This is a genomic window from Cypionkella sp. (assembly GCF_028290025.1).
Classification (GTDB): Bacteria; Pseudomonadota; Alphaproteobacteria; order Rhodobacterales; family Rhodobacteraceae; genus Cypionkella.
Genome location: NZ_JAQGKQ010000095.1, coordinates 1 through 55,165 on the forward strand (window position 1 = coordinate 1; position 55,165 = coordinate 55,165).

The following is a 55,165-nucleotide window of genomic DNA, read 5'->3' on the forward strand; positions in this document are numbered from 1 at the left end:
CCCTATTAGCGCCGGAGCTTTGCGATGATCCGTCTTGATATTTTCTCTGATCCGGTTTGCCCGTGGTGTCTGATCGGCAAAGCCCATCTCGACCGCGCTTTGGAGGCGCATGCCGACCATCCGTTTGTGATCGCCTGGCATCCGTTTCAGTTGAACCCCGATATGCCGCCTGAGGGCGTTGAAAAACGGGCGTATCTGGCGAAGCGTCTGGGTGGTGAGGCTAAGGTCGATGCCATCCATGATCGGCTGCGCCAGATTGCCAAGGAAGCCGGGGTGGCGATGGACCCCGACAAGCCCGAGATGCTGCCGAACACGATGAACGCGCATCGGATGATCCATTGGGCTGGGATTGAGGGCAAGCAGGCGGCGATGGTCTCGGCTTTGTTCCGGGCCTATTGGCGCGATGGTCGCGACATTGGCGACAGCGAGGAATTGTGTGATATTGCTGAGGAAATCGGCATGGACCCTGTGGCCGTGGCGCGTTTGCTGGCGACGGATGCTGATATCGACGATCTGCGCGCCCGCGACGTCGATGCGCGCAAAAAGGGTGTGACGGCGGTGCCGACCTTTCTGATTGCACAGCAATATGTCGTCTCTGGTGCGCAGCCTCCCGAGGTTTGGGCTCAGGTGATTGAGGAATTGGTGGCGAAGTCCACTGAGAGTAGCGAAGTAGAAAGTAAGTAAATGACCCCGACGAAACGGATATCACAGGGCGAGTTCATTGCCCTGACCGCCGCTTTATTTGCCATGGTGGCGATCTCAATCGACGCGATGCTGCCTGCGTTGCCGCAAATTGCCGGGGCTTTGTCGCCGGATGCACCCAATCGCGCGCAGTTGGTGATTACCAGTTTCGTGTTTGGCATGGGGCTGGGGACGCTGTTTGTCGGGCCGTTGTCGGATGCCTATGGCCGCAAGCCGGTGATTTATGCCGGGGCTGGCCTGTATGCGCTGACGGCTTTGGCCTGCTATTTCGCCAACTCGCTGGATACATTGCTGATCGCCCGCGTGCTGCAAGGCATGTCGGTGGCCGCGGCTCGGGTGGTGTCGATGGCGATCATGCGCGACCTGTTCAAGGGTCGCGAGATGGCCAAGATCATGAGTTTTGTGATGATGGTGTTCATCATGGTGCCCGCCGTGGCGCCGTTGATGGGGCAAGGCATCATCGCTTTGGCGGGCTGGCAGAGCATTTTTCTGGTTTATATCCTGATCGTCGCGGTGATCATGCTGTGGTTTGGCACCCGCCAGCATGAGACTTTGGCGGTTGAACACCGTCGCCCGCTGGATTTCTTTGTGCTGGTTGCGGCCACTAAGGAATTGTTTACCCACCGCATCGTGGTGATCTCTATCGCCGCACAAACGCTGACGATGGCGGCGTTGTTCGCCAGCCTGTCGTCGATGCAGGGCATATTTGAGCAACGCTTCGACCGCGCCGAAAGCTTCCCGTTGTGGTTTGCTTTCATCGCCTTGGGATCGGCTTCGGGCAGCATCATCAACTCGCGGGTGGTGATGAAAATCGGGATGCGTCCGGTTATTACGTTTGCCTATGCAAGTGTGTTGGCGCTGACTTTGGTGCTGTTGGTACTGATTGCAACCGGATTGATGCCGGAGCCGCTGGCGTTTCCGCTGCATATCATCTGGAGCATTGGGCTGTTTTCAATGATGTCGATGACGATGGGCAACCTGAACGCGCTGGCGATGGAGCCTGTCGGCCATATTGCGGGGTTGGCGGCGTCGGTGATGACGTCTGTGGCAACGGTGGCCTCGGTGATATTGGCGGTTCCGGTGGGGCAGATGTTCGACGGCACGGCTTTGCCGCTGATGGCCGGGGCTGCGGTGTTTATCGCCGGCGCGTTGGGGCTGATGCAACTGGTGCGGCGCTGATCTAAGACGCCGATCATATTGAGCGCGCCCTTGGTCCGGGCGCGCTTTTTCATGGTTGCTTCAGGCTTTAGCGTTCAGCCCTTTCGGCTTCACAACCTTCTCGGCCAGATCGCGGGCGATGTTGAACGCGCCCTTGATGCGGTCGGATTCGGACTTCATCTCACCCATCAGCACGATCTTGTTGCCGTTGATCTTCGCCGCCGGGCCTTGCGCCTTGATGAACTCCACCAGACCCGCCGGGTTTGCGAATTTGTCGTTGTGGAATTGCACGGTAGCGCCTTTGGTGCCTGCGTCGATGCGCGAAATGCCAGCCCGTTTGCACATCGACTTGATGCGGACGATCAGCATGAGGGTGTTCACTTCTTTCGGGATCGGGCCGAAGCGGTCGATCAACTCAGCCGCGAAACCTTCGAGTTCGACCTTGGTGGCAAGGCTGGACAGCCTGCGATACAGGCCCAATCGGATGTCGAGATCAGGAATGTAAGCCTCGGGGATCATCACTGGCACGCCAAGGTTGATCTGCGGCGACCATTGATCATCGAGCGCCGAAAGCCCCTGCAATTCGCCGGATTTGATCTTGGCGATCGTGTCTTCGAGCATCGCCTGATACAGCTCGTAGCCGACTTCCTTGATATGGCCGGACTGTTCTTCGCCAAGCAGATTGCCCGCGCCGCGCAGGTCGAGGTCGTGGCTCGCAAGGTTGAAACCCGCACCGAGGCTGTCGAGTGAGCCCATCAAGCGCAAGCGTTTCATCGCTTGCGGCGTCAGCGGCGCGCGGGGTTTTGTCGTTAAATAACAATAGGCCCGAGTCTTCGACCGCCCTACCCTGCCCCTGATCTGGTACAACTGTCCAAGACCAAACATATCGGCGCGGTGCACGATCATGGTGTTGGCGCTTGGGATATCCAGACCGGATTCGACGATGCTGGTGGCGATCAGCACGTCATATTTGCCATCGTAGAATTCGTTCATCCGCGCGTCCAGATCGCCCGCCGCAAGCTGGCCGTGAGCTACGACATAGCTGACCTCTGGCACCTGGGTTTTCAGGAAATCCTCAATCTCATGCAGGTCGGAGATGCGCGGGACGACGTAGAAACTCTGACCACCCCGGAAGCGTTCGCGCAGCAAGGCTTCACGTATGGTGATGGTGTCGAACTCGGAGATGTAGGTGCGGATCGCGAGTCGATCGACGGGCGGCGTCGCGATGATTGAGAGGTCTCGCACACCGGTGAGGCTGAGTTGCAGCGTGCGCGGGATTGGCGTGGCGGTCAGGGTCAGAACGTGAACCTCCGAGCGCATTTCCTTCAGGCGTTCCTTGTGGGTGACGCCGAAATGCTGCTCCTCGTCGATCACCAACAGGCCGAGATTTTTGAAACGGATGGCTTTGGCGAGCAAAGCGTGGGTGCCGATGACGATATCGACGCGGCCCTCAGCCATTTCGGTGCGGGTGATGTTGGCGTCTTTTGTGCTGACAAATCGGGAGAGCGGTTTGATGTTGATCGGGAAGCCGCGGAAGCGTTCGACAAAGCTGCGGTAGTGCTGGCGGGCGAGCAATGTCGTCGGGCAAATCACCGCAACTTGCATCCCCGAAAGTGCCGCCACGAACGCCGCGCGCATGGCAACCTCGGTTTTGCCGAAGCCCACATCGCCCACGACCAGCCGGTCCATCGGCGAGCCTTTTTCCAGATCGGCCACCACATCGTTAATGGCGGAAAGCTGGTCGTCGGTCTCGGTATAGGGGAAACGCGCGGCAAAAGCCTCCCATATCGAGTGCGGCGCTTCCAAGATCGGGGCGTGACGCAAGGCCCGTTCGGCGGCGATGCGCATAAGTTTATCGGCGATCTCGCGGATGCGTTGCTTGAGTTTGGCCTTCTTCGCCTGCCATGCGCCGCCGCCGAGACGGTCAAGCAGACCATCCTCGTGGCCATAGCGCGACAGCAGTTCGATATTCTCGACGGGGAGATAAAGCTTAGCGTTTTCAGCATATTCCAAGGCGACGCAAGCATGTGGGGCACCGAGGGCGGTGATGGTCTCGAGCCCCAGATAGCGGCCAACGCCGTGTTCGACATGCACGACCAGATCGCCGACGCTGAGGGTGTCAACTTCGCGCAGGAAGTTATCCGCCTTGCGCTTCTTGCGGGGTTTACTGACGAGACGGTCGCCCAACACGTCTTGTTCCGAGATTACCGCAAGGCCGGGGGCGGTAAAGCCCGCCTCGAGCGCCCAGATCATCAGATAGAGGCCACCGCGGCCTTCGGGCAGATCGCGGAAGTCTTTGATTTCGCGGGCACCCAGCAAGCCCTGATCGTCAAGCAGACCCTTTAGGCGTTCGCGCGCGCCATCGGACCAAGACGCAATGACCACCTGTGCATCCTGAGACAATACTTTAATATGCGCGGCCAGAGCACTGAAAAGGCTGATGTTTTCTTGCTGACGTTCGGGCGCAAAGCTGCGGCCAATCCGGCCTTGAGCATCGAGAACACCCGGCCCCGGCGCTTGCGGCAAAGGTGACAGTTGCACGACGCGGTGATCAGCTGTGGCTGCTTCCCACGCGGTATCGTCGAGATATAACAGGCCCGGGGCGACGGGTTTATAGACCGAATCCATCCGGCCCTTGGCGTTCATCGCCTCGTGGCGGGCATCGTATTGGTCGGCGATACCCTCCCACCGCGACAGGCGCGCAGGCGTGACTTGATCATCCAAAAGCACGGAAGCCTTTGGCAAGTAATCAAAAATCGTCTCAAGCCCCGCGTGGAAGAACGGCAGCCAATGCTCCATGCCCTGATGCTTGCGGCCAGCGGACAACGCCTCATACAACGGATCGTCGGAGCCGCCTGCACCGAACTCGACGCGGTAGTTCTGGCGGAAGCGCGCAATCGCGGCATCGTCCAAGATCACCTCGGACATCGGCGCGAACTCAACCGCTTTTAGCTTTTCGGTGGTGCGTTGGGTGACGGGATCAAAGCGGCGCGCGCCGTCGAGCACATCGCCAAAGAAATCCAAGCGCACCGGGCCGCCGTCGCCGGGCGGGAAAATATCGACAATGCCGCCGCGAATGGCGAAATCGCCCGGCTCGGCGACGGTAGAGACTGGCGAGAAGCCCATTCGGGCCAGAAAACCCTTGAGTTGCTGTTCATCGACGCGATCACCGACACGGGCCACAAAAGACGCGGTTTGCATCACGGCGCGGGCGGGCAGGCGCTGCATGGCGGCGTTTAGGGTAGTGAGCAGCACGAATGGCGCATTGAAACCTGACGCCAAGGCCGCCAAAGTTGACATACGGCGGGCGAGAATTTCGGGATTGGGCGAGATGCGATCGTAGGGCAGACAATCCCACGCGGGCAGATCGAGCACCACGGTTTCGGGTGCCGTTACGGCCAATGCCGCACGCATGGCCTCAAGTCGTTTGTCGTCGCGAGCGATGTGAATGACCGGCGCACCGCGCGCAAGTTCGCGGGCCAGCAGTTTGGCGTCATAGCCCTCGGGCGCGCCGCCTAGGATGATGCGATCTGCCGCCACGACTTACCCCAGCGCACCGGTGTAGAGATTGACATACATGCCGAACATAGAGGTGACAAATATCGACAAGACTCCAATGGCTTGCGTGGCGATCCTGTGACGGATCAGGCGACGGTGCAAGGCGTCACCTTGATGTTCGCCTGCCTTGATCAGACGCGATGTCCGCAGGGAAAGCAGCGACACGATAATCATTGGCACCAGCAGAAACAGCACGGCCTGAGCGAATTCGATCTTGTAATAGACCGCCAGAACCAGAAGGGTCGTGAGGATGAAGCCCAAGAACGCTACCAGCCAAACCCCGGCGGTTTGCGCGATATCGAGCATCCGGGCGGTGTTGATCCGCACCAAAACCTCTAGGTCGTCTTGCAATGCGCCGCCCTGACGCCGCGCACGGCTGATCAGATCGAACGGCACGCCCAGCACCCAATGGCTGGCCGACGACCACATCACCGCCAGCATGATCCAATACCAAAGATTTGAGAACGACCGCATGTCGATCAACTCAAACAGGACTTGATACAAATTCACCTCGGCCCCTTCCTGTCTTTGGCTTTGCATTGGCTTGCGGCCATGCTTTGCCCGCGCTCTAATGTCTGCTTGAGACGCCGCTCTTTCCATGTCAGGCAGAGCCAGCAACCGCAAGCCTTTTTGCCACTTAGGATACACCGATGCGCCCGATCTCTGCCCCGACCCCGCAGTCTCGTTTTCGCCGTTTGCGCGCAAGCCCCGCGCTGCGGAGCTTGGTTCAGGAAAATACCCTCACGGTCAGCGATTTGATCTGGCCGGTGTTCGTGCGGGACGGTGAGGGCGTCAGCGAGCCGGTGCTGTCGATGCCCGGCGTCAACCGATTGTCGGTGGATAACGTGGTTAAAGCGGCGCAGCAGGCGGCAGATTGGGGGATCCCTGCGATATGTTTGTTTCCCTATACCGACGCCAGCCTGAAAACCAAGGGCTGCGAAGAATCGTGGAACCCGGACAATCTGACCAATCGGGCGATCCGGGCGATCAAGGCGGCGGTGCCTCAGATCGCGGTGATGACCGATGTGGCGTTGGACCCGTATAACGCCGATGGCCATGACGGGCTGGTGCGCGATGGTATCATCTTGAACGACGAGTCCGTTCAAGCGTTGGTTAAGATGGCTTTGGTGCAGGCCGAGGCCGGCGCGGATATTCTGGGGCCATCAGACATGATGGATGGTCGCATTGGCGCAATGCGTAGCGCGTTGGAAGCGCATGGGCATAGCAACGTCGCGATCATGTCCTATTCGGCGAAGTATGCGAGCGCGTTTTACGGGCCGTTCCGCGATGCGGTGGGGGCTTCGGGCGCGCTGAAGGGCGACAAGAAAACCTACCAGATGAACCCGGCGAATGGCGATGAGGCGATGCGGTTGATCGAGCGCGACCTGCGTGAGGGCGCTGACATGGTGATGGTCAAGCCGGGGATGCCCTATCTCGACATTTGTCGTCGGGCGAAAGAGATGTTTGGCGCGCCGACCTTCGCTTATCAAGTCTCCGGCGAATACGCGATGATCATGGCCGCGGCAGCTAACGGCTGGATTGACGGAGACAAGGCGATGCTGGAAAGCCTGATGGCATTTAAGCGTGCAGGCTGCGATGGCGTGCTGACCTATTTCGCCCCTCGCGTGGCACAGTTGTTGGGCGGAGCGGCGCTTGCTTGAGCGGTGACAGATGACAACTGCCATAAACCGCGCTAAAGTTCGCGTAATGGGGTCAAAGAACCCCCTGTGAGGCATGAGGGCGGATATGACAGAATTTTCCAGACGCGGCTTTATGGCGCTTGGCGCTGTGGGTTTGGTTTCGGCCTGCCAAAACACTGTGATGGGCAATGGCGTTGGCTCGAACGGTGCGGCGCAAATTGATGCGCGGGTGCGTGAGACCCAGATGTACTTGTTCAACAACTTCCCCGGCACCAAGCAGTTGGCGAGCCGGGCCAGCGGTATATTGACGATGCCGTTGGTGACCGAGGCCGGGTTTGGCTTTGGCGGGGCTTACGGACGCGGCGTGTTGCAAATTGCCGGTACAACGGTGGACTATTACTCTGCGACCAAAGCCTCGATCGGCTTTCAGATCGGCGCGCAGCAATATGCGCATATGCTGTTTTTCACCACCGATGCGGCATTGCAGGATTTCCGGCGCTCGCCGGGTTGGGCCGCCAGTGCGGATATTCGCTATGCGACGCCAGACGAAGGCGGCTCGATTGGCAAAGAGACCACCGAGCTTGATCCAGTGATCGCTTTCGTGTTCGGCCAGCAAGGCTTGATGGCGGGGGCGACGCTTTCGGGCGTGAAATATACCCGGATCATCGTTTAGGCCGCCACGCGCGGGCAGCTTGCCCGTGCGTTTCAGATCAAAGGGTTAGCGGTTCCGGACATCGGCTCGTTAACCCTTTTATGCGTGGTGTTTTAGGCTTGCCTACTTCAGCCGCCGGATCAGGCTTGAGGTGTCGTTACGATTGCCGCCCATCCGTTGCACGTCTTTATAGAACTGATCGACTAAAGCGGTCACAGGCAAGCTTGCGCCGATCTGATCTGCCGCTTCGAGACAGATTTTCAGATCTTTGCGCATCCAATCCACCGCAAAACCGTGATCGAATTTGCCCTCAAGCATGGTTTTGTGACGGTTCGCCATCTGCCAGGATCCCGCAGCGCCTTGGCTGATCACCTCAACCACCGCAGCACCATCTAGGCCCGCTTTCTCGCCGAAAGCCAAAGCCTCTGCCAGACCCTGCACCAGCCCGGCGATGGCGATTTGGTTCATCATTTTTGCCAGTTGCCCTGCCCCACTGTCGCCCAAACGTCGGCAAATCCGGGCATAGGCTGCGATCACCGGCTCGGCTTTGTCGTAGTCGGCTTGCGCGCCGCCACACATCACCGACAGCGCACCGTTTTGCGCACCCGCTTGCCCGCCCGAAACCGGAGCATCAATGAAACCAAGACCTTGCGCCGTGGCAATCGCTGAGAGCTCTCGCGTGACCAAGGCTGAAACCGTGGTGTGATCGACGAAGATCGCGTGTTTCATGCCCGCGAATGCACCATCGTCACCAAGGCAGATCGAGCGCAGATCGTCGTCATTGCCGACGCAGGCCATCACAAATTCGGCACCCATCGCGGCCTCGCGCGGGGTCGGTGCCGAAGCGCCGCCATGTTGGGCGACCCAAGCCGCCGATTTGGCCGGATTGCGGTTATAAACAACCACCTGATGACCTTTGGCAGCCAAATGCCCCGCCATCGGATAGCCCATCACCCCAAGGCCGAGAAATGCCAGTTTCGCCATGATCTTTCGCCCCGCATTGCCCCTATTCTGGCTTTCGACTAGGAAGGCAACGAACCGCTGCCGTCAAGGGATCCGCCGATGTTGACTGCCTTTCGCTGGCTTATGCGCATCTTCACCGGGCTGATTGCTTTGGCGATTTTGGTAGGTTTTTTGGTCTATTATGTGCTGACCCGAAGCCTGCCCGACTATAATGAAGATTTCACCCTAAAGGGCATCACCGCCCCGGTTGAGATTGTGCGCAACAACAATGACGTGCCGCATATTTTCGGCAAGACCGAGGCAGATGTCTATTTCGCACTGGGGTTTGCCCATGCGCAAGATCGGCTTTGGCAGATGACCATGCTGCGGCGCACGGCCCAAGGTCGTCTGTCCGAGATTTTTGGCGCGCGCACGGTGAAGATCGACGAGTTGGTGCGGCGGCTGGATATTTATACGGCGGCGAAACAGTCGGTAAAGGTGCAGGACGAACGTACAACTTTAGCGCTTGAAGCCTATGCGGCGGGAGTTAACTCTTGGATATCGCAAGTTAATTCAGGTGCGCGTGGACGTGGCGCGCCAGAGTTTTTCTTCTTTTCCAATGAGATCGCTGCGTGGTCACCCGCGGACTCCCTGTCAATTCTAAAGCTGATGGCGCTGCAATTATCGTCGCATTTGGACGATGAAGTGCTGCGGGCGCAGATGTCGCTGGTGCTGCCAGCGGCGCGATTGTCGGATATTTTGCCGGATGATCCGGGGCAAGGTGTCGCCGCTCTGCCCGATTATGCCAGCCTGATGCCCGGTGCCTTTCCGGCGGCTTTTCCGGGTGCAAAGACTCAGATGGCCTATATTGATGCGCCGCTTTCGCCGTTCCACAGCCGCGATTTTGCCGGTGCCTCCAACGCTTGGGCGGCAATGCCGGGTAAGGCTGCGGCGGGCGGCAGTCTGCTTGCCAACGACCCGCATCTTGGGCTGACCGCGCCGTCGATTTGGTATCTGGCGCGGCTGCAACTGCCGACTGGCGGGGTGATTGGCGGCACGATTCCGGGGATGCCGCTGGTGCTGGTCGGGCGATCCGAGCGTTTGGGCTGGGGTCTGACCTCGTCTTATCTCGACGATCAGGACGTGATTATTGAGCGATTGAACCCGGCCAATGCGCAGGAATATCTCACGCCCGAGGGGCCTAAAAAGTTCACCTCACGGCAGACAATTTTGAACATCAAGGGCGAAGATCCGGTGACGTTGACGCTGCGTTGGTCGGAAGCGGGGCCGATTTTGCCGGGCACGCATTATGATTTGGCCTCTATCACCCCTGCCGGGTCGGTGGCGGCGCTGGAATGGACGGCGCTTTCGGGGGCGGACACGTCGATGACGGCGGCGATGCAGTTGATGTCGGCGGGCTCGGTTGATGAGGCGATCGAGGCGGGCAAGCTGTTTGTAGCCCCCTCGCAAAATCTGATGCTGGCGGATGCCAACGGCATTGCGCTGCAAACCATCGGCGCGATGCCCGCGCGCGATCCTGACAACGCGACGCAAGGCCGGATGCCGGCGCCTGGTTGGCAAGGCAAGAACCGTTGGACGGGCATGTTGCCCTACGAGGATAATCCGAGATTCGTGAACCCCACCAGTGGCTTGCTGGGCAATACCAACAATAAAACCATTGATCGCCCCTTCCCGCTGCATGTCAGTTTTGAATGGGGTGATACCCAGCGGATTCAGCGGTGGCTGGCGCTGATGAAGACCCGTGAGGTGCATACTCGCGACAGCTTTATCGAGGCGCAGCTTGATACCGTAAGCCCCACCGCGCGCAATCTGCTGCCGCTGATCGGCGCGGATTTATGGTTTACCGGTGAGGCAGCCCCCGAAGGCACGCCAGAGCGTTTACGGCAGAAGGCGCTGGATTTGATGGCAAAATGGAACGGTGAGATGAACGAACATCTACCCGAACCGCTGATTGCCGAGGCTTGGCTGCGCGCGCTGCAAGACCGTTTGACCCGCGATGAAATCGGCCCGCTCGCCGATCAATTCACCCACCCCGAGCCGGTGTTTATCGAACGGGTGTATCGCAACGTCGGCGGCGCTTCGGTGTGGTGCGATGTGGTGCAATCGGCTGCGGTTGAGACCTGTAGTGAGATAGCGCGGATGGCTCTGGATCAAGCTTTACTAGAGTTATCGGAGACTTACGGCCCGAACCTCGAAAGCTGGCGCTGGGGTGACGCGCATCAAGCGACCCATGATCACCCGGTTTTGGGCGAGGTTCCGGTGCTGCGTTACTTCGTCAATATCCGGCAATCGACCAGCGGAGGCGACACAACTTTACTGCGCGGCCGCACCAAAGGCACCGGGCCGAACCCCTACTTGAACGTTCATGCCGGCGGTTACCGCGGGGTCTACGACTTCGCTGACCCAGATTCGTCGGTGTTTATTCAGGCCACCGGGCAATCGGGGCATCCGCTGTCGCGGTTCTACGATGATTTGTCGGAGTTGTGGCGCCGCGGCGAGTATATACCGATGTCACTCGACCCGGAATTGGCCCGGGCGGGCGCGGTAGGCGTGACACATCTAACGCCGGAAGCGGTGCAGTAACAATGAGTTGAGGGGCTAAGTTAAGGTGTCAGCTGAACTCTCGGTAGCGACCCTGTTGTCTTGCAGTCCACAGCACAGTGATGCGCCACCCTGCTTCGTCCTGGGTTTCGTCTTGCACGATACCCTCGCCATGCAACCATGAGCGGCGTTTGCCCTCGGAAAACTTCAACTCTAACACGCTAGTGGTTTTTTCCTCATCGAACGCGGTTGATATCGCATGCAGAAGCGCTGCAATGCCTTCGCCGGTTAACGCTGATACCGGAAAAACTCCGGCGCGGTTGGTAGCTTGCACCTCCAGTGCTTCACGCTGGTTGGCATCAACGAGGTCGAGTTTGTTCCACACCTCAAACATCGGCACAGCTTTATTAACGCCAAGCGAGGTTAATATATCGGCAACATCGGCCGCCTGTTCAGCGGATTCCGGATGGCTGATATCGCGGACATGCAGGATCAGATCGGCTTCGAGCACCTCTTCCAACGTGGCGCGGAAAGCCGCAACCAATTGCGTCGGCAGCTCAGATATGAAGCCGACGGTGTCAGAGGCGATCACTTTGCGCCCCAAGCCGCCATCCAGCGCTGGCAACGTAACGCCGCGCATTGTGGGGTCTAGCGTTGCGAACAACATGTCCTTTGCCATCACATCGGCGCCGGTCATTTGGTTAAAGAGCGTCGATTTTCCAGCATTGGTGTAGCCGACCAAAGCCACCAGCGGGAACGGCACCTTACGGCGCGAGGCGCGGTGCAATTCGCGGGTCTTCGCCACCCGGTCAAGCTGGCGTTTGAGGCGAATGACCTGATCGTCAATCGCGCGACGGTCAGACTCGATCTGCGTCTCACCCGGCCCGCCGACAAAACCGAAACCGCCACGCTGACGCTCAAGGTGAGTCCATGCCCGCACCAGTCTTGTACGTTGGTACGACAGCGCAGCAAGTTCCACTTGCAGCACGCCTTCCCGGGTGCGAGCGCGGTCCGCGAAGATTTCAAGGATTAGACCTGTGCGGTCTAACAGCTTGACGCCCCACTCTTTTTCGAGATTGCGCTGCTGCACAGGCGTTACAGGACCATCGACCAGCACCAGATCAATTTCCAAACCATTCATCGTGGCCTTGAGTTCTTCGACCTTGCCCGAACCGAACAAAGTACCGGGCTGAACCCGCGGCAGTCGAACGACTTCCGCGCCCAAGACCTGCAACCCCGGCAGTGCGGCCGCCAAGCTCACGGCCTCTGCGAGCCCATGTTCCGGCAAACGACGCGACTTGACCGACTTTAAATCGGGGTGCAAAACATAAGCGCGTGTCGGTGCCGCCGCCGTCTCATGGGCGTCGATCCTGCCATTTTCAAATGGCCAATCATCGTCTTCTGGAAGATCAGAAATCAGTCTTCACCTTCATAAAGGTTAACAGGGCCACCCGGCATGATCGTTGAGATCGCGTGTTTATACACCAGTTGCGACTGACCGTCACGGCGCAAAAGCACGCAGAAGTTGTCAAACCATGTGATCACGCCTTGCAATTTCACGCCGTTAATCAAAAAAATCGTCACGGGAACTTTGGATTTCCGAACGTGATTGAGAAACGCATCTTGCAAATTCTGTTTGTCTGCGGCCATTTTTTCTTATCCTTATCGCCAGTCGCATCGAAAAGCGCGCCTTAGAACGCCTTGGTGATGAAGTATGTCTCGCAAAGTCGCCATATTCCAGCGGAAAACGCGCGAATCGCGGCCTTCGTTCCCGATTTGGATTCTTTGTGCAACAGTGCGGCTACGCGTCGTCATCCTCATCGCCGCGCCCACCGGATTTACTGGTGGTGACCACGCCAAGCGATTTCAGCTTGCGATGCAACGCCGACCGCTCCATGCCAACGAAACCAGCGGTGCGACTGATGTTGCCGCCAAACCGGTTAATTTGGGTCAAAAGATATTCGCGCTCAAACACTTCACGCGCTTCGCGCAACGGCAACGTTGCCATAGCGCCCCCCAGCACCATACGGCCGCCGGTATCGGTCGGCGTCTCTTGCCCCGGCAATTCGCGCGCTTCGATCGGACCCGAACCATCGCCAAGGATCAGCACGCGCTCGATCACGTTGCGCAACTGCCGGATGTTGCCCGGCCACTGCATGGTTTGCAGCATGGCTTCGGCTTCCTCGGTCAATTTGCGCAGCGGAAGCCCCTGCGTTCGGTGGAACATCTCGACGAAAGTCGTTGTTAACTCTGGAATATCTTCGCGGCGCTCTGCCAAAGATGGCACAGCGATTGGCACAACATTCAAGCGATCATAGAGTTCTTGCCGGAAGCGACCCGCGGCGATTTCGGTGCGCAAATCACGGCTGGTTGAGGAAATTACCCGCAAATCAACCCGCACTTTATCAGCGCCACCGACACGGGTGAATTGCTGATCGGTGAGCACGCGCAGGATTTTCGATTGCGTGCCGAGCGGCATTTCGGCCACTTCGTCAAAGTAAACCACGCCGCCATGGCCCTGTTCTAACAGTCCTTTTTCGACACCCCGGTCAGCGGTTTCCCGACCAAACAGCACGTCCTCCATCCGGTCGGCGTCAATCGTCGCGGAAGATACCGAGATGAACGGCGCCGAGGCACGGTTGGAATTGGAGTGGATGAAGCGCGCGGCCATCTCTTTGCCCGACCCCGCAGGGCCTGCGAGCATCACACGTCCATTGGACTTGGTTACCTTTTCCAGCTGTGATTTCAATGTTCTAAACGACGGACTTGATCCAATCATCTCAGACGCGCTGACATCGCGACGGCGCAGATCGGCGTTTTCCCGGCGCAGGCGCGAGGTCTCCATCGCGCGTGAAACCACAACCATCAACTGATCAATGTTGAAGGGTTTTTCAATAAAATCATAAGCGCCCTGTTTAATCGCAGCGACAGCGATCTCAATGTTGCCGTGCCCCGAGATAATGACGATCGGAATATCCGGGTTGTCGCGCTTGACGGTTTTGAGAATGTCGATGCCGTCCATCCGACTGTCTTTCAGCCAGATGTCGAGGATCATCAGACTGGGTGCCTCGGCATTGATTTCGGTCATGCAATCGTCGGAATTTGCTGCAAGACGAATGGTATAGCCCTCGTCCTTCAGAATATCGCCGATCAGTTCACGGATGTCTTTTTCGTCATCAACGATCAGAATATTGCTCATTATCCCCCCTGGCCGGTTGTGGCCATGTTGCGTTGCCCCCGTTTGCGCGGCGCTCGTGGCAGACGGATCACTGCCATAGCCCCGGCGTGGGCGTTGTTTTCAAAGACGGGCGCATCTTCTAAAGTCAGCGTACCGCCATGTTCTTCAATGATTTTCTTCACGATGGGCAGGCCGAGGCCAGTGCCCTTCTCGCGGGTGGTGACGTAGGGTTCAAACAGCCGCGCACGGTCGGGCGGCAGGCCCGTGCCGTTATCCATGATCCGGATCACGGCTTCGGTGTCATCGGCGGTCAGGCTGACACGAATTTCTGGCTTATGGTCTTCTGGTTGTGTCTTTTCGTGCAAGGTTTCAATGGCTTCTCCTGCGTTCTTAATGAGGTTGGTCAGCGCTTGTCCGATCATCGTGCCGTCGAGTTCCATCATTAACGGACCCTGCACCAGATCCCTTCGGAAGGTGACATCGGGCTGGCCGTTTTCCTGCAACATCACTGCGGCGCGCAGCAAAGCCGTCAGATCAGTCTCACGTCGGTCAGGCTCTGGCATCCGGGCAAACTTGGAAAACTCGTCAACAATGCGGCGCAAGTCATTGGTTTGGCGCACAATTACTTCGGTATACTGATCGAGATCTTCGGGGTTTTGCACCTGAGAGCGAAACTTTCGTTTGATACGTTCGGCGGAAAGTTGGATTGGCGTCAACGGATTCTTAATCTCATGTGCGATACGGCGCGCGACGTCGCCCCAAGCGGCCATGCGCTGCGCCGAGACAAGCTCGGTCACGTCGTCAAAGGCGACAACGAAGCCCTCTAACCTGCCGGAATCGCTGCGGCGCACCGACATGCGGACCAGCAAGCTTTCCAGTTTACCCTTGCGGGTGAGACGGACCTCCTCTTGCACAGCCGAGCCGCCAACATGGCGCAGACGGTCAAAAAGTGCCGCAAATTCCGGCACAGCGGCGGCAAGCGGGATCGCAGCGGCACCATCGGTAAGTTCCAATAGACGCTCGGCAGCGCGATTGGCAAAGTCGATCTGACCCTCGGCGTCCAGACCGATAACGCCAGCGGTGACGTTAGAGAGCACAGAATCGAACAAGCGGCGGCGTTGCTCGGTTTGGCGGTGACCCAGCAAAAGTGCTTCGCGTTGCCCTTTAAGTTGATGGGTCATCTGGTTGAAAACACGGGACAAAGTGGCGATCTCGTCATCGCCGTCTTCCTCGATCACCTGCACGTCAAGGTCGCCCTGACTGACGCGGCCCACGGCATAGGCCAAGCGGCCAACCGGACGGCTGAGACGTTCGGCGAACCATAAGCCAAGCCAGACCGCCGCCAGCACGAGGATCAGCGCAAACCCAATGTAGAGCAGGCCGAAGTTGAACAGCATGGTGCCACGGTCGGACTCAAGCTGTTGATAAAGCCGCACATTTTCTTTGGTCTCATCCAGCAGCGACAGAATACCGCCATCAACCTTGCGCGAAACGTAAAGATAGCGGTCGGCAAAGGCATCGAGATGCACCAACGCGCGGAATTCGTCGTTGTTCCAATCTTGAATCACCACCACCTCGCCCTCTTTAGCGCGGGCGAGTTCTTCAGGCTTTGGCGGTTCAAAATCGAACAGATATGAACGCTCACCACGGGTCTTCAGAGTGGCAGCGCCGTCGATCAGGAACACCTCTTTCATGCCGCGTTGAATGGCGGCCTGACCTTGTGTCAAGATCGGCCGCACCTGATCGTCTTTGAGGAAGAAAGTCTTTTGTTTGGCTAGGTTAAGGAAGGCAGCTAAGGCAGAAGAATCGTCTTTTAGTGCTTTGGTTTGTTCATCCTCATAGGCTTGGGCAGCGGTCAGCGAAGCTGAGACGACGTTACGAACGCGCTCGGAAAACCAGCCTTCCAACCCTAGATTAACCGTTAAAACCGCGAAAACCGCGACCAGAATCGTCGGCACCAAGGCCACGAAGGTGAACACTCCGGTCAGGCGCAGATGCAGTGCCGAGCCTGCGGACTGGGAGCGGCGGTCGGCGATCATCCGCATCACGCGGGCAAGCACCAGACTGGCGACCAGCAGAACATAGATCAGATCGGCGAGCAGAATCAGCCGCAATATCGGCGATGAAGCTTCAAGGCTGAGCGGTCGCAGCGCCAGAAACGTCGCCACCGCCAGCATGGGGCCGAGAAACACTAAGCCGAAAGTGAGGCCGTTTTGCACACGCCGCATCCGGCGCAGGCGCGCCAGTTTTGCCCATGTCAGACTGCGGTGAGCGCCTTGCACGTATCCCCCAAACTCGCGGGAGTGTCGCCCCCGCCACAGCCTTGTGCTTTACGCGCCACGTCACGCGCAAAGCATTTAGCCTGTGGCGGTTTTACATCAGCTTACGCCGCCGTGTCACGCGGATATCGAGGTCTGTGATCTTCTTACGCAAGGTATTGCGATTGATGCCCAGCAGATCAGCACATTTGGCTTGATTACCGCCCGTGGCATCAAGGGCGATTTCGATCAAAGGGATCTCCATCTCACGCAAAATTCGGTCGTAGACGCCTGAAGGCGGAAGTTGGCCGCCATGCAGGTCGAAATAGCGCTGTAAATGTCGCGCCACGGAGGCGGAAAGTTTCTCTCCATCCATGCCGCCTGCCCGGCTGATTTGCACGGGTTGGGTGGCCCCCAAGGCTTGCTCGATTTCGGCTTTGGAGATTTCCGGCTCGGTCGCGGTGACAAGCAGGCGTTTTAACAGGTTTTCCAATTGGCGGACGTTGCCGGGCCATGGATAGGCGCGCACGATAGCCATCGCCTCGGGCGAAAGACGACGTTGCAGGCCCATGTCACGCTCACCGCGGGCCAGGAAATGCTCGGCCAGCAGCGGGATGTCTTCAACGCGTTCGCGCAACGGCGGCACTTGCAGGGTGACGCCGCCAAGACGATAGAACAGGTCTTTGCGGAAAACCCCGGCCTCCATTTTCTGGCCAAGATCGGCTTGTGAGGTTGCCATGATGCGCGGGGCGTGGTCGCCCATCACGTCAAGCATCCGCACCAGACGGGCTTGCGCGTCTTCGTCGAAATCGGAAACCTCATCCAGCACGAGACTGCCGCCTTTCGAGCGGGCCAGCAGCGTTGCAATGCCATCGACGCCGGAAAGATCAGTGGCTTGCGCGGTGATGAAGGGTTGGCTGCGGCGGTCGGAAAAGTCGTGAACGGCACGCGCGATCAGCGATTTGCCGGTGCCCGACTCGCCGGAAATCAGCACTGGCAAGTCAGCGTTCATCACCCGGGCGACGAGGCGATACAAAGCCTGCATCGAGGGCGTGCGGCCCACCAAAGGCAGATCGTCGCCCATTTCGCGTGGCGTCATGCTCGGTTTCGGGGCGTGGCGTTTCAGGTCCAGCGCACGGGCCGAGCGTTTCATCAGGTCGGGCAGATCAAACGGTTTTGGCAAATAGTCGAACGCTTCGGCCTCAGCGGCTTGGATCGCCGTCATAATGGTGTTTTGCGCCGAAATCACGATCACCGGCAGGCCGGGACGCAGTTGCGCGATGCGCGGCAGGGCCTCTAGACCATTGCCGTCAGGCATGATCACGTCTGAAATCACCAGATCGCCTTTGCCTTCCTCGACCCAGCGCATCAGCGTCATCAGGCTGGAGGTCGCATGCACTTTACACCCGGCGCGGGTCAGCGCTTGGGTCAAAACGGTGCGGATGGTGCGGTCGTCATCGGCGACAAGAATGGTGCCATCCATTTAGTGGGACTCCTCGGGTAGCTCACGGGGCGCGAGCGGTAGGGAAATTCGAAAAACTGTGCGACCGGGGGCGGAATCAACCGAAATCCAGCCCTCATGGTCGGAGATAATTTTGGAAACCAGTGCGAGACCAAGGCCGGTGCCGTTTTCACGGCCCGAGACAAAGGGCTCAAATATATCGCTGGCGATACCGGGTGGGATGCCCGGGCCGTTGTCGATGATCTCTATTTGCAGCGGCAGAGTGGAGCCGGAACCGTCTTTGCGACGACGGCGCAGCGAGTGGTCGTAGAACGTATGTAGCCTGATGTTTCCGCCTTTAGAACCAGCCGCTTCCGAGGCGTTCTTCAACAAGTTTAAGAAGACTTGCATCAGCTGATCATTGTCGGCGAAAGTTGCGGGCAAGGACGGATCGTAGTCTTCGGTGATGGTCATATGCGCGCCGAAACCGACCAAAGCTGATCTGCGGGCGCGGTCCAACGCATCATGGATATTCACGGCGCGCCGGGCTGGCGGGCGCAGGTTGCCGAATTGCTCAACCTGTTCCAGCAGTTTGACGATGCGGCGGGTTTCCTCGACGATCAGATCGGTGAGCTCCAGATCTTCGGGGCCAAGCCCCATTGCCAGCAGTTGTGCGGCACCAGAAATGCCTGCGAGCGGGTTTTTAATCTCATGCGCCAGCATTTCGGCCATGCCGATGGCGGATTTCGCGGCAGAAGTCACCTGCATCGAGCGGCCCAAGCGTTCGGCGATTTCTCGCGGCGAAATCAGTAGCAACACGTTGCCCGGGCTGTCTTGCAGCGGTGCTATTTGCAGAGCGCATTGCACCGGGGCACGCTCGCCTGTGGTGACGTAAGCCTCGGCGATGAACAAAGGCGATTCGTGGGCGTGGACGCGGGCGAGCGCATCTTCCATCGGCGCGTCGATGCTGAGGCGATCCAACAAGGGTTGGCCGACGAGGCTTTTGGCGGAAGCGTTCAGGAAGGTTTCCGCCGGGGGATTTACGTCGAGGATCAACCGGGTCGGACCGATCAGCAGCGCGGGAAGCGGCAGCGAGGCCCACAGGGCGTTGCCGTTGAAATCGGTCATGCGGCGACCTCATGGGCTGCGCTGAAGCTGTCGCGGATCAGGGCGCGGACGGTTGCGGGCGTGGTGGCGGTGAGGATGGCGTCGCGGTTCGTGGTGATTTTGGCGACCTCCAGATACCAGCCAAGATGTTTGCGGGCGACGCGGATGCCGAGTTCTTGGCCATAGAAAGCGAGCATGTGATCGTAATGCTCGATCACCATATCGGCGAGCGCATCGCCTTCGGGGATTTGCGGCGCACTGGTGGCGTAAAGTGCGTGGGCGATTTCAGCGAGACGCCACGGCGCACCTTGGGCACCGCGACCGACCATCACGCCATCGGCTTGCGACAGCGTCAGGGCTTGGCGGGCGGTGGCGATGTCGATGATATCACCGTTGGCAATCACCGGCACTGACACCGCCGATTTGACAGCGGCGATGGCGGCCCAATCGGCGTGACCCTTGTAGAATTGACAGCGGGTGCGACCGTGGATGGTGATCATCTGCACCCCCGCGCCTTCTGCGGATTTGGCGATTTGCGGCGCGTTGAGGCTGTTATCGTCCCAGCCAAGGCGGGTTTTCAGGGTGACTGGCACTGTCACGGCATTCACCACTGACTCGATCAGCGCGAGGGCGAGTTCAGGTTCCTTCAGCAACGCCGAGCCACAAGCGCCGTTGCCGCCCGAAGCCGTCACACGTTTGGCGGGGCAGCCCATGTTGATGTCGATCACCTTAGCGCCTTGGGCCTCGACATAGCGGGCGGCCTCGGCCATCCAATAGGGGTCGCGGCCTGCCAGTTGCACCGAGGTCGCTGCCTCGGCAAACCCCAGTTCCGCCCTGGCCCGTGCGAGGGGTTGCGCCTTCATCACCTCTTCCGACGCGATCATTTCCGACACCACAAGGCCCGCACCAAAGCGTGCGACCATCCGCCGAAACGGCAGATCGGTGATGCCCGCCATCGGGGCGAGAATCACCGGGGGATGCAGAGAGATTGCGCCTAAAGATAGGGACATTGCGGCTCCTTTGGATTGAACATGCGCTTGGGTTGTGGGATCGCCAAGGGCTGGTCGTGCGCTTTATGCCCTATTTCTAAGCAATGCACAATTATTGGGCGGTAGTGCTGCATTTCGCGACCATAGAAGCATCGGTTTGGGGCAGATTGTCAGGCGGGGCGGCCTTGGTTAGATAAGTGCAAAAGGAAACAGCATGACGACAGCCGCAATTATCACCGCTGCCGGACGCGGCCTGCGCGCCGGGGGCGGAGTGCCGAAGCAATGGCAGCTGTTGGCCGGGCGGGCGGTGGTGGCACATGCGTTGGCGGCGTTTGACGGCATGTTGCGGGTGCTGGTGGTGCATCCCGAGGATCGCGATCTGGCCGAGGCGTTGGGGCTGGATGTGGTGATCGTCGAGGGTGGGGCGTCACGGACGCAGTCGGTGCGGGCGGCGTTGGAGGCTTTGGCGGGGCGAGGGGTTTCGCGCGTGTTGATCCATGATGGCGCGCGGCCTTTGGTATCTGCGTCGGTGATTGGCCGCGTAATCGGGGCGCTCGATCAGGCGGATGGGGCGGCTCCGGCTTTGGCTGTGACGGATGCGTTGTGGCGGGGCGATGCTGGGCTGGTGGTCGGCGTGCAGGCGCGTGATGGGTTGTATCGGGCGCAGACGCCGCAGGGGTTTCGGTTCGACAGCATACTTGCGGCGCATCGGGCTTATGCCGGGGATGCGGCCGATGATGTGGCGGTGGCGCGGGCGTTTGGCTTGGACGTCGCTATCGTGGCAGGTGACGAGGATAATCTGAAACTGACCTTTCCGGGCGATTTTGCATCGGCTGAGGCGATCTTAAAGGGGCGGCAGATGGATCTGCGGGTGGGCAACGGCTTTGATGTGCATGGGTTTTGTGACGGTGATGGGGTGTGGCTGTGTGGGGTGAAGGTTCCGCATAGCCGCGCGTTGCTCGGTCATTCTGACGCCGACGTGGGGATGCACGCCTTGAGCGATGCGATCTATGGCGCGCTCGCCGAGGGCGATATTGGCCGACATTTCCCGCCGTCTGATCCGCAATGGAAAGGGGCTGAGAGCAAGATTTTCCTCGCCCATGCGATGCGATTGGCGCGGGCGAAGGGCTTTGCATTGGCGAATTGCGATGTGACGTTGATTTGTGAGCGGCCCAAAGTCGGACCCCATGCCGAGACGATGCGTGAGGCTTTAGCCGTGATTATGGAGGTCGCGGTGGAGCGGATTTCGGTGAAGGCGACCACCTCGGAACGCTTGGGGTTTACCGGCCGTGAGGAAGGTATTGCCGCAATGGCGACGTGCGCTTTGGTGCGGGGATGAGGGTTTCTCGGGTTCTGGCGATCTGGTTTGGCGCGGGGCTGCTGCGGCCTGCTCCGGGCACTTGGGGGTCACTCGTGGCGGTCATTATGGCGCTGCTGATCGACCGTTATCTGGGGTTTCCGGCGCTGTTGGTGGCGACGATTGCGGTGACGGCGTTGGGGTTTTGGGCGATTGGGGTGGAGTTGCGCGACACCCCAAGCCTCGATCCGTCCGAGTTCGTGATTGATGAAGTGGCGGGCCAGTGGATTGCGCTGCTGTTTTCGTCAGCGGCGTTCTGGGGACGCGGGCATGAGGGGTTTTTACCCTACCCTGCCCCGATTGCGGCGTTTTTGTTCTTTCGTCTGTTTGACATCTGGAAGCCTTGGATCATTGGCCGGGCTGATCGCCGCCACGATCCAGCAGGGGTGATGCTTGACGATCTGTTGGCGGGGTTGTTTGCTGGCATTGCGACTATTCTCGCGGCTGCGGCGTATCATATCCCGCTGATCTTGATGAGGTGAACCATGACGGCAGAGCTTTTGCGGCTTGCGCGCTACTGGGGCTATCGGATCGCTTGCGCCGAAAGTTGCACTGGCGGCATGGTGGCCGCGGCTTTGACTGATCTGCCGGGATCGTCTGATATGTTTGAGCGCGGCTTTGTGACCTACTCCAATCAGGCGAAGATCGAAATGCTGGGGGTGTCTCTGGTGACACTGGCAGAGTTTGGCGCGGTGTCGGAGCCGGTGGCGTCAGAGATGGCCGAGGGGGCTTTGGCGCATTCAGAGGCCGATCTGGCGGTATCGACCACCGGGATTGCCGGGCCGGGTGGATCAGAGTTCAAGCCCGAAGGCCGGGTGTGCTTTGCGCTGGCGATGAAGCACAAGCCGACGCTGGTTGAGACCGTGGAGTTTGGCGCGTTGGGGCGGGAGAAGGTGCGGATCGCGGCGCGCGATCATGCGCTCGCGCTGCTGCTGCGGGCGATGCAGTAGCTTCGATTTGGGTCGTTTCGCTTGGTGAGCGACCGGGCGGCAAGGACGCCTTGAGACGACCAATGCCAATTTGCCGGCTCGCGTCTGGCCTTACGGGTGGGCCGCGAAAAAGCGCAGCACTTCGGTATTGGCCGAGATGTCCTTGTTGCTGTTTTTTCTCGGCAGACCGGGCCAGACATGACCGCCGCCCTCAATCTGCAACAAACGCACCTGCACGCCCGCCGCATTGCTATAATCAGACTGCAGCACGCGCATCCCATCACTGGCGGGGTCAATCACGGTGTCCGTCTTGGTCAGTGTACCAAACGCCGTCACAATCGCAGCAACCTGATCTGGGATCGCTGCGAAATTGGCGTTTTTCACTTTGGTCTTGGCGCCCCGCCCGCCATCATACGGCACGCGCTGATCGGCGGTGCCGTGGATGATCAGCATTGGCACCGGGTTGACGGGGGTGCGCTTAAGATCAATCGTGCCCGATACCCCGGCGACAGCTTTCACAGCGCCCGCCCGCTGCATCGCATAAGCCTCGGCCATCATCGCGCCATTTGACATGCCAGTAAGATAAACCCGGGATGGATTGAGGCTAAACCGCTGACTTGCATCGGTTATCACCTGATCGAGAAAGCCAATGTCGTCGGGTCTGTTTTTGCTCGCAGCGCCGCCATTCCACATCGTCAGGTTTTTTGGCTGCGTCGCAGCGGGATAGATCACCGCATAGCCTTGCGCCAAAGCAGGCACTGAAAACTCGGTCATCTCGGCAAACTGCGCCGGATTGCCGCCGCCGCCATGTAGCACGAGGATCATAGCGCCGGTCGGATGATCGGGTAGGTCGATTAGATAATGCCGCGCGCCAAGGCTGATATCCTGCGGTGCGGCGTCAAGGGGCGAGGCGAGGGCCAACAGGACCAGCAGCCCTCGCAGCATACTCATGCCACACCATAAAGTTTAGCCGCACGCACTTCAAAGGCGCGCACGACGCGGGTCATTGCCTCGTTGAAGACAAGACCGATGATGCCAGCGAGTATGGCGTTGCGAAACTCAAAATCGACGGTGAACGAGACTTCGCAGCCTTGCGGTGTGTCGCGAAAGCTCCACACGGATTTCAGGTGTCTGAAGGGGCCGTCGATATATTCGGTGAGGATCTTGTTCTCGGCGGGCAGCAGGGTGACGCGACTGCCGAATTTCTCGCGGAAGACCTTGAAGCTGATCACCAGATCGGCCTCCATCACCTCACCGCCGCCTGCAATCGGGCTGCGCGAGCGGATGCGGGCTGCGGCGGTCCAAGGTAGGAACTCCGGGTAACGGGCAACGTCGGCAACCAAGTCGTACATTTGTACGGCTTTATACGGCAGCTGCTTGGACTCATGGTGATGCGGCATTGCAACCTATCGCGTGACTTGGCTTATGGTATTGGGTAGAAAAATCCCGGAAATCAAGAGGTCCCTATGCCGCAACGCGCTTATGTCATCGACCAGTTGATCTCGGCCAAGGCGATTGCCGCCCGGGTGGAGACTTTGGCCCGCGAAATTACCGCGCATTACAAAGGCTGCGACAAACTGATCGTGGTTGGGCTGTTGCGGGGATCGTTCGTGTTCATCGCTGACCTCGTGCGCGAGATTGATCTGCCGGTGCAGGTCGACTTTATGGAAGCCTCGTCTTATGGCGATGCGATGCATTCAAGCCGCGAGGTGCGTATTTTAAAAGATTTGCGCGGTGAAATTGCCGGGCAAGATGTGCTGGTGGTCGAGGATATTGTCGATACCGGCTATACTTTGCAGCATGTGAAAAGTCTGCTGTTGTCGCGCAAACCGCATCGGCTGGAGGTATGCGCGTTGCTTGACAAACCGACCCGACGCGAGGTGGATATTAAGGCGACATGGACCGGCTTTGATATCCCCGATGAGTTTGTTGTCGGATATGGCATTGATTTTGCGCAACGCGACCGTAATCTGCCGTATATTGGCAAGGTAAGGTTTACTGATCAATGAATCCGATCTGGCTGATGCGAATGGCGCGTTGGGCACGGCATCCGCCTTCGCCCGGGCGCGTTAAACTGGTGCTGGGTGTGGTTGTTGTGTGCCTTGTTTTGTTCGGAATTGAGCATTTCTGGGGCTGGCCAGATTGGCTTGCCGTGAACGGGCAAATCAAGCTGCGTTAACGTGACGGAAATGCTTTAAAGTTAAAATATATGTTACAAAACTGTTTAAAAAGGATAACAGACTCTCGGTTGGTGGGGTTTTAAGCCAAACTATCAGATACAAATAACCAAAGGTTGCTGCCATGTCTCGCTTGCTTACAGCGTTGTTCGGGATCGTGTTATTGGGTATCGCCGGATTTATCCTGCTTTCGGCACCGCGCACCGTCAATGCTGCGGCCTATAGCGGGCTTGCGGGTGATGCGGCCAAGGGCGAGCTGGTATTCTGGGCTGCGGGTTGCGCCTCGTGCCACGCGGCGGCGGATGCCACGGGTGCGGATGAGCTGGTGCTGGCGGGCGGGCAGCAGTTCCCTTCGGCGTTTGGCACGTTTGTGGCCCCTAATATCTCACCCGATCCGATGCAGGGTATTGGCGGCTGGACGCTGGTAGAGTTTGCCAATGCGGTAACCCAAGGCGTGGGCAAAGACGGCGAGCATCTTTACCCTGCCCTGCCCTACAACGCCTATAATAAAATGGTGCCGCAGGATGTCGCCGACCTGAAAGCCTTTATGGATGGTTTGCCTGCCTCGGCCGAACCCAGCAAGCCGCATCAGGTTGGCTTTCCCTTCAATATCCGCCGCAGTTTGGGCGTCTGGAAGCTGATGTTTGAAAAGACCGATTGGGTGATAGCGGGTGATCTGACGCCCGAGCAAACCCGGGGCCGCTATATTGCCGAAGCGATGGCGCATTGCGGCGAATGTCACACGCCGCGCAATGCTTTGGGTGGGCTGCAACGCGCGGCTTGGCTGTCGGGTGCGCCAAATCCGGATCGCAAGGGCCGCACCCCGAATATCACTCCTGCCAAGCTGACGTGGAGCAAGGCGGATGTGGTGGAATATCTGACCTCGGGCTTTACACCAGAGTTCGACTCGGTCGGTGGTCATATGGCGCATGTTGTTGAAAACATGGCGCGTCTGCCCGAGTCCGATCGGCAAGCGGTGGCAGCCTATTTGCAACTGGTCCCTGCGGTGGAGTAAGCCATGATCCTGATCGGCCAATATGACAGCCCGTTTGTGCGTCGCGTTGGTATTGCGCTGACGCTTTATGACATGGAGTTTGAACATCGCCCGTGGTCGAGCTTTGGCGATGCGGATCGCTTGCGCGACTATAATCCGCTGACCCGGGTGCCGACGTTGGTGCTCGACGGTGCTACGGAGCAAGACCGGGATTTTGTGCTGATCGACAGCCATATGATACTGGATTATCTTGACAGTTTGGTCGATCAACCAATGTTTCCGCGCACCGAGCCCGAACGGCATAAGGTGCTGAAAGTGGCGGCGCTGGCCTGCGGTTTGGCGGATAAAGCCGTCAGCCTATTTTATGAACGCGCCATGCATGAGGTGATCTCGGACAGCTTTGACGCTCGCTGCACCACGCAGATCAACGCCGTTCTGGTGGCGCTGGAGGATGATCTGGCACCGCGCGCCGGCCCCTATTGGTTTGGCGCGCTCAGCCACGCCGATATCGCCGCCACCTGCGCCTTGCGCTTTGTGATCGAGGCGCATCCCGGCCTGATCACCGCCGCAGATTATCCTGCGCTGCATCGGTTGACCTCGGAGTTGGAGGCGACGCAGGCGTTCCAGACGATCTATCAGCAGTTTCTGCCGCCTGCATAATCCATTGGCTTAAGCCTTTGGTCTAAACAGCAAATGGCCGTAAACTAATTGTGTATTTCAAGCATTTAAGCCCTAAGCATAGTCCCCGCCCCTTGCGTGAAGGCTGCGTCTGCGCAAGCGTGCTTGCACCCCGGCAGCGTAACGCTCCGGCCAGCCCGCGCCCAGCTTGGCGCTTTGCAAGCGGAGTAGTTTATGAAGAAACGTCTTATTGCCTTTACCACCATGGCAGCGCTGACGGCGTTTGGCGTTTATGCGCAAGATGCCGAAGATCCGTTTGCCGATGCGGTGGAAACCCGGCACGGGCTGATGCTGCAAATGGCCAGCGATCTCGGCACATTGGGCGGCATGGCCAAGGGCGAAGTGGCCTATGACAAAGCCGCGGCAACCAAAGCAGCGGCGAATGTGGCGGCAATCGCCTCGGTGATCTCAATGGCGCAGTTTCCGGCGGGGTCTGAGAATGGCAAGTCCGCTGACAGCTATGCGCTGGCGGATATCTGGGCCAAGCCGGATGACTTTATGGCTAAGATCACCGATCTGAACAATGCCGCCGCAATGATGCAGACGGCAGCTGCGACGGATGCCAACGCGATCAAGGCCAGCATGGCACAACTGGGCGGCGCTTGTTCGGCCTGCCACAAAGCCTATCGTCAACCTGAAAGCTAAGCTTGGGGCGGGTTACGCCCGCCCCAGTTTCAACATCCGCGCTTCCCGCAACCGGGCGAAATCGTCGCCTGCGTGATAGCTCGACCGGGTCAATGGCGTCGCCGACACCATCAAAAACCCCTTGCCGAACGCGGTTTGCTCATAGCTTTTGAACTCATCCGGCGTCACGAACCGATCTACCCGGTGGTGCTTCGGCGTCGGTTGCAAATACTGACCGATGGTGAGGAAATCGACGTCGGCCGCGCGCATGTCATCCATCACCTGATGCACACCTTGGCGGTCTTCACCCAAGCCCACCATGATGCCAGATTTGGTGAACAAAGTCGGATCTAGTTCTTTGACCTTTTGCAGCAGCCGCAACGAATGGAAATAGCGCGCGCCGGGGCGGACGGTCGGATAGAGGCCGGGGACGGTTTCAAGGTTGTGGTTGAACACATCCGGGCGGGCCTCAACGACTTTTTCCAAGGCTGAGGGCGGGCATTTCAGAAAATCTGGCGTGAGGATCTCAATCGTGGTGCCCGGCGCGCGGTGGCGGATGGCTCGAATGGTCTGGGCGAAATGTTCGGCCCCGCCATCGGTCAGATCGTCGCGGTCAACCGATGTGATCACCACATGGTTCAGGCCGAGTTCGGCTACGGCATGGGCGACGCGCCCCGGCTCAAACGCATCAAGGTTGTTCGGCTTGCCGGTGGCGATGTTGCAGAACGAGCAACCCCGTGTGCAAATTTCGCCCATGATCATCATGGTGGCGTGGCCTTGGCTCCAACACTCGCCAACGTTCGGGCAGCCGGCTTCTTCGCAGACGGTGACCAGCTTTTTCTCACGCAGGATATCACGGGTGCGCTTGTAACCTTCCGAGGTTGGCGCGCGAACCCTGATCCAATCTGGCTTTTTCGGCTGCACATTGTCAGGCTTATGCGCCTTTTCGGGGTGGCGTTGGTCCGGCAACTTGAGATCGCGCAACGGTTTTTCCCCCTGAAACGGAACTGACTTCACAAATAGTCTGCTAAGCAAGCCTTGGCAACGCCGTTCGCGCCGTAGCTGTATGTGCAAATAACAAGAGTAAGGGGCATAAAATGACAAAAATAATGTTTGCGGAAGCGTTGGGGACGGCAATTTTGGTGCTGTTCGGCTGTGGTGCAGCGGTGATCGGCGGCGCTGATATTGGCTTTACCGGGATTTCGCTGGCGTTTGGTCTGGCGATTGTGGCGGCGGCTTATGGAATTGGCGCAATCTCGGGCGCGCATTTGAACCCGGCGGTGAGTTTGGGGATGCTCGCGGCAGGCCGGATGACACCAATCCAGTTCGTGCGCCATGCGGCAGCGCAAATTGTTGGTGCGATTGTCGGCGCAGGCGTGTTGTATCTGATCGCCACCGGCAAAGCGAGCTTTGTGATGGGTGAATGGGCATTGGGATCAAATGGTTACGGGCCGGTTATCTCGGCGAATACAACGCCACCTCGGCGCTGGTGTTTGAGTTTGTGATGACATTCATCTTCGTGACCGTGATCCTGGGTGCAACCGGAACCGGCTCGACTGCGGGGTTTGCGGGCTTGGCGATTGGTCTGACGCTGGCAGGCATCCACTTGGTCGGCATCAATGTGACCGGCGTTTCTGTGAACCCGGCGCGCTCTATCGGGCCTGCGTTGTTTGCGGGCGGTGCGGCGCTGTCGCAACTTTGGCTGTTCATCGTTGCACCATTGGCAGGTGGTGCAGCGGCAGGGCTGGTTCATAAAGCGGGCTTCACGCGCGCCTGATCGGATCGGCTTTGACGATCGCGGGCGGCGGGAAACCGTCGCCCGTTGTCGTTTTAGGGTTTGGTTTGCCGAAATGCCCTAGCCAATCAGCGGCCCTGACCTGCCGTAAGTCTCATCCAGATGCTTGCGCAGACGTTGAAGTGCGATGCGCAACACCACTTTGCCCGATCGCGCCGCCCAACCCAGACGCTGCTCAGCCGTCTCGATCCCCTCCAGAAAGCAACACACTCGCAGCGCCACATCGCCAAGCCCCGGCCCAAGATCGCGCAGCGCCCCCGCCACCCGATCACGCGCGGCCCTCGGCCCATCGGCGATGCCAGCCTCGGTGCGGAAGTTGCCGCGATCAGCGCCGGTCAAAAACCGCTCCCAATTTTGCGCCACCCGTGGGCCCATCTGTGCCAGTTCAAAATCTTCACGCAAACGCTCGGCTGCGGCGACCAGATTGGGTTCGAGATAAAGTTTGCCATCCTTGTCGCGCCTGCGCCCCAGCACCGTGACCGGGCTTTCTGCAAGGTTGTAGCGGATGCGGCGAGGCCCGGAATTAGGGCCCGCATCATCGCCAGCGGCGGCCGCGCCCGCGTCCCAGTCGCGGGGCTGGCCACCAAACGCCGCTTGCGCCTCGGCAAAGCCAACCGCGCGGGCATCTTCATCGACCATCCGCCTTAACGCCGCCCGCCCGGAGCTGCTGATTTCATAAGTCGCAACCCGTCCCGGTTTGCGGCAAGTGATCCAGTCTTTCAGCGCAAACGCTTGGGCAATGCTGCGTTCCACCACCGCCGTTCGGGCGGTATGGCCATCGGGAAATTCCCGCATCACCACGGCTTTTTCCATATCCGGCGCGAAGGCCAGCACGGCGCCGGGTTCCACCAGACGGCGAAGGATGCGTTTGCCTTCGGCGAGAATTGTCGCCTCATCAGCAACTATATTATGCGGGCTTACAGGCGCAGACATCGGGCAATCATCCTTGTTGATAGCGGGTAAGTGCAGCAATTTGCCAAGCGTCAGGGCAACCAGCGCCGCATCCAGCAAAGGATCGTCGCACCGCGCGCATCACGGTAGAGGCATGTCGCCCCTCTCGCCTCGCAAGTGCGCGATATGATTGGCCGTCTTCTGTGTGGTCCAGATAGAGCCGCACCGCATCGGGCAGCCAGCCTGGCAGAGTTGGCGGCGGTGTCAGCTTTGTTTGCATGGTGACATGTCGCGCCGCTGCCTCTGTAAGTTCAGTTCTTTCCGAAATGTTAACAACCGTGGGTGGCATTGATTACCCAAACGTTAATTTCTGCGTCACTGCCGATAATTGTTTACGAATCTTAAACAATCACGAAATCTCCCGCGCGCTGCAACTCGGGTTTGCGCAACGCCCAGTTGCGGCGTGTTATGCAGATGCCATCCCTTATGGAGGCTTCTCGAATGACCGATTTCCGCGCCCTGCTGGCAACCCTGCGCCGACCGCGTTTGCTGATCCGTGCGGCGCGTTGTGGCATGGTAGATTACCGCCGCGACCGAGATCTGAAGCGCTTGGTGGAAAGCACACCGTCGCCTGAACGTGCGGTGACGCAGTTGTTGGCCGAGGAGGAACGGCTGGAGCATGTTCGCCGCAGCGGTGAAGCCAGCTATTCGGTATCGCGCCATATTGCGGTGATGATCGCGTTGATGTCCGAAGTTCGGCTGCTGCCGCGCAGCCCTAAAGCCATCTGAGCAGGCGTCTTAATGCAAAAGGCCCGCATCGCTGCGGGCCTTTCTTGATGCCGTCAATCGAACTATCCGATCACATGAATGCGTCGGGCATTGAGGCTTTTTTCTGCGCTACAAACGCGTCAATGCTTTCGCGCACGCCGTCATCAATCGCAGGCGCTACATAATCGCCGAGCATCTTCTTCACCCGTTCCGCAGCCAAAGTCTGCGTATCACGCGCGCCTTCTTCGGCCCAAGTTTCAAACGGCTTGTAATCAAACAAGTCGGAACGCCAGAACGCGGTTTTGAAATTGGCTTGGGTATGCTCGCAGCCGAGATAGTGACCGCCCGGCCCCACTTCGCGGATCGCATCCATCGCCTGCCCGTTGGTATCCATCATCACGCCCTGCGCCAGATGGTGCAGCGTGCCGAGTTGATCGGCGTCCATCACAAACTTCTCGTAAGAGCTGACCAGACCGCCCTCCAACCAACCACAAGCGTGCAGCATAAAGTTAACGCCGGCCAGCAACGCCATGTTCAGCGAGTTCGCGGTTTCATAAGCCGCCTGCGCATCGGGCAGTTTCGATCCACAGAACGAGCCGCCCGAACGGTAAGGCAGGTTTAAGCGGCGCACCAACTGGCCGACGCCATAGGTGATGTGAGCCGCTTCCGGGGTGCCAAAGGTCGGCGCGCCCGAATTCATGTCAATCGAGGTTACAAACGCCCCCGCGATCACCGGCGAACCGGGGCGCACGAGTTGAGAATACGACACGCCCGCCAGAATTTCCGCCAACACCTGCGTCAACGTGCCTGCAACCGTCACCGGAGCCATAGCCCCGCCAACGATGAACGGTGAGACGATCGAGGCTTGGTTATTCTGCGCGTAAACCTCCAACGCCCCCATCATGATGCCGTCAAACGTCATCGGTGAGTTGATGTTGATCAGCGAAGTCATCACGGTGTTGTTGGCGACAAAATCCGCGCCGAACAACAGCTTAGACATATCGACCGAATCCTGTGCCCGCGAAGGCTCGGTCACGGAACCCATATAAGGCTTGTCCGACAGCACCATATGCGCGCGCAACATATCAAGGTGACGCTTGTTCACCGGAACATCGGTCGGCTCACAAACCGTGCCACCCGAGTGGTGCAGCCACTTCGACATATAGCCCAGCTTCACGAATTTCTGGAAATCGTCGAGCGTCGCATAGCGCCGCCCGCCTTCAATATCGCGCACAAATGGAGGGCCATAGACCGGCGCCAGCACCAGATTGCGGCCACCAACTTCGACGTTGCGCTCGGGGTTGCGCGCGTATTGGGTGAAGGTTTTCGGCGCGGTTGCGCACAATTTGCGCGCCAAACCACGCGGAATATGCACCCGTTCGCCGCGCACATCGGCACCGGCTTCGCGCCAACGCACCAACGCCGCTTCATTTTCAACAAAGTTAACGCCGATCTCCTCCAGCACGGTTTCCGCGTTGTATTCGATGATCTGCAAGGCTTCTTCGTTGAGGATTTCAAAGTTCGGAATGTTGCGCTGGATGTATTTCGCGGTCTCAAACGACACCGCAGTGCGCTCTGCCCGACGGGTCGCCCCACCACCGCCACGCGCCCGCCGAACGCCCGCTTCTGCCATATCGCTCATCGCAATCTCCATCCTCAGCCGCCCGGGGCAGCACTGTTTTGTTGCTGTTATGCCGTGAACACGGCCACCCCCGCCCCCCGAATACGCCGCATACGCGCTAAAACCGACATGATCCCATCCCGATAGCGACTTAAGGTCATCCTCTCTGCTCAAATATCCTCAAGGGGGTGAGGCGGCACGCCGAGGGGGACGGAACGTCACCCTTTCTCCCGCAGCCACACAAAAATCCCCTACAGCGATCTTGCGATTCCCCGCGCGGGCGGCTACCCGAGGCTATGACACAACATGATCGCCTTCTCATCATCGACTTCGGCTCTCAGGTCACGCAGCTGATTGCGCGCCGCCTGCGCGAGTTGAACGTTTATTGCGAAATCCATCCCTATAATAAGGTGGATGATGCGTTCCTGCAAAGCTTCGCGCCGAAAGCGGTGATCCTGTCAGGTGGCCCGGATTCGGTGACACGTGAGGGCAGCCCCTGCGCGCCAGAGGCTTTGTGGTCGTTCGGCGTGCCGGTGTTGGGCATCTGTTATGGTCAACAAACCATGATGCAGCAACTCGGCGGTTTGGTCGAAAACGGCCACGGCACCGCGGAATTTGGCCGCGCGTTCGTGACGCCTTCGACCGAAAGCCTCTCGATCCTCGACGGTTGGTTTGCCGATGGTCGCGAACAGGTTTGGATGAGCCACGGCGATCATGTCTCCAAAATCGCCCCCGGTTTTCAGGTTTACGGCACCTCGCCGAACGCCCCGTTTGCCGTGACCGCCGACCCTACCCGACATTTCTACGCCGTGCAGTTCCACCCCGAGGTGCATCACACCCCAAAAGGCGCGAAGCTTTACGAGAATTTCGTGAAGCTGGCGGGCTTTACTGGCGATTGGACGATGGGGCTTTACCGCGAGCAAGCCATCGCCGCGATCCGCGCGCAAGTCGGCGATAAAAAGGTGATCTGCGCGCTTTCGGGCGGCGTCGATAGCTCTGTCACCGCGATTTTGATCCATGAGGCGATTGGCGATCAACTGACCTGCGTGTTCGTCGACCACGGTCTTTTGCGGCTGGGTGAGGCCGAACAAGTCGTTGAAATGTTTCGCGATCATTACAATCTGAACCTGATCCATGCCGACGAATCCGAGTTGTTTTTGGGTAAGTTGCAGGGCGTCTCCGACCCCGAAACCAAGCGCAAAATCATCGGTGGTTTGTTTATCGACGTGTTCCAGAAATACGCCAATGGCATCGAGGGCGCAGAGTTCCTCGCCCAAGGCACGCTTTATCCTGACGTGATCGAGTCGGTTAGCTTCTCCGGTGGCCCATCTGTCACGATCAAATCGCACCACAATGTCGGCGGTTTGCCTGCAAAAATGGGGTTGAAACTGGTCGAACCTTTGCGCGAGTTGTTCAAAGATGAGGTCCGCGCTTTGGGTCGCGAGTTGGGCCTGCCCGCCAGTTTCATTGGTCGCCATCCCTTCCCCGGCCCCGGCCTTGCGATCCGCTGTCCCGGTGAAATCACTGTCGAAAAGCTGGATATTCTGCGCCAAGCCGATGCGGTCTATATCGACCAGATCCGCAAGCACGGGCTTTACGATGAGATCTGGCAAGCCTTTGCGGCCATCCTGCCGATGAAAACCGTGGGCGTGATGGGCGACGGGCGCACCTATGACTACGCTTTGGCCCTGCGCGCGGTCACATCAGTCGATGGCATGACCGCTGACACCTACCCGTTCAGCCATGATTTCCTTGGTGAGACGATGACCCGCATCATCAACGAGGTCAAAGGCGTCAACCGCGTGTTCTATGACATCACCTCGAAGCCACCCGGCACGATTGAACTCGAATGATCCGACTGCGCGGCCATTTGATCTGCGCGACGACGGAAGAAGCGGCGGCGGTGCAGACGCATGTAGCACTGCATACCGAACTAAGCCGCGCTGAGCCGGGGTGTTTGTCATTTGAGGTGACGCGCACCGACGATCCGATGATGTGGGAAGTGATGGAAAGTTTTCGCACGCAGGACGATTTTAACGCGCATCAAACCCGTACGCGGGCCTCGAAATGGTTTGAAGCGACGCGGGGAATTTTGCGAGATTTCCGGGTGGAAGACCTCAGAGATTAGATGAGCAAGGGGCGCTAACTGCGCCCCTTGCATCATTTATCCTTACACGAACTTACCGTGACCAGCGATCTTTTCCAGCGCAAAGCGGTCGCTGGGAACCTCACGCGCCTGCAAAACTTCCGGCAGCTTTTCGATGTCACCATGCTCGCCAACCGCAACAATCGCATGTAGTTGATAGCCTTCGGGCAAGTTCAGGTTGGCGGCTAGCACGCTTGCATCATAACCAGCCATCGCATGTGCCACTAAACCAGCATGATGGGCTTGCAACGCGAGGTATCCCCAAGCCGCGCCTGTATCGAAAACGTGCGTCGGAACAAACACTTCCGCGCCATCTTTTGTGACGGTGGAACGAGATGCCACAACGATCAAAGCCGCGGCTTTTTCAGCCCACGAGCGGTTGAACGGCACCAAGCTGTCAGCGATTTTGGTAAACGCGTCATCGCCGCGCAAGCCGTAAGCAAAGCGCCAAGGCTGGTTGTTGCTGGATGACGGTGCCCAGCGTGCGGCCTCAAGCAGGGCCAGAACTTCACGCTCGGTCAGTGACTTGGCGGTAAATCCGCGAGGTGAAAACCGCGAGGTGAACTGTGCGTGGATCGGATGATCAGCGGTGCGGGTATTTTTGATAGCGGTGTGGGCGGTCATAGCGATTCCAATTTACCATTTGAGTACATCTTGAGCTCCGCTCAGAGCTAACCCGTATCAGCGCCGCGACAAGGTCGTTCAGCGCATAGCTGATGCGCGCAAATGCACTCAACTCCGCCTCTGGCAAAGCCGCGCAGATGACGTTAAGCGTTGCGGCATGGCCGCTGTCTCGCAAAACTTTCTGTTCCGTCACCGCGATTTCGGCCTGTTTTGGGCCGGTATGGCACTTGTCAACATAGCCGCGCAGATTGAGGCGGTGACGATCGGCTGGCAGATTTATTCGCTTGGCCGTGCCACGATGACCATTGCAGAAAGCGCGTTTCTGGTCGGCATGGTGGGCCTTTGCCAATTCCTGCCGCTGTTTGTGCTGACGTTATGGGCCGGGTCGCTGGCTGACCGTTATTCGCGCCGCACGATTGTGATGTTGGCACTATTGTCCGAAACCGTTGGAGTGTTCGGCCTTGTGGCGCTGGCTTTGCATCCCGAACCCGGCTTTACCGCAATCTTCGCCATCGCGGCCTTGTTCGGGGCATCGCGCGCCTTCCTGTCGCCCGCAGCATCCGCCTTGGTGCCAATGTTGGTGCCGAAATCCGACATGCCACAGGCTATCTCGTTGAAATCGCTAAGCTGGCAGGGTGCTGTGATCATTGGGCCGTGGCTGGGTGGGATGCTCTGCGCGGTCTCAACCGCTGCAGCTTACGCTACAACGGCGGCGCTATATCTGGCGGGTGTGGTGATTATTTTGCTTATGCGCGCCAATACCACACCCGAGCGGCAACCGGGTGGTCAGTGGGAGCAGATCAAAGAAGGGCTCGCCTATACCTTTCACAACAAGATCGTGTTCGGCGCGATCTCGCTCGATCTGTTCGCGGTGCTTTTGGGCGGAGCCACGGCGCTGCTGCCCGCTTTTGCTAGCGATATCCTGCATGTAGGGCCGCAAGGCTTTGGCATTTTGCGCTCTGGTCCGGCGATTGGAGCGGTGTTGGTGGCGCTGGCTTTGGCGCGTTGGCCGCTGAAGCGTCGCGCTGGCATCAGGATGTTTTGGGCGGTTGGCGCTTTTGGGCTGGCGACTGTAGTGTTCGGGCTGTCGAAAAATATGTATCTGTCGGTCGCGGCGCTCGCGGTGTTGGGTGCTATGGATATGATCTCGGTCTATGTCAGGCAAACCTTGGTGCAGATCGTTACGCCAGATCATATGCGCGGCCGGGTGTCGTCGGTGTCGGGCTTGTTTATCTCAGGCTCCAACGAATTGGGCGAGTTCGAATCCGGCGTCGTCTCGCGCTTCCTCGGCCCGGTGGGTGCTGCGGTATTCGGCGGCATTGGCACGATGATCGTCACCGGCACTTGGGCATGGATGTTCCCTGCCCTGCGCAAAGCTGACCGTCTGGACGGTGCCGAGCCGGATGTTGAGACAATCCCGCCGCATTCGATGACAAGTCAGGTCAGCGGATGACCGGCCCGAAAGCGCCGCTGTCGCCTGCCTTGCGCGCCGCACTTTGGATGATCGGCTCCATTCTGGCGTTCTCGGCGATGGCGATTGCCGCCAAGCAGATCGGTCCGCGCCACGATACGTTTGAGATTATGACCGCGCGCTCGGCGGTGGGCTTCATGCTGGTGCTGGTGCTCGCCACCGCCACCGGCAAGCTGCAGGAGATCAATGCGCGCAATCTTGGCGGCCATGCTTTGCGCAATATCATTCATTTCACCGGGCAAAACCTGTGGTTCTGGGCGCTGACGATGATCCCATTGGCGCAACTGTTCGCCATCGAGTTCACCTCACCCTTGTGGGTGGTGTTGCTCGCGGCGCTGCTATTGGGCGAGAAGTTAACTAATATGCGGCTGTTCGCTGCGGGTTTAGGCTTTGCGGGCGTGCTGATCGTGGCGCATCCCGATCCCGGCCATCTCAATATCGGAGTTCTGGCTGCGGCTGCCGCGGCGCTATGTTTTGCCACCACAAGTGTAGTCACGAAAAAGCTGACGGCAGGCATTTCGATTCTGTGCATCCTGTTCTGGCTGACGCTGATGCAGTTCTTCTTCGGCCTTGCTGCGGCGCTTGTGGACGGCGTGTTCCACCTGCCGACTGCGGCCACTTTGCCATGGCTCTGCGTGATCGGCCTTGCAGGCGTAACCGCGCATTATTGTGTCACTGCGGCGCTAAAATTGGCCCCTGCCTCTTACGTGATGCCGCTGGATTTCCTGCGCTTGCCGCTGATTGCCGTGGTGGGCGCGCTGGTCTACTCCGAGCCGTTAGACCCATATGTAATCATCGGCGCTTGCGTTATTTTCGCCGGGATCTGGCTGAATATTCGCGCCGAGATCAAACGCTCCGGTCAAACCAGCAATCAACCACAGGGATAAAGGCCGAAAGGCAACACTCCTTTGATCACCAGCAATGACGCGGCGTCATTGATTGACCGATCTGCAAGCTTCCGCTTAGCGTGGCTCATCACCGCATGAACGCATAACCCACGGGGAAGACGGGGAAGTGCCAAAGTGCAGCATCGCTTTCGGGGAGGACACCATGAAGCACATCATCACCGCAGTTGGCGCTTTGGCCATGACAACGACGCTGGCGCAAGCGGGGGGCGTTGACCGTTCGGGGCAAAGCGTCGCTTCAATCTTTGAGAGCGGCAATTATGTCGAGTTCAGTTTTGGTCGGGTGTCGCCGGATGTATCGGGCACCTCTTCGGCAAATCTGGGGCCATTTGGCGGGTTTTCCTCGGGTGATATGGCGCGCGGTTACAATCAAATCGGCATGGCGGTCAAAACCAAGCTGAACGACCATTGGGATCTTGGGGTGATTTTCGATCAGCCGTTCGGCGCGAAGGTTGATTATCCGTCTGGCACCAATTACTTCGCACAAGGCTCGACGGCAGAGCTGAATGCATCGGCGCTGACCACGGTGCTGAAGTATCGAACCGACAACAACATCAGCATTTTCGGCGGTCTGCGCTATGAGTTGATGGATGCCAAAGCCTCGGTGCCGTTCGTCGCGGGTTATGTCGTGGACTCGGATCAGTCGAGCGGGCTGGGCTATCTGGTGGGTGTGGCATACGAGAAACCAGAGATCGCGCTGCGGGTGGCGCTGACTTATAACTCTAAAATATCGCATGATTTCAACACCGTAGAATCCAGTCTGCTGACCGGTGGTTTCGACGTCGATGGCAAAACCACGGTGGACTCGCCGCAAAGTGTCAACCTCGAATTTCAATCGGGTGTCGCGAAGGATACTTTGGTGTTCGGCTCGGTGCGTTGGGTGGATTGGTCAGAGTTTGTGATCGACCCGACAAACTACCCGCCCGCAGACCCGCTGGTGTTTTATAACTCCGATACCGTGACCTATACTCTGGGCGTGGGTCGCCAGTTTAACGAAAACTGGTCCGGCTCGGTGGCGATTGCGTTTGAGGATCAGTCAGGCGGCTTTGCGTCAAACCTCGGGCCGCATGACGGTCGCACCAGCATCACCCTTGGTGCCGCCTATACTACTGCGAACAAGCTGAAAATCTCTGGCGGCGTTTCGTATATCCGCATTGGCGACGCGAAAACCACGCTGGACGATGTCAACGCCGCCTCGGATTTCAGCGACAATTCAGCCGTCGGCGTCGGTATGCGGATTTCCTACGCGTTCTGATCTTGCGATAACCTCACGGCCTCGCATCCATCGCGGGGCCGTGCTGATTTGCGCCCGCCCGACCTGTTGCACCGCCGCGCCCTGCCCTGTAACAAAGCGCCAGCCATGCCAGCGGAGGGCACGATGATCTACGCTTCAGGACAAGAATTTCGCTCCGCCGCCCAAAAGCGCGTGCTGATGTTTGGCATGTCGGGGCTTGGTAAAACCTACCTCGCCAACATGCTGCGCGATGCGGGCCAGGCGGGTGCTGGCGGCTGGTTTCATTACTCGGTCGATTACCGCATCGGCACCCGCTATATGAACGAGTTCATCGCCGACAATTTCAAGCGTGAGGCGATGAAGGTGCCGCTGCTCCGCGAGTTGCTGATGACGGATTCTGTTTATATCGCGTCTAACATCACGTTCAACAACCTAGCGCCGCTGTCTACCTACCTCGGCAAGCCCGGCGATCCGGGACGCGGCGGCATCGCGTTTGAAGAATATCAACGCCGTCAGGCCCAACACGCGCAGGCTGAAATCTCGGCAATGCTAGACGTGCCGCGCTTTGTGGAGCGTGCTGAGAATATCTATGGATATCATAACTTTATCTGCGATACTTCAGGTTCGATCTGCGAAGTGGTGGACGCCGAAAATCCCGATGATCCGGTGATGAAAGCATTGGCTGACAGTCAGCTTTTGGTCTGGATCAAGGGTTCCGATGCCCATAAAGCCGAACTCGCTCGCCGCTTTGACCGCAGCCCGAAGCCGATGTATTATCGCCCTGGGTTTTTAACCGCACTTTGGGCGGAATACCTCGCGCAAGAGGGTCAATCCGCAAGCGAAGTGGACCCCGACGCATTCCTGCGCTTTGGCTACGCCCGCCTGCTCGATCACCGTCAGCCGCGCTATGCCGCAATGGCGCGCTGGGGCATCACGGTGACCGCCGAAGATGTCACCCAAGTGAAAACCCCAGCCGACTTTGATGACATGATCGCAGCCGCACTTGATCACACGAAGATCGCTCCTTAAGTAACTATTGTATCAGGATAAAACCATGCCGATCACCCTGCCCGCCACCCTGCCTGCCTTCGACGTTCTGCGGAACGAAGGCGTCATGGTGATGTCGCCGGAACGGGCGCAGGCGCAAGAAATCCGGCCGCTGCGCATCGGTTTGCTCAACCTGATGCCAAAGAAAATCCAGACCGAAAACCAATTCGCCCGCCTGATTGGGGCGACCCCGTTGCAAATTGATCTGCAACTGATCCGCATGTCGGAGCATCAAGCGAAAAATACCGCCGCAGCACACATGGAGACGTTTTATCGCCCGTTCCAAGAGGTCAAATCCGAGAAGTTCGACGGGCTGATCATCACCGGTGCGCCGATTGAGCATCTGGCGTTCGAGGATGTCACCTATTGGGACGAACTCTGCGAAGTGATGGACTGGACGCAGACCAACGTGCATTCAACCTTCGGCGTCTGCTGGGGTGGCATGGCGATGATTAACCACTTCCACGGCGTCGCAAAGCATATGCTGGACCATAAGGCGTTCGGCTGCTTCCGACACTTGAATCTCGCCCCCACCTCACCGTTTTTGCGTGGGTTTTCCGACGAATTTGTCATACCCGTGTCGCGCTGGACCGAGATGAAACAACCCGAGATTGACGCGGCATCCGGCCTGCGCACCCTGCTCGGCAGTGATCTGGTTGGCCCCTGTCTGGTCGAAGACCCAGGCCATCGGGCCCTCTATATCTTCAACCATTTTGAGTATGACAGCGACACGCTGAAGCAGGAATACGACCGTGACGTCGCCAATGGCACCCCTATCAACGTGCCGGATAACTACTACCCGAACGACAATCCGGCGCTACCTCCGCTGAACCGCTGGCGCAGCCACGCGCATTTGCTTTACGGCAACTGGATCAACGAAATTTATCAGGGCACGCCTTATGATATGGAAGAAATTGGCCGCTAAGCTGTTGATAACGGCCACTATTCTGGGTGGTATTTCTGCCGTAACTCTGTGGCGCGCCCAAGCCCGCGAAGATGCGATTGCGCTGAAATACCCGGCTGAGGGCCAGTTTCTGACCGTCAATACCGCCCGTGTGCATGTCTATGTCGCAGGCCAAGGCCCCGATCTGATCCTGATCCACGGCGCATCGGGCAATGCCCGGGATATGTCGCTGGCGCTCGCCGCCGATCTCACAAAATCCTACCGCGTTATTGCTTTTGATCGGCCCGGTCTGGGCTGGTCGGACGAAATTGCTGACCAGTCTTTGCGCGGCCAAGCCCTGCATTTATCGGCAGCCGCTGCGCAACTGAACGTGCAAAACCCGATCATTGTCGGCCAAAGTTACGGCGGGTCTGTCGCGCTCGCTTGGGCATTGTTCGCCCCGATCAAACCGCGTGCGCTGGTGCTTATCGCGGCACCGTCGCTGCCTTGGCCGGGCTCGCTGGATCTGGTCTATCAGGTGAGCGCTTCGGTCTTTGGTGCCGCTTTGGTGCCGCCGGTCGCCACGGCCTATGTGCCTGAGTCTTTTGTGACTTCCAGCATAGCCGCGCTCTTCTCTCCCGATCCGGTGCCGCCGGGTTACGCCGACGCAATCGCAGCACCGCTGATTTTGCGCCGTGCCGCCTTGCGCGCCAATTTTGCCCAAGTGAACTCTTTACGCGCTGAAATCGTCGCTCAACAGCCGCTTTACCCGCAACTTACGCTGCCGATTGAGCTTATCCACGGCACCGAAGACGCTATTGTGCCGCTGCATATCCACTCCGAACCATTGTCGGCGCTGTTGCCCGACGCCAATCTGACGGTGGTTGCAGGCACCGGACATATGCTGCATCACAGCCATCGCGCCGAAGTGCTGGCCGTCATTGCACGCGCCGCCGAACGCTCTGGATTGCGCGCAGCCCCGCAATCGCCATAGTGGGGTAAACTCAGACGGAGCATACCATGGACCTGCCCTTTGACGGCGCGATCAGCCGCTATTTCAAAGAAACCGCACCGAAAGACGTGCGCAAAACCATCGAAAAAGCCAGTAAGGATGAAATCTTGTGGAAAGATTACCCTTACCGCGAAGAAATGAAGAAATCAGACTACAAAGCGCAGATGGATGCGCTGCAAGTGCAGCTTGTGCGCATGGCCGCCGACATCAAAGCCACTGGCAAACGCATGGTTGTGGTGTTTGAAGGTCGCGATGCTGCGGGCAAGGGTGGCGCTATCTCCGCCGCGCATCTGAACCTGAACCCGCGCGTCGCGGGCATCGTTGCGCTGCCAAAGCCAACCGAACGTGAGGCTGCTCAATGGTATTTCCAGCGCTACGTCGATTGGTTGCCAGCCGCGGGTGAGATCGCTTTTTTCGACCGCTCGTGGTATAACCGCGGCATTGTCGAGCATGTTTTCGGCTTTTGCACCGCCGAACAACGCGCGAAGTTCTTCCGGCAACTGCCTGAATTTGAACGCATGTTGGTTGATGAGGGTATCATTCTGGTCAAACTTTGGCTAGAGGTCGGCCAAGCCGAGCAACTCAAACGTTTCCTTGATCGAGAACAAGACCCGCTGAAGCAATGGAAGCTTAGCCAGATCGACATTGACGGCCTTGCGAAGTGGGATGAATACACCGCAGCGATCGATGAAACCTTCGCGCAAAGTCATCTCAAACACGCGCCTTGGACGGTTATTCTGTCAGATGACAAGATGCGCACCCGGATCTGCGCTATTCAGAACATCCTGCAAGCCATTGATTACAAGGGCAAAGATGAGAATGTCGTCGGCAAAATCGATGACAAAATCTGTGGCGGTCCGAAGCTGAGGTCGAAGGTGTGAAACGTGGCTACCATCACGGCAATCTGCGGCAAGCCTTGGTTGAAGCAGCACTGGAACTGATTGCCGAGCAAGGCCCAACCGGTTTCACCCTGTCCGAAGCCGCCAAAACCGCCGAAGTCACCCCCGCCGCAGTTTACCGGCATTTCGCTGGCCGCGATGATCTGATCGCCGAGGTCGCGCGCCAAGGCTATGACATTTTCGCCGCCCTGATGGAGTTTGCCTATAACAACGGCCAGCCCACAGCTTTGGCAGCGTTTGAGGCGACGGGCCGCGCCTATCTCGCCTTCGCGCGCAAATATCCCGGCCATTACAAGGCGATGTTCGAGTCTGGCCTTAGTCTGCAAGCGCATCCCGATCTGGCGATTGTGTCGCAAAAAGCCCGCGCGGTGCTGGAGCAAGCCGCCGAGAAACTGTCGCAACATCTGCCCGCTAACAAACGCCCGCCCTCCACGATGTTTTCCGCGCATATCTGGGCGATGAGTCACGGCGTAGTGGAATTATATATGCGCGGCGCGCCGGGTGCAAAAAGCCAGTTTCCGCCCGAGGATTTGCTGGAGGCAGGCATCGGCATTTATCTGCGCGGGCTGGGATTGCTGCGGCCGGACGCCTGACTGCGCATTTGATCTTGCGGAAATACTCCAGCCGGAGGCTTTCGAGCCACCGGCGATGCTTCGCCTTTAGCGGAACAAAACCAACGCGCCGGGTGACCATGCCACCCGTGTCTGCGTGCCGATGTCCAGCACCGGTCGCCCGAATACGTTGCGCATCGACAGCCGCATCGGTTCCGTCGTGCCCTCAAGCCGGATGTCGTAATAGGTCATATCGCCGTAGTAGACGACCTCAACCACCTCGGCACAGCTTTCACGATCTGTGGCTGTCTGGCCGTCAAACAGGATGGTCAGCGTCTCGGGCCTAAAGCCGATTGAGGCGCTAGAGCTGCCCGGAGCCGAGGATACCTGCTCGGCATCCAAGGTCAGCCTGCCGAAACCCTTCGCCTCAACCTCTACCTTGCCGCCCAATTCTGACAGAATATCGGCTGGCAAAAAGTTCATCGTTCCAATAAATTCAGCTACTTTCCGACTGTTCGGACGCCTGTACAACGTTTCAGGATCGGCCAGTTGCGCGATCTCGCCCTCAAACATCACAGCAATCCGATCCGACATCACCAAAGCTTCTTCCTGATCATGCGTCACCAGAATAAACGTGATGCCGACTTGGCGTTGCAGCTTGATCAGCTCCATCTGCATCTGTTCGCGCATCTTTTTATCCAGCGCCGACAAAGGTTCATCCAGCAGCAAAACCTTCGGCTTCAGGATCAGCGCCCGCGCCAAGGCCACCCGCTGCCGTTGTCCACCCGACAAAGCATGGGCCGCCCGCGCGCCGTAGCCTTTCAGGCCGACCATCTCCAAAGCCTCCGCCACCGCCTTGGCTTTCTCGTCTTTCGAGCGCGGATCTTTGCGCAAACCAAAGCCGACGTTCTGCTCCACCGTCAAATGCGGAAAAATCGCGTAGCTTTGGAACACCATGTTGGTCGGCCGCACGTTGGCTGGCACATGCGCCATATCCTTGCCGTCAATCATCACCACGCCGGACGAAATCCCCTCAAACCCTGCAATAGTGCGCAAAAGCGTGGTTTTCCCGCAACCCGACGGCCCCAGCAGACTGAAAAACTCACCCGCTTTGATCGTCGCGGTGATGCCGCGCAGGGCATGATAATCGCCATAATATTTATGAACGTCTTTGAACTCGATTATGGTTTGACCGGTTGTCGCGGTTTTTTCGGACGTCACAGGAAGCCTCCAGAATTCTTATACAAGCTGTAAGCATTTGTTATTGTAATCTTTTTTTGAAAATTTTCCGCAATGTTACAGTAGATGCCCTTCGGCTTTTCGAAAAACGCGGCTACTCGTAAGTTCGATAGAATCATCTTGCAACTCATTAATGCAATTGAGTTTTCTGGGCTGGTAAGAATCTTCAATTTTTTTGTGATCCATGAACTTTCTGAGAATTTGAGTTTAGCTAGGGTGCTTGGCATGGCAAGGCTGATTTCGCCTATTGACTTATCCAATGATGGTGAAATCCGCTTGCCCAACATCGGCCCGACCGCCCACCATGTATGGCGTAAGCGACACAATCAAAATGCTTGAACGATACAATGCAAACACGGTTAAACGACCATACCGAACGGCCCAAACCAGCGGCTTAGTCACGGCCCATCAGACGAGCAACAAGTGTTCCGTAAGCAGTTTGGGCAACGTCAAAACACCGTTTGGCGTCTGCCCACTCGATTGCATTTTCCACTTTGTTCGCGTCCTGCAAGCGTCTCTTGGCTGCGTCTCGAATCGATTTTAATAGCACGTATTCGCCTGCCATCGCGGATTCAGGCAATGGATTTGTCATGTGATATTCCCGCCCATAATGTTAAGGCCCATCATGCATTCCGCCATTCAATATTTGACGGTAATAGGCTTCAAATTCCGAATTTAAATCTATTCCATGTTGTTCAAATGTTTCTCTTTTCATGGAATGACTATGCCAAACGTCAACAAGGAACTTGTCAATTTCTCCATCAATGGTTTCATCGTCCGAGAATGGTTGAAGGATAACGCGATTCCGCAACCAATCGTTCAAAATCGCAATTGCTTCATCCGCCATCTAATTTACTCCGCATGTGAGTCTGTCACTTATCATAACAGAATCTGCCATATTCAGCAACAGTGTGACAAAACTACTGTTTCTCCACGTTCTCAGTAGCACAGCAAACCAAAAAACGCACAAATGCGAAAGTTTGGCGGCATAGTGGCGACAGCACTTCGCAAGCCGTTCAAAAACGCCAGCGGAAAAAAAATCCCGTCAACGCTACCAGCGTAAATTGTGACTGAGTTTTCGGTTTCACTTTCAGCGGCCCAACCACTTCTACTACCGAATCAATTGGGTGTAGCTAAATGAAACAATTATAGTTGATCTGAATCTGTTTCATTTGAATAGGAATCATTGTTTTGAAACATATTTTGCGATAGGTCTAAACCTTAATGGAACAGAATGGAGTTTCAATGAAGATTTTCTATCGGCGCGTTTCATCCGCTTCTCAAACATTTGATCGTCAAGACTCCGGTGACTGTGATAAAGTTTTTGAAGAAAAAATATCTGGTTCTCAGGCGACGAACCGACCAGCACTTCAAGAAATGATCAGCTTTAGCCGTGAGGGGGACGAAGTTGTAGTTTTGTCCATTGATCGTCTGGCGCGCGACCTAAGGGACCTACAGGCCATTGTGACTACTCTCACAACTAAAGGGGTCACGGTTTCCTTCCAGATGGAAAAACTGACGTTCTCAAACGCTGCTACTGACCCCCTATCGACCTTACAGTTACAGTTGATGGGTGCTTTTGCAGAATTTGAAAGAGCAATCATCAGAAAACGCCAGCAGGAAGGCATAGCCATTGCGAAATCCAAAGGCGTTTACAAAGGTAGACCACCGACTATCGAGAAGTCGAAAGTTGTAGAACTTCGGCAAAGTGGGATGCAGCCAACGAAAATTGCCCGAGAAATGAAGATTTCCCGAGCATCTGTGTATCGTGCGTTAGGTGAAACGGCTTGACATATGATTATTGTTGCCGATATGTGCCTATGGGCTGGATCGGCGGTCACAAGTACCTGCTTTCAATAGAGGCAAAGCTTCCTCATAAGCCATGATATTTATGTGCTTTGACTTCCAGTGGGCATCAATGCCGTCCCAACCGTTCCCTTTGAAAACATGGCCACATTCAGGGCAGACTTTCGCACTGCCGGTCATTTCCACATTTTTGTCCACTGCATGTCTCGACATCAAATGATCCTTCATTCCGTATATATTACTGATCTTAAACGTTTTTAGTATCTTGCCTTTTAACAAGCCGCAAGATCAACCGCGATCATATCGATCTTCGCGTTTTTGATCGGGTAGAAGCCGCACACGGCAACACGACATGCTGGGTTTGCTCTTCAAACTTACGACCAAGGTACTTGAACATCAATTGCATGCCTTGCAGCATTAATAAAATCTCGATCAGTATCCGAAAGCACGCTGAAAAATTTGGCTATGTTGGCGACCAGATTTTCGACTTCGAATTTTCCATTGCCGTTATCAAGATGTTTGCCAGCCTTAAGCTCCGCTTCGAGCAGTTCTAAGCGGTTTTTTATTTTTTCTCGTATGTCCAAGCGACATTCCCCAACAATTCCATATTTCTTTGTATAATCATTTCCATTTTGTTTCTGGATCGTATTTAAGTGCTGAAACTATTCTGGCACGCGATCGCTGATCTTCCACAGACAATATCCCGGGCGTGATGTACAATAGCTTTATTATTAATTCATCGCTGATGTCAGTTGAGGGTATTTCTTTGCGGATAATTGCTAGTGCCTGAGGATTCATCGAATTAATATTTCCTTTACGATAAATGATTATGCAACCAAAAGGCGGAAATGCCAACTTTCGTGATACATTTTTGAAGAAAACCAACAATATACGAATATTGGCATTTAAGCAAATCGGTTTATTCATCCACGCCATATCTTGCCTGTTTTATCCAGTAAAATCAATCGAATCGAGTTGAGCACGAAATTTAATTCGTGACTTCGGATTTTAAGGAAGAAAATTTCGCATCTTCATCCTTGGTTAAAAATGTAAAATAAATTTACTCCGATGCATTTGCACCCAAAAAATCTTTCTTAAACAGCGTTACGATTGGGGATACCACCAGATCCGTATTGTATTGAAAGAACCGCGCTTGAGTGGTTATGATTTATCCCGGTGCTTATTTTTTGAACCTTGTCACTGTCGTTTACAGTGCGTCAATTTCGGCTAAAATTTTTCTCATGCCTTCAGGCTCGAAATGAGCGTCCCTCATTCTCGCTAATATTAGGTTTCTCAAACCTTCGTAGTCAGTCTTTTGGCACATTTCATCGTTTACAAATTGCCGTAGAACGTCCCTGCCCCGAAAATCGGATTTCCATTTTCCGTTTTGCAGTGTTAACCGCCGATTGGTGCGCGCATTATCCGTCAACGAGTGAATTGCATCGCTAGTTAACTTACTGGCTATGAGGTCTGATATTGTATTCTGGCTTTCGATGACCGCATCAAAAACTTCCGACGGACTGAATTGAATATCGCGTCGGGTTCCAACATTAATCGCCTTCACCATCAACTTACTTACAAAATTTTCGATTTCATGTTGGATAAGTTTTGACATCGTGATTTCAGCACTTTTCTGTAGCCTTTCTAACACGTCAGCATCGGTTAATTTATATGCTCCAGGAACACGCAACTCAATCATAACTTTTCTAATGAAATGCTCCTCTAATAAGTAATTTTCGATGTGGTAACGATCCCAGACAAAAGATTTACCCGGCAACGGTGAAATGGGTCCTTCATCATCGCGATCTGTTATAGAATAGAATTTCGAAGTAACAGAACCGTTCGATCGGGCTTTTTCGAGTAGATCAAGGACTAAGCGAACTTTCGATCTATTGCCGGAAGAAATCAGGTTAAGCCTTTTCGAAAATTCTGGGAAAATCGTGTGAATGAAATGCTCATCGAACTTTGAGTCCCCGCCCCCTTCCAAGATATGCTTTTTGAGTTCGGGGAATAAGCTGCAAGGTCGCCTACTAGATCGAATATCGCGCGATTCAGCTCGCTAGCACCGTGCAGTGGCACCGCTTGCTCCTCCCCATCGTAAAGGCCAGCCCCTTGCATATGATATACGCTGAAATTCTCGTGCCCAACAGATTGGCGCAGGATCGAGTCGGAATGTGTAATAAGCCACAACTGGTGATTAAGTGCTTGCCCGATATGCTTGTGGTAAAAATCCGGAAGCCCTTCGGTAAGTCTAGGGTTGAGATGAAGTTCCGGTTCGTCAAACATTATGATTGAGTTCTTGGGAGATTCATTCTTTAGTCGAAGATATCCGTAAATCAGTTCCTTTTCACCTGAGCTAAGATCGCCTAGATCATGTTTTCCAGCAGCTGTGATCACGTCAAATGTTAATCGTCCGTCGCTTTCTGGTCTAACACCAAGAAATTTTTTGCCGGGAAAAAATTTGTCGAACATTTCTTTTACCGTATCTACTAAACTCATGGACTTATAGTCGACATCGTGCAAAGTCGAAAATTCTTTGGAAATTAAATCCCTGACATAGGCGGAAGCAAGTTCACTTTTTACGTTCCCGTACTTGTTCGCTGAATTATAAAGTGCATGTGTTTGCCGTTGATTTTCATATTGCTCAAGCTGCAAGCTGATTCCGCCAACGTTTTCTCTTCCAAAAGATCTTTGGGGACCGTGATAATCAAACTTGCCTATGTGTGCTGGATCATAAATTGCGAAGATCCGCGACAGTACAATAGAAGGCAAGAGTTCCGTCGTGCCGTCAGCACTGTAAGTGAGGTGACCCGGAATTATTCTTTCGTTTAAATCTTTCAAGAATACTGGAAGTTCATTTTCGACTTCGTTTCTTACCGAATCTCGATGACCTCGCAGATTGTCGGCCATGCTAGCGTCTTCAAAATTCTTCCATTCCAACGCATATTCAGGGACCCGACGCCGGTAGGCCGCAGTCCGCAGTACTGATGCAGCGTTTGCGTGCAACCATGTTCTCTCGCTTTCGGACAATGTTAATTCGGCATAGATCGTCATCGGTTGGCTTTTGTCTTGCAGGATTGCGTTAAGAGAATTATTGCCAATCGAAAGACCGTGCTCACCATACCAACTTTGTATTTCGTTGGCGAAATAGCCGCCATACACAGATTTCCAAAGCTTTAATGCATCAAATATAGACGACTTTCCACATCCATTGGGTCCCGCTATTACCACGGTGTCTGCAAGGTTGTTTAGTTCAATGTGCGTAATGCCTTTAAAGTTTGTAATGATCAGTGTTTCAATTTTCAAAACGTTCCTCCTGGAACATATATTGTTATCATCCAGAAATGCTCACAGATACCAATCAGATTTAGTGAAAGGTAATATAACTAAAATTTGAGCATATTTTCGTTTGCAGTCATGTGCATCTTAGCGATTAGTTGCAGTCGGTCAATCCTCACATCAACACCTTGACTTGTTAATTCGGCCATCATGGGCCAATGGCAGAATTCTACACCGAGATTGTCTTGGAAAACAGAAGGCTTTACAGATCGTGGGTAATGGCGCACCGCTTACGGCATGACATCTTCGAAGAGATTGTCTTGTCCCCCAGCAGTGGTAGGTGTCCTTTGATCCTGCGATGAACATGCAGTATGCGACAATGCAGTACCGTCGACAGACCTTTCGCTTGCCTTTCTTGCCTTCAGTCAAAGAAAGTTTTTCATGTTATATAAATTCGTAGGCGGCGATCACGATGCCATCTTAAACGTGTTTGAAAAGGCAGTAGTTCAGGGGTCGATCAAATTCAACTCCGCCTTCCATTGCAATGACCCTTTTGAATTTAAGTTCCGATCCGTTGCACCAAAAGACCGTGAAACGTTTGATGAATGGCACAGACAGCATGCGCCAGAAAAAACGGAATACGAAAAGGAAAATGCTTGGCGTAGTTTCGAAGGAGATGCTAAGGAGTTTAATACTCAGTTTTGGCCGCGCGTCCAACTGATGGGAAACGTTTACGTTTCTTGCTTAAGTCAGCGATGGGATAGCCATTTGATGTGGGCGCACTATTGTAATGCACACACTGGGTTCGTGGTTTGTTACGATACGAAAATTGTCGATTTTCTAAAATCTGATAAGGACTCTATAGCCAGCGGTGCAGTCAATTACAGCCTTGAACTGCCATGTGTAAACTGGTTCTCTGATCCGCCTAGCGCACTCAGACCAATAATGGCTACCAAGTCTCTAGAGTGGTCATACGAAAAGGAAATTCGCTTCGCCTGTAAGGGAGAAGCACTTCAGCAGGCCATATTCAAAATAGGCGATCAAAGTGTTATTTCTGGCATTATACTTGGATCAAGAGCATCGCAAGGATTAATAAAAAGAGCATTGGACTATCAAAAGACAAGAGAGAGTTTTATCGTGAAGATGATATGCTCAAAGCTCGGAACCTTTGATCTTGCCACGTTTGACGTCGAAGACAACGCATTTTACTCGAATGAGTTTCTTTAGTGGTTTTGTATGCCACTCTCTGGATCAGAGGTTGCAGGTTCGAGTCCAGATTGTTTGCCAGACACCTTGCAGACACACCCGCAACATAAGAAACAACGGGAACATTCGAGAGTTTCCTCATGCCTTCCATGCGTCCATCAGGTAGCCCAATACGCAACCGAGTCATGACCGACGCGGCAAACGATAACATGCTGATCATAATGAAGTGCAACGGCTGCAAAAAGACCGTCCATTTTTGGGCCGTTGATTTGATCAAAGTCCTAGGCCCGAGGCACCAAATACACGTTCCCCCGTTCGCTTGCAGCCGATGCAAAACGATGGAGTACATCCATATGTCTTGGGCCGTTGCGAACAGTCACAACACCCAAGAATTAACGGTCAGGCGTCCAGTGGAGCTAGTCGTGAAGTGGCTTTGGAAAGATGAAAAGGCGTGATGGCGTTCGATCACAACCTATGTGTGAACAGAATCCACAATGCCAAAACATAGCAGGCAACCAACAAAACCAAAGCAACCTTTGCGTAAATCGGCATGTCAGTCACCCCTCGTTTGAAGCGCAAAAATCAACTTATCGGATGTGCAGCGGTTTTGGCAAGAAGCTGCTTACATCGAAGCGGACTAATCGGCGGGTTTTGGCGCAACTACGTCTTATGGCAACAAAGTCAGCAATCAGGAGTTGAACGATATGGGTCTAGAAGGAGTCAGCCGATGGCAGCGGGAAATAATCCGAATAAACCACCTGATAACAATACGTTAGCCAAAAGAAGCGACTCTGATAGGTCAAATTGGAGTGTCGAAGCTTTTCACGCCGAACAAATGATAAAAGTGTCCGTTCGAGTGTCGCGGCGAGGTTATGCGAGTTCGCCCGAACGTTTAGCGTGGTTCGCTGATATCGAAGATGCATACTTGAACGCTTTGACCATGGACGACGAAACGCGAGACAGGATTTTGATTCATCTTGCGAAAATCATCACCACGGAGTTTCCGCCGGAAAAGTGATGAGGCGCAACCGATTCATTAGTGCGGAGTTGGTTACTGCAATGGGAAGGACGCATCATGCTGAAGTCCACCCTTGCCCGGATACTGCTTGGGGCCGAACGAAGCTGGAAGCTGTTGTTTTCGCTACTTGTAATTTGGTCATTGGAAATGGTTTTGGTTACGTTCGCTGCAAGAAATCTGGGTGGATGGAACCTTGTCGGGTATCTGAATTTTCCGCTGATACTACCAGTGATTTTATGGTTCTGTTGGTTGAATGGTAGTCCAGATGATTAGCCCAACACGACTGAAAACACGAAATAAATTTCAGCCAACGAAAAATAAATTGAACTTTGTAAACCAAAGAAACAACGATATTTCGATCATTTGCCCTTTCATTTCATTTAATCGATTGACTTCTCTCAAACAATTACTTTCGCAAGCCTGTTGACAATAGATTACGATTCGGCGCAAGGCATGGGTATTCACAATGAATATTGATCGCAAAGGAAAATTGATCATGAAATACACAACCAAGACGGTTAAGAACGCTAACCAGATTATACAACATAAAGCCTTATTGTCAGACGCAGATTTTTTCCAGCGCGGCACGAAGAAACTTCAGCGTATTGGATACAGCCCCGAGAAAATGTCGGAACTTCTATTTGAAGCCTCATTCGCAATCGTTGTGTGTGCTTCTTTGAAATGGGTGAATATTGGTCGCATTGTCGCTGAAATTGTTGATGAAGCATCCAACTGTGCGCAAATCATTGTGGAATGCTCGGTATTGATTGCACATGAAATTGACGGGATAGTATCTTTTGGCGCTGAAAACGTTACGCTGTATCATCCAAACGGCGATTTTCCCCCGTATAGTCATGTCGGCGAAATTCCGGAGTGGTTGATAGACTTAAGCAGTGATGGCGTTGATATTGATGAGTTACAGTATCCACCGACAACATCCGATTTACCATTGGCTGCATAACGTCTGGGATTGGTTTAAGTGGGGGATTGGTGAAAGCCGATCTCTACTGCCCGCTTGCTTCTTTGACCAGTGACGGCTACTCGGCAACAGTGATTACACCTTGCAGTTCTTCGCGCGTTTGGATGTTAACTTTGGCAAACGCAAAGATTGTGACAACGTACGCCGTCAACAGCAAAACAAAGGAAACTTTGGCCCTTTTTGTCATCGGCACTATCCCCAATTATGTCAAAATGGTTTCTCTTTTTTTGAACTTTATTGGAAACAAAATCGTTACAACCGGAATAAACTGCGGCAAAGACCCGCCGACACCGAAGCGGCGTTTTAGGCTATTTCTTGCTTATAATGCAGGATTTGATACGAGCACAGGCCCGGGAAGCGTTGGCAGAGTTGATGCAGCACATCAGCGCAGGATGCCCAACATGTTCAAGGACGCCATCGCTCGCATACTGATAGGTCGAACAACCTTGAAGGTTTAGTTGGTCAAAACGTGCGGGTAAAAATGATCCACAAGGCAAACACGTAGCAAGCGAGCAACAACACCGCCGCGACCTTTGCAAACATCGGCATGCCGAACACTCCCCTACTCACATAAGATCAAAAATACGAATGATCAGTACGTCCAGCAATAACGCGCCTAAAGGTTAGCAGACCATCGGCAAAAACTTGCGCAGTTTGTAACATGTGCAACGGACTCGACATTTGAGAGTTAGCTGCACACCAACCAAGCAAGGATTGAGGCGATGGCGTCGAACAATGATCGGAATTTCCAATGATATCCGAACGATAAAGCGTAGTGATGCCTTTGACGATGATCAACAAAGCGAGTGCAACCAAGAAATTCTGTACGCCGAACATCTGATAAAAGCAGCGATTCGGTTGGGCCGGATCATCTATGGTAACCAGAACGCTTAGGATGGTTTGATCAAATCGAAGTGGCATATTTGAATGCATACATGACGAACGATAAAGCACGAAGCATAGCGATGCTCGAACTCGCAACCGTCATCGAAAATAGTTTTCCTTGGCACCTTGAGTGCGCTGGCAACTTACATTAAGCGAAACGAGCAAAATGGAGCAGCCGCCCTACTGCATAGCGTGAATCGTAAAGCGGCACAGGACTTACTATGATGTGCAAGGCCGCTGTAGTTCAAATAACGCGTGGCGCAGAACGAAGCTGGAAAGTATTGTTCCCCCTCGTGATGGTTTGGCTTATCCAGATGCTCTTGGTGACGTTTGCCCCAAACCGTGTCGGCGGATGGTATCTAATGGGCTATCTCTCCTTTCCCCTGCTATTGCCGATTATTTTATGGCTTTGTTGGCTGAATGGATATCCCGAAGATTAGGCTACCACGTCGCGTAAGTTCTGTCAGAGGACTGGCAAAAACACGCCGATACCGAAGCGGAGCTTTGGGCGATTTGTTGCTCATGCTTTGCAAAATGCTTGCGACCACTAACTTAGCGCTTTTGCCATGCTATTTGTGCTAGCGAGTCGCCGCGTGAGAAAGCATGAACAAGAAAAATGCAGAAAATGCGGCTGTCACATCACTTTGGCTTGCGCGAGTGGCTAACCGAGATGATGCTGAAAAGCTTGGACAATTAGACTCAATTGAACACATTTTATCAATCGCTTTGAAACTCAAAGATGATGCCCGATACGAAGCTTTAGCTTATCTCACCGCCATTGTTGAGCAGAAATTTAGTTGGTTGGTGTCGGATTTTCGCCGATTGGCATATGCCTATCGAATGCCAAGGTGAATGGTGCCCAACACTTCTAAACACGACTGCAAACACGCTCCATAACACCTTCCAAAACACCTTCCAAAACACTCGATTCCAGCCCTATAAATTGGGTCAAAATTGACTGGTAAATGCATGGTGCAATCTCGAATTATTCAATGAAATCAATGGTGTTTTCCATTTAAGGGCAAATAGATCGCTGTTTAACGAATATTCGGGTAGGCATACCCCTACCTTTTGCATATTTGCCTCGAAAGTTGACCATTAACACATTGATATTGTTGGGTTAATTACAGCCCAAATGAAGCAAATTGGAAGTGGTACGTTTTTCGGAAATGGGTGCGGAACGGAATATTGAATCTGCCTTCAGCAATCGTCGAATAACGGCATGGGATTGCTTTCCATAATGTTGATTTAGATCAAAACCGGAATATGGAATGATCGGTAAGGGGTTTGTACTTTCCGTTTCAAAACCGAAGATACATCTGTTGAATAATGAAACCGGGAAGATTTTCAAAACCTGTTGATGATGGATGATAACTGCATGGGATTTCTTTGGTAAGGTTTCAGACTTCATTTCATTTCTTCAGACTCAATTTGAAATCTAAGGACTGATTCAATGGACTCAAAATAGGATACCATCCCAGTGATATTTTAGGTGCGATAGCGCCGTTTAAACTAACTGTTCGATCTAATAAAATCCAAATAAGAAATACATCATAGTGACAAATTTAGGCTGATAAGCCGTTTAACTTGATACTTTCCAATATCATCCAAACAGAAATCCTTTTTCCTGTACAATTAGGTGCGATAGCGCCGTTTAGACTGATACTTTCAACTTCATCCAAATGGGTCTACTCTTTGAATTTCATCAAGACAAAACAACCATCCATCCAATATCCAACAATTTTAGACTTGATATTCACTCCCCTTATAGATAGAGGGGTAAATGCCGTAAGCCCATGTTTCTAAAGAGAAATAGGTCATATCACTTTTATAAGTGAGTCGGGGTGAAATCGTCCAATTCCGTTCCGATATCAAAAGCGCAATAGTTGGGGGTAAACGTCACAACCCCATGTTTCTAAAGGGAAATAGGGCATATCAACTTTGCAAATTCGATAGTTGG

53 protein-coding genes and 2 pseudogenes are annotated in these 55,165 nt (G+C 55.6%); 31 read left to right on the plus strand and 24 right to left on the minus strand.

Going from position 1 to position 55,165, the window contains the following annotated elements; genetic code table 11:
* Positions 1-24: 24 nt before the first annotated feature.
* Positions 25-684: a DsbA family oxidoreductase gene (locus JWS10_RS17040; protein WP_299509014.1), complete on the plus strand. Its 660-nt coding sequence runs from the start codon at positions 25-27 to the stop codon at positions 682-684.
* Complete coding sequence (locus JWS10_RS17045) at positions 685-1,881, plus strand: multidrug effflux MFS transporter (RefSeq protein WP_299509015.1); 1,197 nt, start codon at positions 685-687, stop codon at positions 1,879-1,881.
* 60 nt (positions 1,882-1,941) lie between these two features.
* Here JWS10_RS17045 and mfd read toward each other — a convergent pair whose 3' ends face one another.
* Together mfd and JWS10_RS17055 are read right to left on the minus strand one after the other, a co-directional pair.
* Positions 1,942-5,400, minus strand: a complete 3,459-nt coding sequence (gene mfd / locus JWS10_RS17050) for a transcription-repair coupling factor (RefSeq protein WP_299509016.1) — start codon at positions 5,398-5,400, stop codon at positions 1,942-1,944.
* Between the two features lie 3 nt (positions 5,401-5,403).
* Positions 5,404-5,928 (minus strand): component of SufBCD complex, encoded by a 525-nt coding sequence (locus tag JWS10_RS17055; protein ID WP_299509017.1) that lies wholly within the window; start codon positions 5,926-5,928, stop codon positions 5,404-5,406.
* 140 nt (positions 5,929-6,068) lie between these two features.
* On the opposite strand from JWS10_RS17055, the gene hemB reads away from it, so the two are divergent.
* Both hemB and JWS10_RS17065 read left to right on the plus strand, forming a co-directional pair.
* Positions 6,069-7,079, plus strand: a complete 1,011-nt coding sequence (hemB, locus tag JWS10_RS17060; protein WP_299509018.1) for a porphobilinogen synthase — start codon at positions 6,069-6,071, stop codon at positions 7,077-7,079.
* Between the two features lie 85 nt (positions 7,080-7,164).
* A complete protein-coding gene (locus JWS10_RS17065; RefSeq protein ID WP_299509019.1) occupies positions 7,165-7,731 on the plus strand; it encodes a YSC84-related protein in 567 nt (188 codons plus the stop codon).
* Between the two features lie 102 nt (positions 7,732-7,833).
* Here the strand turns inward: JWS10_RS17065 and JWS10_RS17070 are convergent, their stop codons facing one another.
* Positions 7,834-8,694 carry an NAD(P)-dependent oxidoreductase gene (locus tag JWS10_RS17070; protein ID WP_299509020.1) on the minus strand — a complete coding sequence of 287 codons (861 nt, stop codon included), beginning with the start codon at positions 8,692-8,694 and terminating at the stop codon, positions 7,834-7,836.
* A 78-nt stretch (positions 8,695-8,772) separates the two neighbouring features.
* Between JWS10_RS17070 and JWS10_RS17075 the strand changes: the two genes are divergently transcribed.
* Positions 8,773-11,256, plus strand: coding sequence for a penicillin acylase family protein (locus tag JWS10_RS17075; protein ID WP_299509021.1), 2,484 nt, complete (start codon positions 8,773-8,775; stop codon positions 11,254-11,256).
* A 28-nt stretch (positions 11,257-11,284) separates the two neighbouring features.
* Here JWS10_RS17075 and hflX read toward each other — a convergent pair whose 3' ends face one another.
* The 7 genes from hflX to dusB form a co-directional block, all read right to left on the minus strand.
* Positions 11,285-12,583 carry a GTPase HflX gene (gene hflX / locus JWS10_RS17080; protein WP_299509061.1) on the minus strand — a complete coding sequence of 433 codons (1,299 nt, stop codon included), beginning with the start codon at positions 12,581-12,583 and terminating at the stop codon, positions 11,285-11,287.
* A gap of 47 nt (positions 12,584-12,630) precedes the next feature.
* Positions 12,631-12,864: an RNA chaperone Hfq gene (gene hfq / locus JWS10_RS17085; RefSeq protein ID WP_054006118.1), complete on the minus strand. Its 234-nt coding sequence runs from the start codon at positions 12,862-12,864 to the stop codon at positions 12,631-12,633.
* Between the two features lie 151 nt (positions 12,865-13,015).
* A complete protein-coding gene (locus JWS10_RS17090) occupies positions 13,016-14,413 on the minus strand; it encodes a sigma-54 dependent transcriptional regulator (protein ID WP_299477458.1) in 1,398 nt (465 codons plus the stop codon).
* A complete protein-coding gene (locus JWS10_RS17095; protein WP_366943552.1) occupies positions 14,413-16,674 on the minus strand; it encodes a PAS domain-containing sensor histidine kinase in 2,262 nt (753 codons plus the stop codon). The genes JWS10_RS17090 and JWS10_RS17095 overlap by 1 nt, the downstream gene beginning before the upstream one ends.
* A gap of 91 nt (positions 16,675-16,765) precedes the next feature.
* On the minus strand, positions 16,766-18,133 hold the full coding sequence (locus tag JWS10_RS17100) for a response regulator (RefSeq protein WP_299509022.1): 1,368 nt from the start codon (positions 18,131-18,133) through the stop codon (positions 16,766-16,768).
* Positions 18,134-19,219, minus strand: coding sequence for an ATP-binding protein (locus tag JWS10_RS17105; protein WP_299509023.1), 1,086 nt, complete (start codon positions 19,217-19,219; stop codon positions 18,134-18,136).
* Positions 19,216-20,208, minus strand: coding sequence for a tRNA dihydrouridine synthase DusB (gene dusB, locus JWS10_RS17110; protein WP_299509024.1), 993 nt, complete (start codon positions 20,206-20,208; stop codon positions 19,216-19,218). The genes JWS10_RS17105 and dusB overlap by 4 nt, the downstream gene beginning before the upstream one ends.
* A gap of 193 nt (positions 20,209-20,401) precedes the next feature.
* Between dusB and JWS10_RS17115 the strand changes: the two genes are divergently transcribed.
* From JWS10_RS17115 to JWS10_RS17125, 3 genes are read left to right on the plus strand one after another with little or no spacing between them, the layout of a single operon-like run.
* Entirely contained in the window at positions 20,402-21,526 is a 1,125-nt protein-coding gene (locus JWS10_RS17115) for a bifunctional 2-C-methyl-D-erythritol 4-phosphate cytidylyltransferase/2-C-methyl-D-erythritol 2,4-cyclodiphosphate synthase (RefSeq protein ID WP_299509025.1), read from the plus strand.
* Positions 21,523-22,026, plus strand: coding sequence for a phosphatidylglycerophosphatase A (locus tag JWS10_RS17120; protein WP_299509026.1), 504 nt, complete (start codon positions 21,523-21,525; stop codon positions 22,024-22,026). Before JWS10_RS17115 ends, JWS10_RS17120 begins: the two co-directional genes overlap by 4 nt.
* A gap of 3 nt (positions 22,027-22,029) precedes the next feature.
* Entirely contained in the window at positions 22,030-22,494 is a 465-nt protein-coding gene (locus JWS10_RS17125) for a CinA family protein (protein WP_299509027.1), read from the plus strand.
* Positions 22,495-22,584: 90 nt separating this feature from the next.
* Here JWS10_RS17125 and JWS10_RS17130 read toward each other — a convergent pair whose 3' ends face one another.
* Positions 22,585-23,424, minus strand: coding sequence for a PHB depolymerase family esterase (locus tag JWS10_RS17130; protein WP_299509028.1), 840 nt, complete (start codon positions 23,422-23,424; stop codon positions 22,585-22,587).
* Positions 23,421-23,873: a type II toxin-antitoxin system RatA family toxin gene (locus JWS10_RS17135; RefSeq protein ID WP_299509029.1), complete on the minus strand. Its 453-nt coding sequence runs from the start codon at positions 23,871-23,873 to the stop codon at positions 23,421-23,423. The genes JWS10_RS17130 and JWS10_RS17135 overlap by 4 nt, the downstream gene beginning before the upstream one ends.
* A 66-nt stretch (positions 23,874-23,939) precedes the next feature.
* On the opposite strand from JWS10_RS17135, the gene hpt reads away from it, so the two are divergent.
* The 4 genes from hpt to JWS10_RS17155 all read left to right on the plus strand — a co-directional run bounded on the left by hpt (position 23,940) and on the right by JWS10_RS17155 (position 26,967).
* Entirely contained in the window at positions 23,940-24,482 is a 543-nt protein-coding gene (gene hpt / locus JWS10_RS17140) for a hypoxanthine phosphoribosyltransferase (protein ID WP_299509030.1), read from the plus strand.
* A 292-nt stretch (positions 24,483-24,774) separates the two neighbouring features.
* A complete protein-coding gene (locus JWS10_RS17145; RefSeq protein ID WP_299509031.1) occupies positions 24,775-25,665 on the plus strand; it encodes a cytochrome c in 891 nt (296 codons plus the stop codon).
* Positions 25,666-25,668: 3 nt separating this feature from the next.
* Positions 25,669-26,304, plus strand: coding sequence for a glutathione S-transferase N-terminal domain-containing protein (locus JWS10_RS17150; protein WP_299509032.1), 636 nt, complete (start codon positions 25,669-25,671; stop codon positions 26,302-26,304).
* 192 nt (positions 26,305-26,496) lie between these two features.
* The gene (locus JWS10_RS17155) at positions 26,497-26,967 is read left to right on the plus strand and encodes a cytochrome c (RefSeq protein WP_299509033.1); all 471 of its coding nucleotides are present in this window, start codon (positions 26,497-26,499) and stop codon (positions 26,965-26,967) included.
* Between the two features lie 12 nt (positions 26,968-26,979).
* Here JWS10_RS17155 and lipA read toward each other — a convergent pair whose 3' ends face one another.
* Positions 26,980-27,930, minus strand: a complete 951-nt coding sequence (gene lipA, locus JWS10_RS17160) for a lipoyl synthase (protein ID WP_299509034.1) — start codon at positions 27,928-27,930, stop codon at positions 26,980-26,982.
* Positions 27,931-28,043: 113 nt separating this feature from the next.
* On the opposite strand from lipA, the pseudogene JWS10_RS17165 reads away from it, so the two are divergent.
* Positions 28,044-28,723, plus strand: a pseudogene (locus JWS10_RS17165) (aquaporin).
* A 78-nt stretch (positions 28,724-28,801) separates the two neighbouring features.
* Here JWS10_RS17165 and JWS10_RS17170 read toward each other — a convergent pair.
* A pseudogene (locus tag JWS10_RS17170) lies at positions 28,802-29,912 on the minus strand (DUF6456 domain-containing protein).
* Between the two features lie 221 nt (positions 29,913-30,133).
* Here JWS10_RS17170 and JWS10_RS17175 point away from each other — a divergent pair.
* On the plus strand, positions 30,134-30,421 hold the full coding sequence (locus tag JWS10_RS17175; protein ID WP_299509035.1) for a DUF6477 family protein: 288 nt from the start codon (positions 30,134-30,136) through the stop codon (positions 30,419-30,421).
* Between the two features lie 70 nt (positions 30,422-30,491).
* Here JWS10_RS17175 and JWS10_RS17180 read toward each other — a convergent pair whose 3' ends face one another.
* Complete coding sequence (locus tag JWS10_RS17180; protein WP_299509063.1) at positions 30,492-32,033, minus strand: trimethylamine methyltransferase family protein; 1,542 nt, start codon at positions 32,031-32,033, stop codon at positions 30,492-30,494.
* A gap of 284 nt (positions 32,034-32,317) precedes the next feature.
* Here JWS10_RS17180 and guaA point away from each other — a divergent pair, with 284 nt between their 5' ends.
* Together guaA and JWS10_RS17190 are read left to right on the plus strand one after the other, a co-directional pair.
* Positions 32,318-33,874 carry a glutamine-hydrolyzing GMP synthase gene (guaA, locus tag JWS10_RS17185; protein ID WP_299509036.1) on the plus strand — a complete coding sequence of 519 codons (1,557 nt, stop codon included), beginning with the start codon at positions 32,318-32,320 and terminating at the stop codon, positions 33,872-33,874.
* The gene (locus JWS10_RS17190) at positions 33,871-34,149 is read left to right on the plus strand and encodes an antibiotic biosynthesis monooxygenase (RefSeq protein ID WP_299509037.1); all 279 of its coding nucleotides are present in this window, start codon (positions 33,871-33,873) and stop codon (positions 34,147-34,149) included. The genes guaA and JWS10_RS17190 overlap by 4 nt, the downstream gene beginning before the upstream one ends.
* A 42-nt stretch (positions 34,150-34,191) precedes the next feature.
* Here JWS10_RS17190 and JWS10_RS17195 read toward each other — a convergent pair whose 3' ends face one another.
* A complete protein-coding gene (locus JWS10_RS17195; RefSeq protein ID WP_299509038.1) occupies positions 34,192-34,791 on the minus strand; it encodes a nitroreductase family protein in 600 nt (199 codons plus the stop codon).
* Between the two features lie 157 nt (positions 34,792-34,948).
* On the opposite strand from JWS10_RS17195, the gene JWS10_RS17200 reads away from it, so the two are divergent.
* The 8 genes from JWS10_RS17200 (at position 34,949) to JWS10_RS17235 (ending at position 42,835) form a co-directional block, all read left to right on the plus strand.
* On the plus strand, positions 34,949-36,244 hold the full coding sequence (locus JWS10_RS17200; protein ID WP_299509039.1) for an MFS transporter: 1,296 nt from the start codon (positions 34,949-34,951) through the stop codon (positions 36,242-36,244).
* Positions 36,241-37,149, plus strand: a complete 909-nt coding sequence (locus JWS10_RS17205) for a DMT family transporter (protein WP_299509040.1) — start codon at positions 36,241-36,243, stop codon at positions 37,147-37,149. Before JWS10_RS17200 ends, JWS10_RS17205 begins: the two co-directional genes overlap by 4 nt.
* 163 nt (positions 37,150-37,312) lie before the next feature.
* Positions 37,313-38,422 (plus strand): outer membrane protein transport protein, encoded by a 1,110-nt coding sequence (locus JWS10_RS17210; RefSeq protein ID WP_299509041.1) that lies wholly within the window; start codon positions 37,313-37,315, stop codon positions 38,420-38,422.
* 123 nt (positions 38,423-38,545) lie between these two features.
* A complete protein-coding gene (locus JWS10_RS17215; RefSeq protein ID WP_299509042.1) occupies positions 38,546-39,430 on the plus strand; it encodes an ATPase in 885 nt (294 codons plus the stop codon).
* A 25-nt stretch (positions 39,431-39,455) separates the two neighbouring features.
* Positions 39,456-40,373, plus strand: coding sequence for a homoserine O-succinyltransferase (gene metA, locus JWS10_RS17220; RefSeq protein WP_299509043.1), 918 nt, complete (start codon positions 39,456-39,458; stop codon positions 40,371-40,373).
* Positions 40,348-41,325: an alpha/beta hydrolase gene (locus tag JWS10_RS17225; RefSeq protein WP_299509044.1), complete on the plus strand. Its 978-nt coding sequence runs from the start codon at positions 40,348-40,350 to the stop codon at positions 41,323-41,325. Before metA ends, JWS10_RS17225 begins: the two co-directional genes overlap by 26 nt.
* A 26-nt stretch (positions 41,326-41,351) precedes the next feature.
* Positions 41,352-42,224, plus strand: a complete 873-nt coding sequence (ppk2, locus tag JWS10_RS17230; RefSeq protein WP_299509045.1) for a polyphosphate kinase 2 — start codon at positions 41,352-41,354, stop codon at positions 42,222-42,224.
* Complete coding sequence (locus JWS10_RS17235) at positions 42,221-42,835, plus strand: TetR/AcrR family transcriptional regulator (protein WP_299480395.1); 615 nt, start codon at positions 42,221-42,223, stop codon at positions 42,833-42,835. The genes ppk2 and JWS10_RS17235 overlap by 4 nt, the downstream gene beginning before the upstream one ends.
* A gap of 66 nt (positions 42,836-42,901) precedes the next feature.
* On the opposite strand, the gene JWS10_RS17240 is transcribed toward JWS10_RS17235, so the two are convergent.
* Positions 42,902-44,014, minus strand: coding sequence for an ABC transporter ATP-binding protein (locus tag JWS10_RS17240; protein ID WP_299509046.1), 1,113 nt, complete (start codon positions 44,012-44,014; stop codon positions 42,902-42,904).
* An 84-nt stretch (positions 44,015-44,098) separates the two neighbouring features.
* Here JWS10_RS17240 and JWS10_RS17245 point away from each other — a divergent pair, with 84 nt between their 5' ends.
* A complete protein-coding gene (locus JWS10_RS17245; protein ID WP_299509047.1) occupies positions 44,099-44,371 on the plus strand; it encodes a hypothetical protein in 273 nt (90 codons plus the stop codon).
* A gap of 55 nt (positions 44,372-44,426) precedes the next feature.
* Here JWS10_RS17245 and JWS10_RS17250 read toward each other — a convergent pair whose 3' ends face one another.
* Positions 44,427-44,624 carry a hypothetical protein gene (locus JWS10_RS17250; protein WP_299509048.1) on the minus strand — a complete coding sequence of 66 codons (198 nt, stop codon included), beginning with the start codon at positions 44,622-44,624 and terminating at the stop codon, positions 44,427-44,429.
* Between the two features lie 21 nt (positions 44,625-44,645).
* Positions 44,646-44,879, minus strand: coding sequence for a hypothetical protein (locus JWS10_RS17255; protein WP_299509049.1), 234 nt, complete (start codon positions 44,877-44,879; stop codon positions 44,646-44,648).
* 398 nt (positions 44,880-45,277) lie between these two features.
* Between JWS10_RS17255 and JWS10_RS17260 the strand changes: the two genes are divergently transcribed.
* Positions 45,278-45,823, plus strand: a complete 546-nt coding sequence (locus tag JWS10_RS17260) for a recombinase family protein (RefSeq protein WP_299509050.1) — start codon at positions 45,278-45,280, stop codon at positions 45,821-45,823.
* Between the two features lie 389 nt (positions 45,824-46,212).
* On the opposite strand, the gene JWS10_RS17265 is transcribed toward JWS10_RS17260, so the two are convergent.
* From JWS10_RS17265 to JWS10_RS17280, 4 genes are all read right to left on the minus strand, one after another.
* Complete coding sequence (locus tag JWS10_RS17265) at positions 46,213-46,422, minus strand: hypothetical protein (RefSeq protein WP_299509051.1); 210 nt, start codon at positions 46,420-46,422, stop codon at positions 46,213-46,215.
* Positions 46,423-46,459: 37 nt separating this feature from the next.
* A complete protein-coding gene (locus JWS10_RS17270; RefSeq protein WP_299509052.1) occupies positions 46,460-46,765 on the minus strand; it encodes a hypothetical protein in 306 nt (101 codons plus the stop codon).
* A 280-nt stretch (positions 46,766-47,045) separates the two neighbouring features.
* Positions 47,046-47,825: a DUF4435 domain-containing protein gene (locus JWS10_RS17275; RefSeq protein WP_299509053.1), complete on the minus strand. Its 780-nt coding sequence runs from the start codon at positions 47,823-47,825 to the stop codon at positions 47,046-47,048.
* A complete protein-coding gene (locus JWS10_RS17280; protein WP_299509054.1) occupies positions 47,744-49,144 on the minus strand; it encodes an AAA family ATPase in 1,401 nt (466 codons plus the stop codon). Before JWS10_RS17280 ends, JWS10_RS17275 begins: the two co-directional genes overlap by 82 nt.
* 414 nt (positions 49,145-49,558) lie before the next feature.
* Between JWS10_RS17280 and JWS10_RS17285 the strand changes: the two genes are divergently transcribed.
* The 5 genes from JWS10_RS17285 to JWS10_RS17305 all read left to right on the plus strand — a co-directional run bounded on the left by JWS10_RS17285 (position 49,559) and on the right by JWS10_RS17305 (position 54,057).
* Positions 49,559-50,344 (plus strand): DUF2971 domain-containing protein, encoded by a 786-nt coding sequence (locus JWS10_RS17285; RefSeq protein WP_299509055.1) that lies wholly within the window; start codon positions 49,559-49,561, stop codon positions 50,342-50,344.
* Between the two features lie 706 nt (positions 50,345-51,050).
* On the plus strand, positions 51,051-51,341 hold the full coding sequence (locus JWS10_RS17290; RefSeq protein WP_299509056.1) for a hypothetical protein: 291 nt from the start codon (positions 51,051-51,053) through the stop codon (positions 51,339-51,341).
* A 496-nt stretch (positions 51,342-51,837) separates the two neighbouring features.
* Positions 51,838-52,302, plus strand: a complete 465-nt coding sequence (locus JWS10_RS17295; protein WP_299509057.1) for a hypothetical protein — start codon at positions 51,838-51,840, stop codon at positions 52,300-52,302.
* Positions 52,303-52,331: 29 nt separating this feature from the next.
* Positions 52,332-52,778 carry a hypothetical protein gene (locus JWS10_RS17300; RefSeq protein ID WP_299509058.1) on the plus strand — a complete coding sequence of 149 codons (447 nt, stop codon included), beginning with the start codon at positions 52,332-52,334 and terminating at the stop codon, positions 52,776-52,778.
* 1,030 nt (positions 52,779-53,808) lie between these two features.
* A complete protein-coding gene (locus tag JWS10_RS17305; protein WP_299509059.1) occupies positions 53,809-54,057 on the plus strand; it encodes a hypothetical protein in 249 nt (82 codons plus the stop codon).
* Positions 54,058-54,325: 268 nt separating this feature from the next.
* Here the strand turns inward: JWS10_RS17305 and JWS10_RS17310 are convergent, their stop codons facing one another.
* The gene (locus tag JWS10_RS17310) at positions 54,326-54,616 is read right to left on the minus strand and encodes a hypothetical protein (protein ID WP_299509060.1); all 291 of its coding nucleotides are present in this window, start codon (positions 54,614-54,616) and stop codon (positions 54,326-54,328) included.
* Positions 54,617-55,165: the final 549 nt, after the last annotated feature.

Coding starts and splice junctions, on each gene's coding strand:
- JWS10_RS17040 (WP_299509014.1), top strand. CDS start 25: ATGATCCGTCTTGATATTTTCTCTGATCCGGTTTGCCCGTGGTGTCTG.
- JWS10_RS17045 (WP_299509015.1), top strand. CDS start 685: ATGACCCCGACGAAACGGATATCACAGGGCGAGTTCATTGCCCTGACC.
- hemB (WP_299509018.1), top strand. CDS start 6,069: ATGCGCCCGATCTCTGCCCCGACCCCGCAGTCTCGTTTTCGCCGTTTG.
- JWS10_RS17065 (WP_299509019.1), top strand. CDS start 7,165: ATGACAGAATTTTCCAGACGCGGCTTTATGGCGCTTGGCGCTGTGGGT.
- JWS10_RS17070 (WP_299509020.1), bottom strand. CDS start 8,694: ATGGCGAAACTGGCATTTCTCGGCCTTGGGGTGATGGGCTATCCGATG.
- JWS10_RS17075 (WP_299509021.1), top strand. CDS start 8,773: ATGTTGACTGCCTTTCGCTGGCTTATGCGCATCTTCACCGGGCTGATT.
- hfq (WP_054006118.1), bottom strand. CDS start 12,864: ATGGCCGCAGACAAACAGAATTTGCAAGATGCGTTTCTCAATCACGTT.
- JWS10_RS17090 (WP_299477458.1), bottom strand. CDS start 14,413: ATGAGCAATATTCTGATCGTTGATGACGAAAAAGACATCCGTGAACTG.
- JWS10_RS17100 (WP_299509022.1), bottom strand. CDS start 18,133: ATGGATGGCACCATTCTTGTCGCCGATGACGACCGCACCATCCGCACC.
- JWS10_RS17105 (WP_299509023.1), bottom strand. CDS start 19,219: ATGACCGATTTCAACGGCAACGCCCTGTGGGCCTCGCTGCCGCTTCCC.
- dusB (WP_299509024.1), bottom strand. CDS start 20,208: ATGTCCCTATCTTTAGGCGCAATCTCTCTGCATCCCCCGGTGATTCTC.
- JWS10_RS17115 (WP_299509025.1), top strand. CDS start 20,402: ATGACGACAGCCGCAATTATCACCGCTGCCGGACGCGGCCTGCGCGCC.
- JWS10_RS17120 (WP_299509026.1), top strand. CDS start 21,523: ATGAGGGTTTCTCGGGTTCTGGCGATCTGGTTTGGCGCGGGGCTGCTG.
- JWS10_RS17125 (WP_299509027.1), top strand. CDS start 22,030: ATGACGGCAGAGCTTTTGCGGCTTGCGCGCTACTGGGGCTATCGGATC.
- JWS10_RS17130 (WP_299509028.1), bottom strand. CDS start 23,424: ATGAGTATGCTGCGAGGGCTGCTGGTCCTGTTGGCCCTCGCCTCGCCC.
- JWS10_RS17135 (WP_299509029.1), bottom strand. CDS start 23,873: ATGCCGCATCACCATGAGTCCAAGCAGCTGCCGTATAAAGCCGTACAA.
- hpt (WP_299509030.1), top strand. CDS start 23,940: ATGCCGCAACGCGCTTATGTCATCGACCAGTTGATCTCGGCCAAGGCG.
- JWS10_RS17145 (WP_299509031.1), top strand. CDS start 24,775: ATGTCTCGCTTGCTTACAGCGTTGTTCGGGATCGTGTTATTGGGTATC.
- JWS10_RS17150 (WP_299509032.1), top strand. CDS start 25,669: ATGATCCTGATCGGCCAATATGACAGCCCGTTTGTGCGTCGCGTTGGT.
- JWS10_RS17155 (WP_299509033.1), top strand. CDS start 26,497: ATGAAGAAACGTCTTATTGCCTTTACCACCATGGCAGCGCTGACGGCG.
- JWS10_RS17175 (WP_299509035.1), top strand. CDS start 30,134: ATGACCGATTTCCGCGCCCTGCTGGCAACCCTGCGCCGACCGCGTTTG.
- JWS10_RS17180 (WP_299509063.1), bottom strand. CDS start 32,033: ATGGCAGAAGCGGGCGTTCGGCGGGCGCGTGGCGGTGGTGGGGCGACC.
- guaA (WP_299509036.1), top strand. CDS start 32,318: ATGACACAACATGATCGCCTTCTCATCATCGACTTCGGCTCTCAGGTC.
- JWS10_RS17190 (WP_299509037.1), top strand. CDS start 33,871: ATGATCCGACTGCGCGGCCATTTGATCTGCGCGACGACGGAAGAAGCG.
- JWS10_RS17195 (WP_299509038.1), bottom strand. CDS start 34,791: ATGACCGCCCACACCGCTATCAAAAATACCCGCACCGCTGATCATCCG.
- JWS10_RS17200 (WP_299509039.1), top strand. CDS start 34,949: ATGGCCGCTGTCTCGCAAAACTTTCTGTTCCGTCACCGCGATTTCGGC.
- JWS10_RS17205 (WP_299509040.1), top strand. CDS start 36,241: ATGACCGGCCCGAAAGCGCCGCTGTCGCCTGCCTTGCGCGCCGCACTT.
- JWS10_RS17210 (WP_299509041.1), top strand. CDS start 37,313: ATGAAGCACATCATCACCGCAGTTGGCGCTTTGGCCATGACAACGACG.
- JWS10_RS17215 (WP_299509042.1), top strand. CDS start 38,546: ATGATCTACGCTTCAGGACAAGAATTTCGCTCCGCCGCCCAAAAGCGC.
- metA (WP_299509043.1), top strand. CDS start 39,456: ATGCCGATCACCCTGCCCGCCACCCTGCCTGCCTTCGACGTTCTGCGG.
- JWS10_RS17225 (WP_299509044.1), top strand. CDS start 40,348: ATGATATGGAAGAAATTGGCCGCTAAGCTGTTGATAACGGCCACTATT.
- ppk2 (WP_299509045.1), top strand. CDS start 41,352: ATGGACCTGCCCTTTGACGGCGCGATCAGCCGCTATTTCAAAGAAACC.
- JWS10_RS17245 (WP_299509047.1), top strand. CDS start 44,099: ATGCCCTTCGGCTTTTCGAAAAACGCGGCTACTCGTAAGTTCGATAGA.
- JWS10_RS17250 (WP_299509048.1), bottom strand. CDS start 44,624: ATGACAAATCCATTGCCTGAATCCGCGATGGCAGGCGAATACGTGCTA.
- JWS10_RS17255 (WP_299509049.1), bottom strand. CDS start 44,879: ATGGCGGATGAAGCAATTGCGATTTTGAACGATTGGTTGCGGAATCGC.
- JWS10_RS17260 (WP_299509050.1), top strand. CDS start 45,278: ATGAAGATTTTCTATCGGCGCGTTTCATCCGCTTCTCAAACATTTGAT.
- JWS10_RS17270 (WP_299509052.1), bottom strand. CDS start 46,765: ATGAATAAACCGATTTGCTTAAATGCCAATATTCGTATATTGTTGGTT.
- JWS10_RS17285 (WP_299509055.1), top strand. CDS start 49,559: ATGTTATATAAATTCGTAGGCGGCGATCACGATGCCATCTTAAACGTG.
- JWS10_RS17290 (WP_299509056.1), top strand. CDS start 51,051: ATGGCAGCGGGAAATAATCCGAATAAACCACCTGATAACAATACGTTA.
- JWS10_RS17295 (WP_299509057.1), top strand. CDS start 51,838: ATGAAATACACAACCAAGACGGTTAAGAACGCTAACCAGATTATACAA.
- JWS10_RS17305 (WP_299509059.1), top strand. CDS start 53,809: ATGAACAAGAAAAATGCAGAAAATGCGGCTGTCACATCACTTTGGCTT.
- JWS10_RS17310 (WP_299509060.1), bottom strand. CDS start 54,616: ATGAAGTCTGAAACCTTACCAAAGAAATCCCATGCAGTTATCATCCAT.